Origin of the sequence: Formosa sp. Hel1_31_208, from assembly GCF_900104785.1 — a bacterium.
GTDB lineage: Bacteria > Bacteroidota > Bacteroidia > Flavobacteriales > Flavobacteriaceae > Psychroserpens.
On the sequence record NZ_LT629733.1, the window covers coordinates 2339362 to 2397032 of the forward strand.

59 protein-coding genes and 1 pseudogene (2 of these 60 only partly in view) are annotated in these 57671 nt (G+C 34.7%); 30 read left to right on the forward strand and 30 right to left on the reverse strand.

The window, feature by feature from the left end:
* Together BLT57_RS10540 and BLT57_RS10545 are read left to right on the forward strand one after the other, a co-directional pair.
* Positions 1–361, forward strand: partial view of a DNA mismatch repair protein MutS gene (locus BLT57_RS10540; RefSeq protein ID WP_091425549.1) — the end only. 1796 nt of this gene lie to the left of the window's left edge; 361 of the gene's 2157 nt are visible here — the last part of the coding sequence; its start codon lies beyond the left edge, outside the window; it ends in the stop codon at positions 359–361.
* Between the two features lie 4 nt (positions 362–365).
* Positions 366–782, forward strand: coding sequence for a thiol-disulfide oxidoreductase DCC family protein (locus tag BLT57_RS10545; RefSeq protein WP_091425551.1), 417 nt, complete (start codon positions 366–368; stop codon positions 780–782).
* Between the two features lie 517 nt (positions 783–1299).
* Here the strand turns inward: BLT57_RS10545 and BLT57_RS10550 are convergent.
* The 8 genes from BLT57_RS10550 to BLT57_RS10585 all read right to left on the reverse strand — a co-directional run bounded on the left by BLT57_RS10550 (position 1300) and on the right by BLT57_RS10585 (position 11085).
* Positions 1300–2460, reverse strand: a complete 1161-nt coding sequence (locus BLT57_RS10550) for a flavohemoglobin expression-modulating QEGLA motif protein (protein ID WP_091425553.1) — start codon at positions 2458–2460, stop codon at positions 1300–1302.
* Positions 2460–3290: an N-formylglutamate amidohydrolase gene (locus BLT57_RS10555; RefSeq protein WP_091426754.1), complete on the reverse strand. Its 831-nt coding sequence runs from the start codon at positions 3288–3290 to the stop codon at positions 2460–2462. The genes BLT57_RS10550 and BLT57_RS10555 overlap by 1 nt, the downstream gene beginning before the upstream one ends.
* 4 nt (positions 3291–3294) lie before the next feature.
* Complete coding sequence (locus tag BLT57_RS10560) at positions 3295–3624, reverse strand: TerB family tellurite resistance protein (RefSeq protein ID WP_091425555.1); 330 nt, start codon at positions 3622–3624, stop codon at positions 3295–3297.
* 2 nt (positions 3625–3626) lie between these two features.
* Positions 3627–4454: a sulfurtransferase gene (locus BLT57_RS10565; RefSeq protein WP_091425556.1), complete on the reverse strand. Its 828-nt coding sequence runs from the start codon at positions 4452–4454 to the stop codon at positions 3627–3629.
* Positions 4447–5484 carry a glutathione synthase gene (gene gshB, locus BLT57_RS10570; RefSeq protein WP_091425559.1) on the reverse strand — a complete coding sequence of 346 codons (1038 nt, stop codon included), beginning with the start codon at positions 5482–5484 and terminating at the stop codon, positions 4447–4449. The genes BLT57_RS10565 and gshB overlap by 8 nt, the downstream gene beginning before the upstream one ends.
* A 44-nt stretch (positions 5485–5528) precedes the next feature.
* Complete coding sequence (locus tag BLT57_RS10575) at positions 5529–6851, reverse strand: dicarboxylate/amino acid:cation symporter (RefSeq protein WP_091425561.1); 1323 nt, start codon at positions 6849–6851, stop codon at positions 5529–5531.
* Positions 6852–6890: 39 nt separating this feature from the next.
* Entirely contained in the window at positions 6891–7952 is a 1062-nt protein-coding gene (gene aroC / locus BLT57_RS10580) for a chorismate synthase (RefSeq protein ID WP_091425562.1), read from the reverse strand.
* A gap of 205 nt (positions 7953–8157) precedes the next feature.
* Positions 8158–11085, reverse strand: coding sequence for an FAD-binding and (Fe-S)-binding domain-containing protein (locus tag BLT57_RS10585; RefSeq protein ID WP_091425563.1), 2928 nt, complete (start codon positions 11083–11085; stop codon positions 8158–8160).
* A 150-nt stretch (positions 11086–11235) separates the two neighbouring features.
* Here BLT57_RS10585 and BLT57_RS10590 point away from each other — a divergent pair, with 150 nt between their 5' ends.
* A complete protein-coding gene (locus BLT57_RS10590; protein ID WP_091425565.1) occupies positions 11236–11718 on the forward strand; it encodes a hypothetical protein in 483 nt (160 codons plus the stop codon).
* Positions 11719–11770: 52 nt separating this feature from the next.
* On the opposite strand, the gene BLT57_RS10595 is transcribed toward BLT57_RS10590, so the two are convergent.
* The 3 genes from BLT57_RS10595 to BLT57_RS10605 form a co-directional block, all read right to left on the reverse strand.
* The gene (locus tag BLT57_RS10595) at positions 11771–12286 is read right to left on the reverse strand and encodes a DinB family protein (RefSeq protein WP_091425566.1); all 516 of its coding nucleotides are present in this window, start codon (positions 12284–12286) and stop codon (positions 11771–11773) included.
* Between the two features lie 83 nt (positions 12287–12369).
* On the reverse strand, positions 12370–12849 hold the full coding sequence (locus BLT57_RS10600; RefSeq protein WP_091426755.1) for an Lrp/AsnC family transcriptional regulator: 480 nt from the start codon (positions 12847–12849) through the stop codon (positions 12370–12372).
* A gap of 74 nt (positions 12850–12923) precedes the next feature.
* Positions 12924–14054, reverse strand: a complete 1131-nt coding sequence (locus tag BLT57_RS10605) for a M14 family zinc carboxypeptidase (RefSeq protein WP_091425568.1) — start codon at positions 14052–14054, stop codon at positions 12924–12926.
* Between the two features lie 305 nt (positions 14055–14359).
* On the opposite strand from BLT57_RS10605, the gene BLT57_RS10610 reads away from it, so the two are divergent.
* The 3 genes from BLT57_RS10610 to BLT57_RS10620 all read left to right on the forward strand — a co-directional run bounded on the left by BLT57_RS10610 (position 14360) and on the right by BLT57_RS10620 (position 16005).
* Positions 14360–14746 carry a helix-turn-helix transcriptional regulator gene (locus tag BLT57_RS10610; protein ID WP_091425569.1) on the forward strand — a complete coding sequence of 129 codons (387 nt, stop codon included), beginning with the start codon at positions 14360–14362 and terminating at the stop codon, positions 14744–14746.
* Between the two features lie 76 nt (positions 14747–14822).
* Positions 14823–15209, forward strand: a complete 387-nt coding sequence (locus BLT57_RS10615) for a hypothetical protein (RefSeq protein WP_091425571.1) — start codon at positions 14823–14825, stop codon at positions 15207–15209.
* A 1-nt stretch (position 15210) separates the two neighbouring features.
* Complete coding sequence (locus BLT57_RS10620) at positions 15211–16005, forward strand: TerC family protein (RefSeq protein WP_091425573.1); 795 nt, start codon at positions 15211–15213, stop codon at positions 16003–16005.
* Here BLT57_RS10620 and BLT57_RS10625 read toward each other — a convergent pair.
* From BLT57_RS10625 to BLT57_RS10685, 13 genes are all read right to left on the reverse strand, one after another.
* Entirely contained in the window at positions 16002–17312 is a 1311-nt protein-coding gene (locus BLT57_RS10625; protein WP_369825365.1) for a DUF3570 domain-containing protein, read from the reverse strand. The genes BLT57_RS10620 and BLT57_RS10625 overlap by 4 nt on opposite strands.
* Positions 17313–17329: 17 nt before the next feature.
* Entirely contained in the window at positions 17330–17542 is a 213-nt protein-coding gene (locus BLT57_RS10630) for a DUF4266 domain-containing protein (protein WP_091425575.1), read from the reverse strand.
* A complete protein-coding gene (locus BLT57_RS10635) occupies positions 17539–18522 on the reverse strand; it encodes an FAD:protein FMN transferase (RefSeq protein ID WP_231928686.1) in 984 nt (327 codons plus the stop codon). The genes BLT57_RS10630 and BLT57_RS10635 overlap by 4 nt, the downstream gene beginning before the upstream one ends.
* A 5-nt stretch (positions 18523–18527) precedes the next feature.
* Positions 18528–18965, reverse strand: a complete 438-nt coding sequence (locus tag BLT57_RS10640) for a thioredoxin family protein (RefSeq protein ID WP_091425577.1) — start codon at positions 18963–18965, stop codon at positions 18528–18530.
* 89 nt (positions 18966–19054) lie between these two features.
* Complete coding sequence (locus BLT57_RS10645; protein ID WP_172827446.1) at positions 19055–19702, reverse strand: Crp/Fnr family transcriptional regulator; 648 nt, start codon at positions 19700–19702, stop codon at positions 19055–19057.
* 130 nt (positions 19703–19832) lie between these two features.
* The gene (locus BLT57_RS10650; RefSeq protein WP_091425580.1) at positions 19833–22502 is read right to left on the reverse strand and encodes a DNA gyrase/topoisomerase IV subunit A; all 2670 of its coding nucleotides are present in this window, start codon (positions 22500–22502) and stop codon (positions 19833–19835) included.
* 9 nt (positions 22503–22511) lie between these two features.
* Positions 22512–22985, reverse strand: coding sequence for a hypothetical protein (locus tag BLT57_RS10655; RefSeq protein ID WP_091425582.1), 474 nt, complete (start codon positions 22983–22985; stop codon positions 22512–22514).
* Positions 22986–23010: 25 nt separating this feature from the next.
* A complete protein-coding gene (locus tag BLT57_RS10660; RefSeq protein ID WP_091425583.1) occupies positions 23011–24246 on the reverse strand; it encodes a retropepsin-like aspartic protease in 1236 nt (411 codons plus the stop codon).
* Position 24247: 1 nt separating this feature from the next.
* Complete coding sequence (locus tag BLT57_RS10665) at positions 24248–26107, reverse strand: DNA topoisomerase IV subunit B (RefSeq protein ID WP_091425585.1); 1860 nt, start codon at positions 26105–26107, stop codon at positions 24248–24250.
* A 137-nt stretch (positions 26108–26244) separates the two neighbouring features.
* Positions 26245–26922 carry a hypothetical protein gene (locus tag BLT57_RS10670; RefSeq protein WP_157717176.1) on the reverse strand — a complete coding sequence of 226 codons (678 nt, stop codon included), beginning with the start codon at positions 26920–26922 and terminating at the stop codon, positions 26245–26247.
* Between the two features lie 221 nt (positions 26923–27143).
* Positions 27144–27503, reverse strand: a complete 360-nt coding sequence (locus BLT57_RS10675) for a cell division protein (protein WP_369825366.1) — start codon at positions 27501–27503, stop codon at positions 27144–27146.
* On the reverse strand, positions 27503–28597 hold the full coding sequence (gene ychF, locus BLT57_RS10680) for a redox-regulated ATPase YchF (protein ID WP_091425588.1): 1095 nt from the start codon (positions 28595–28597) through the stop codon (positions 27503–27505). The genes BLT57_RS10675 and ychF overlap by 1 nt, the downstream gene beginning before the upstream one ends.
* A 255-nt stretch (positions 28598–28852) precedes the next feature.
* Positions 28853–29206: a 4Fe-4S dicluster domain-containing protein gene (locus BLT57_RS10685; protein ID WP_091426759.1), complete on the reverse strand. Its 354-nt coding sequence runs from the start codon at positions 29204–29206 to the stop codon at positions 28853–28855.
* A 76-nt stretch (positions 29207–29282) separates the two neighbouring features.
* Here BLT57_RS10685 and BLT57_RS10690 point away from each other — a divergent pair, with 76 nt between their 5' ends.
* From BLT57_RS10690 to BLT57_RS10740, 11 genes are all read left to right on the forward strand, one after another.
* Positions 29283–30344, forward strand: coding sequence for an acyl-CoA reductase (locus BLT57_RS10690; protein ID WP_091426761.1), 1062 nt, complete (start codon positions 29283–29285; stop codon positions 30342–30344).
* Between the two features lie 106 nt (positions 30345–30450).
* Positions 30451–31512, forward strand: coding sequence for a 3-phosphoserine/phosphohydroxythreonine transaminase (gene serC, locus BLT57_RS10695; RefSeq protein WP_091425589.1), 1062 nt, complete (start codon positions 30451–30453; stop codon positions 31510–31512).
* Positions 31513–31522: 10 nt separating this feature from the next.
* Positions 31523–32473 carry a D-2-hydroxyacid dehydrogenase gene (locus tag BLT57_RS10700; protein WP_091425591.1) on the forward strand — a complete coding sequence of 317 codons (951 nt, stop codon included), beginning with the start codon at positions 31523–31525 and terminating at the stop codon, positions 32471–32473.
* A 104-nt stretch (positions 32474–32577) separates the two neighbouring features.
* Complete coding sequence (locus BLT57_RS10705) at positions 32578–33213, forward strand: DUF937 domain-containing protein (protein ID WP_091425592.1); 636 nt, start codon at positions 32578–32580, stop codon at positions 33211–33213.
* A 233-nt stretch (positions 33214–33446) separates the two neighbouring features.
* Positions 33447–33878 (forward strand): DUF6146 family protein, encoded by a 432-nt coding sequence (locus BLT57_RS10710; RefSeq protein WP_091425594.1) that lies wholly within the window; start codon positions 33447–33449, stop codon positions 33876–33878.
* 27 nt (positions 33879–33905) lie between these two features.
* A complete protein-coding gene (locus BLT57_RS10715; protein ID WP_091425596.1) occupies positions 33906–34403 on the forward strand; it encodes a DUF6787 family protein in 498 nt (165 codons plus the stop codon).
* Complete coding sequence (locus BLT57_RS10720) at positions 34403–34735, forward strand: hypothetical protein (RefSeq protein ID WP_091425598.1); 333 nt, start codon at positions 34403–34405, stop codon at positions 34733–34735. Before BLT57_RS10715 ends, BLT57_RS10720 begins: the two co-directional genes overlap by 1 nt.
* A 35-nt stretch (positions 34736–34770) precedes the next feature.
* Positions 34771–37170 carry a TonB-dependent receptor gene (locus BLT57_RS10725; RefSeq protein ID WP_172827447.1) on the forward strand — a complete coding sequence of 800 codons (2400 nt, stop codon included), beginning with the start codon at positions 34771–34773 and terminating at the stop codon, positions 37168–37170.
* A gap of 19 nt (positions 37171–37189) precedes the next feature.
* Entirely contained in the window at positions 37190–37765 is a 576-nt protein-coding gene (locus BLT57_RS10730; protein WP_091425601.1) for a type 1 periplasmic binding fold superfamily protein, read from the forward strand.
* 172 nt (positions 37766–37937) lie between these two features.
* On the forward strand, positions 37938–38405 hold the full coding sequence (locus BLT57_RS10735; RefSeq protein ID WP_091425603.1) for a DUF4375 domain-containing protein: 468 nt from the start codon (positions 37938–37940) through the stop codon (positions 38403–38405).
* Positions 38406–38443: 38 nt separating this feature from the next.
* Positions 38444–39214, forward strand: a complete 771-nt coding sequence (locus tag BLT57_RS10740; protein ID WP_091425605.1) for a CDP-alcohol phosphatidyltransferase family protein — start codon at positions 38444–38446, stop codon at positions 39212–39214.
* 3 nt (positions 39215–39217) lie between these two features.
* Here the strand turns inward: BLT57_RS10740 and BLT57_RS10745 are convergent, their stop codons facing one another.
* Entirely contained in the window at positions 39218–39502 is a 285-nt protein-coding gene (locus tag BLT57_RS10745; protein ID WP_091425606.1) for a hypothetical protein, read from the reverse strand.
* Between the two features lie 50 nt (positions 39503–39552).
* The gene (gene folE / locus BLT57_RS10750; RefSeq protein WP_091425608.1) at positions 39553–40149 is read right to left on the reverse strand and encodes a GTP cyclohydrolase I FolE; all 597 of its coding nucleotides are present in this window, start codon (positions 40147–40149) and stop codon (positions 39553–39555) included.
* Between the two features lie 212 nt (positions 40150–40361).
* Between folE and BLT57_RS10755 the strand changes: the two genes are divergently transcribed.
* Genes BLT57_RS10755 through BLT57_RS10770 form a run of 4 tightly spaced genes read left to right on the forward strand, consistent with a single transcriptional unit; the run spans position 40362 to position 45826 of the window.
* Complete coding sequence (locus BLT57_RS10755) at positions 40362–42803, forward strand: DUF5916 domain-containing protein (protein WP_091425610.1); 2442 nt, start codon at positions 40362–40364, stop codon at positions 42801–42803.
* A 50-nt stretch (positions 42804–42853) separates the two neighbouring features.
* Positions 42854–43522 carry an ABC transporter ATP-binding protein gene (locus tag BLT57_RS10760; RefSeq protein ID WP_091425611.1) on the forward strand — a complete coding sequence of 223 codons (669 nt, stop codon included), beginning with the start codon at positions 42854–42856 and terminating at the stop codon, positions 43520–43522.
* Between the two features lie 9 nt (positions 43523–43531).
* Positions 43532–44296 carry a TIGR02757 family protein gene (locus BLT57_RS10765; RefSeq protein WP_091425613.1) on the forward strand — a complete coding sequence of 255 codons (765 nt, stop codon included), beginning with the start codon at positions 43532–43534 and terminating at the stop codon, positions 44294–44296.
* Positions 44297–44338: 42 nt separating this feature from the next.
* Positions 44339–45826, forward strand: a complete 1488-nt coding sequence (locus tag BLT57_RS10770; protein WP_091425614.1) for a S10 family peptidase — start codon at positions 44339–44341, stop codon at positions 45824–45826.
* 52 nt (positions 45827–45878) lie between these two features.
* Here BLT57_RS10770 and BLT57_RS10775 read toward each other — a convergent pair whose 3' ends face one another.
* Positions 45879–47771, reverse strand: a complete 1893-nt coding sequence (locus BLT57_RS10775) for a peptidase M61 (protein ID WP_091425616.1) — start codon at positions 47769–47771, stop codon at positions 45879–45881.
* A gap of 105 nt (positions 47772–47876) precedes the next feature.
* Between BLT57_RS10775 and BLT57_RS10780 the strand changes: the two genes are divergently transcribed.
* From BLT57_RS10780 to BLT57_RS14305, 7 genes and pseudogenes are all read left to right on the forward strand, one after another.
* Positions 47877–48884 carry a glycosyltransferase family 2 protein gene (locus BLT57_RS10780; protein WP_091425617.1) on the forward strand — a complete coding sequence of 336 codons (1008 nt, stop codon included), beginning with the start codon at positions 47877–47879 and terminating at the stop codon, positions 48882–48884.
* A 98-nt stretch (positions 48885–48982) separates the two neighbouring features.
* On the forward strand, positions 48983–50908 hold the full coding sequence (locus BLT57_RS10785; protein ID WP_091425619.1) for a BatA domain-containing protein: 1926 nt from the start codon (positions 48983–48985) through the stop codon (positions 50906–50908).
* Complete coding sequence (locus tag BLT57_RS10790; RefSeq protein WP_091426762.1) at positions 50905–52158, forward strand: dihydroorotase family protein; 1254 nt, start codon at positions 50905–50907, stop codon at positions 52156–52158. Before BLT57_RS10785 ends, BLT57_RS10790 begins: the two co-directional genes overlap by 4 nt.
* 9 nt (positions 52159–52167) lie before the next feature.
* On the forward strand, positions 52168–52500 hold the full coding sequence (locus BLT57_RS10795) for a DUF4870 domain-containing protein (RefSeq protein WP_091425620.1): 333 nt from the start codon (positions 52168–52170) through the stop codon (positions 52498–52500).
* Positions 52501–52503: 3 nt separating this feature from the next.
* Positions 52504–53151: an alpha/beta hydrolase gene (locus BLT57_RS10800; protein ID WP_091425622.1), complete on the forward strand. Its 648-nt coding sequence runs from the start codon at positions 52504–52506 to the stop codon at positions 53149–53151.
* Positions 53152–53192: 41 nt separating this feature from the next.
* Positions 53193–53333, forward strand: a complete 141-nt coding sequence (locus tag BLT57_RS14075; protein ID WP_157717177.1) for a hypothetical protein — start codon at positions 53193–53195, stop codon at positions 53331–53333.
* A gap of 90 nt (positions 53334–53423) precedes the next feature.
* Positions 53424–53720: pseudogene (locus BLT57_RS14305) on the forward strand (GNAT family N-acetyltransferase); the annotation flags it as partial.
* A gap of 23 nt (positions 53721–53743) precedes the next feature.
* On the opposite strand, the gene BLT57_RS10810 reads toward BLT57_RS14305, so the two are convergent.
* Both BLT57_RS10810 and BLT57_RS10815 read right to left on the reverse strand, forming a co-directional pair.
* A complete protein-coding gene (locus tag BLT57_RS10810; protein ID WP_231928688.1) occupies positions 53744–54247 on the reverse strand; it encodes a hydrolase in 504 nt (167 codons plus the stop codon).
* 2 nt (positions 54248–54249) lie between these two features.
* Positions 54250–55011, reverse strand: coding sequence for an MBL fold metallo-hydrolase (locus BLT57_RS10815; protein ID WP_091425625.1), 762 nt, complete (start codon positions 55009–55011; stop codon positions 54250–54252).
* Positions 55012–55103: 92 nt separating this feature from the next.
* On the opposite strand from BLT57_RS10815, the gene BLT57_RS10820 reads away from it, so the two are divergent.
* A complete protein-coding gene (locus BLT57_RS10820) occupies positions 55104–56555 on the forward strand; it encodes a nicotinate-nucleotide adenylyltransferase (RefSeq protein ID WP_091425626.1) in 1452 nt (483 codons plus the stop codon).
* 89 nt (positions 56556–56644) lie between these two features.
* On the opposite strand, the gene bcp is transcribed toward BLT57_RS10820, so the two are convergent.
* Positions 56645–57100, reverse strand: a complete 456-nt coding sequence (gene bcp, locus BLT57_RS10825; protein ID WP_091425628.1) for a thioredoxin-dependent thiol peroxidase — start codon at positions 57098–57100, stop codon at positions 56645–56647.
* A gap of 35 nt (positions 57101–57135) precedes the next feature.
* Between bcp and nth the strand changes: the two genes are divergently transcribed.
* Positions 57136–57671 carry the 5' portion of an endonuclease III gene (gene nth, locus BLT57_RS10830; RefSeq protein ID WP_091425630.1) on the forward strand. Its footprint extends 154 nt past the window's final position, so only the first 536 of its 690 coding nucleotides appear in the window; the start codon lies at positions 57136–57138; its stop codon lies beyond the right edge, outside the window.

The window sequence follows — 57671 nt, forward strand, 5'->3', positions numbered from 1 at the left end:
TTTTGACAACAAAAGTAAACGCGAGTTAATGGCCGAATTGTTCAAACTTGTTCAAATAGAAAACTCTAAGCGTAAGAAAGTTTCAGCGAAACAAAAGAAAGCAAAAAAAGCCAAAGAACAACAGGTCATTAAAGAAGCTGAACAAAAAGTTGCTGTGATACGACAAAAGAAAAAATCGGCTAAAGCAAAAGAAGTCAAACAAGTCAAACCAAAACCGGTATTAAAGATTGGTGATCGTGTGAGAATGCATGACGGCAAGGCCATTGGTAGTATTGATAACCTCGAAAAAGGAAAAGCTATCGTAAACTATGGTATGTTCACGACTAATGTGAATGTTGACTTATTAGAACTCGTAGATTGATGATATGACAGGGCTGCCTAAAAATAAACAATTGATTCTTTTTGATGGTGTTTGCAACCTTTGTAATTCATCAGTTCAATATGTCATTAGACATGACAAAAATGATCATTTTATGTTTGCGCCTTTACAAAGTTCTATCGGCCAACAAATCATCGAAAACTATAAGATTGATACTCAAAAAACAGATTCTATTCTAGTTTACTCTGAATTGCACGGACTCTCGACTAAATCTACAGCAGCATTAAACGTTGCAAAACAATTGGGCTTTCCTCGAAATCTTTTGGCTATATTCATAATAGTTCCCGCATTTATTAGAAATTGGGTTTATGATTTTATAGCTAAAAATCGTTATAAATGGTATGGCAAGAAAGATGAATGTATGATTCCTACTCCTGAACTTAAGTCTAAGTTTCTGGTATAAAAAAGTCCTTACGGGAATAAGGACTTTAATAATTAACAACTAATTAAAACTAATTTAACTCTAAATAATTTCTAATCAAGAGGGATTATCTAGTAAAAGATATATTGATTAATAGCACATTATTTATAATCTAAATGTACTTCTTTACTTCATTTTCCAGCTAAAATATCGATATAAACCCTAAAAATTTGTTTAAAAAAAGTAAGGTGTAAAAAACATCTATGAGTGGTTCATTAATAGACTGTTTTTTTTTTACTCATTCATAATTCCTGTTCACTCGTCAAAAACCGCACCTCACTCAATACTCATTTTAAATACTACAAACTTGTTGTAGCTTTAATTTAAATTAATTGAAGCGTTCATTTACATTACTAAAAGCCTTAAAATAAACCGTTTGGCTTGAGCCTAGCTTCCGTTAGTTAGGAATAGATCAAGCTCTCCTTTGGTGTAAAAGTCTAACAACTGAGGAGTTTCAGAAATAAAATGCTGATAAGAACACTATTACTTTAAGGCTTTTTTATTTTAAACTTTTCAATATGAAGTCTAAATTCTTATTCGAGTTGTCATTATTGAGATAAGAATCTGTGAAATATTTAGATGGAATTGCTAAACCTAAATCTTGTAGTTTTTTTATGGTATCAATATAATCTAAGGTAACCTTCCCTGTTAACAAGACATCCAAATCACCACCTGATTGAGCATAATTATAAACACGACAAATACCGCTTAAATATTGGTGATCTTTAGTAAATCCACCGCCTCTATGGACGCGGAGTGAAATTGCAAAAGCTTTATCCCGATCAAGCTTATACTGACTATATAGTAGATCAAAAGTATCAGAAAAGCTATAACCTTTGTTCAAAGAATCTACGGCAATCACACGATATGCTAATTCCTTTAATCGCTTCATCGTTAAACAGCCAGACATATATTCGGCATAAACCGCAAGACCTTCCTGCGTTTCAACATTATTTGGCAAACCGTTTGAAAATATTTTCAAGGGTTGTGCTAATGCGTTAAATGTCGTAACCATATGCACTCCAATTTCGTGATTCGTAAGTACCTTTAACTGATTCTTACTAAACTTATGGTTCTTGCTTAAGACTAAAGTTTGCGAATTGTTTAGCACCATTGCCGCAGCCGACAGGTTTGTCGACAACTTAATATTATAGTTAAAATCGTAGCGTTTTGAATAGTCTTTAAAATAATCTACCGCATCTGTAGCTGAATAAATAGGAAGCATTTCTTCATCGAAATCACTATCATCAAAACGCAAAATAAATTTCGCATTGTCAATCTGTTTTTCTGTTGGTGTCCCAAAACTCTTCAAACTATTGTAGTAGAATTTACGTCCTTGATTTATAGTTTCGATACATTCTATCAATCCTGAATATTCGTAAATAACATCCTCATATAATTGTCTAATATCCTCATCTACAATACGTTCTAAGCGCTGAGAAAAGAACAAGCGATGCAACTTATAACCGTTGAATTTAATCTTAGGATATTTAAATACAGGCTCATAATTAAATTTCGAAGAAAAAAATTGTTTCTTTTCTCGTTGGATATTTAAAGGGTTGATGTAATTGAGTACTTCAATTTTTTGCACCAATCGGTTCAAATTGCCATCAATATCAAATAAATCTTGGTATTCGTCTGTACTAGTTATTTGCGGCATTATTTAGCGTGCTTTTTATAAAATTGAGCAGCATGCTCAGGTAATCGTTTTCGTAATTCTAATTCAACTGCGGTAACCACTTCGGGATAAATCACATAATTGTATTCGTCACAGTAGACCTTCGCAATTTCAGTTGCCAAAACTAAGGTATTTTTGAAGGTTTTCGTGATATATTTTAAGAAATATCCATTCCCAAAAAAGGTATCATTAATCTTTGCTGTTGATCTAATCTCATGAGGAAAATGAAACTCTGATAACTCTTGACGCCAAAGCTCTATATCGTCTCCAAATCTCTCATTATCAACATTTGATGTTCCTAAATTCCATGTAGGGACCACTCTATCCCATCGTTTCCAATTATAACTATGTATATCATAAACAACACAAACCCCAAACAATTCTTCTAATTTCGCGATTAATGCATGTGTTACTCGATAAAAATTGTCATGTTTTTGAAAACTCTTTGTTTTTTTCTCTTCGGAAAGCGGCTTATGCCATAACTGTTTTCCCCAGGCTGTTTCAAAAACAGCCTCTTCTGGTGGACGGTTGAGATCGTATTCGAATCGCGAATCACAACCAGCAATAAGAATTGGATGTGTGATGACCATGTTTTTAGTCTCTGGATCTTCTTCATACCAGCGCTCATAATCGGTATGAATACAATTACCCCATAGCTCTTTTCTGAATTGATGTCCGTCGTGCACCGCAGCGCAGGCATAATGTACGTATTTGTCAATTTTTAAAGTAAGGGAGTAATCTTCGGCCACCGCATGAAACGTTTCCTCATTCTGGATTTTCGAAATAATAGAGTCAATTGATAAGCGTTCCATCATATCACTTCAATATTTTTTTGAGTTGGTTATAAATAGCTAATTCCATTTGGTCAAATGATCCATCAGCAAAAGCCATTAGTTTGATATCTGCAAATAATTCAGAGAGATCATCATTATAATACTTTTCCGATTTTACGGCATCCACAATTTTATTGATGCTTTGATAATCGTTATCGGCATCAAATTCCTTTTTAATATCCTTGAAAGTTTCAGCATTAACGCGTGATAGCATATAATCCTGTTCTTCCTTTGTACTCTGTAAATCTGAGTGTGCTACATACATCAAAGTATAAGCTACCAATTCGTTTTTTGTCCAATGTTTTGATTCCATGATTATATTGTTAAGGTTCCGTATTCTGTCCATGATCCATCATAAACAGATAGTTTTTTATACTCTAAAATTTCAGCAACTAATACCAAAATACAAGCCGTAATTCCAGATCCACAGCTAAAAGTCAATGATTTGTCTCCTATTTCAAAAGTATCAAAAATTATGCGTAATTCGTCTTTTGATTTTAAACAATATCCATCGAGTAAATTAGTATATGGCAGATTGGCTGAGTTAGGGATTGTTCCACTTCTCAATCCTACTCTAGGTTCTGGAGCTTTACCTATAAAACGATCTTCTGAGCGTGCGTCTATAATCAAACAGTTTTCATCTCTTGCAATATCTAAAATATGATGAAAAAATCGTATGTTTTCAGATTTAAATTCGGCTTTAAAATTTCCAATATCCCATGTTTTCAATGCGAATTGAGAGACCGTTTCAAACTTTAAACGTTTCCATTCTGGAAGTCCACCATCTAAAACCGCAATATTATCAAATCCAAAGCTCTTAAAGAGCCACCAAACTCTTGGACTCCAATACATGCCTTTATCATCATAAACGACAATTAGAGTATCTTTATTAATACCGAGCTTTCGCGCTTCTAGTTCAAACTGCTCTTGTGAAGGACATGCATTAGGGTATTCATCGGTTGTATCGCTAAATTTTCCTTTTATATCGAAATATCTAGAATTGGCTATATAATCTTCAGAAGCTACAGTATCTCCTCCTTTTTTGACGCGAGTATCAAGAATAATCAAATGCTCAACATTCCGATTTTTATGCAACCATTCACAACTTACGATAGTCGATACAAACCGACTGGTATTAGGCATCCTGAACTGTTTTTCTTAATCGTGTACGTCTATCAAAGGCCTGTAATTGATCAACAACTTTACTTTCTAAAAAGTCGACAACACGCTCTTCAACTTTAATTTTTGACTTGTACACCTTGTTGATATAGGTAATTCCACCAGGTGACATGACATTAACTTCAACAAGCTTTCCGCCTATTACATCAATTCCAACGAAATACAAACCGTCCTTAACAAGTTTAGGTCCAATTTGTTTACATAATGCTTTTTCTGCTTTAGTTAAGGTGTGTTTTTGAACTGAACCACCTGCAGACACATTAGAGCGATGATCATCATTTCCTGGAACGCGTTTCATTGCTCCTACAGGTTCACCATTTAATAAGAGAATTCTAACGTCTCCTTGATCTGCCCCTTCAATATAATCTTGAAGAATTACATAATTTGAGTTCCCATCGCCAGTAGTGATATAAAAATCGAGTAATGAATTGATATTACTCATGGCTGATTTCTCAATTAAAATCACACCTGAACCACCAAAACCATTCAGTGGTTTTAAAATCATTTTATCTGCCTTAGATTCTTTGATTTGTTGAACGAGATACTCTTTGTTTTTGGACACATGTGTATTTGGAATAATATTGCTATGCGCATCACCAAAAGCAGCCGTATATAGTTTATTATTAGCTTCTCTCATGCCTTGAAGTGAATTCACAATAAATACATCGTCCTTCACAGAGTCTAAGAAATTAAGCATAATTGGATCAAGTGGTGGATTAGCTCTAAAGAAAATAGCATCAAATCCAGCAAGCGGCAACATCTCTTCTCTTAAACTGGCTTTGTTATAAAATGCTTTCAAAGTTGGAGGCACTTTATCCATTCGGTTAATTACGGTACAAAAAGCGTTAGTCACACTATCTCTTATCGTCAAGTTTGCTGGAGTACACATGGCAACACCATGACCGCGCTTTACACATTCTTTGATTAAAGCGAGACTCGTATCGTTTTCTGGATCAATTTGTTCCCAAGGATACATTATAAAACAAACATTCATAGTCGGTAATTTTAGTTGATTAATCGTATTTAAATTTAAAGTTTTTATTTAACTTCTTCATAGTTATCATCCCAATTCTTAACTTTTGGCACACCTAGTTTTCCTACCGATTTTGCGACAATCATTGATACAGTGGCATCGCCTGTCACATTCACAACAGTCCTACACATATCCAACGGACGGTCAACAGCAAAAATAAGAGCCAAACCAATTGGAAGTAATTCTGGAGGAAGCCCAACAGACTCTAATACAATGACCAGCATAACCATTCCTGCTCCTGGTACTGCAGCACTCCCAATAGACGCCAGCAAAGCTGTTAAGACTATAGTTATTTGATCTGCAAATGTTAAATCTAAACCTAGTGCTTGAAAGATAAACACTGCAGCCACGGCTTGATAGAGACTTGTTCCATCCATATTGATTGTAGCACCAACTGGCAGTACAAAACTGGAGACTTCTTTATCTACGCCTATATGTTCTTCAACACGTTCCATAGTTACAGGAAGTGTCGCTGCACTACTACTTGTTGAAAACGCTAATAGTTGAGCTGGACTGATTTGTTTTAAAAACCAAAACGGGTTTTTCTTTGTTAACGTTGCAACCAAGATGCAGTAGAAAACAACCATTAAAACTAACCCTAGAACGACAACACCTGCATATTTCAATAAAGCGTACAAAATATCTGGATCATCAGAAGACACAACAACATTTGCTAATAATGCAAATACTGCAACAGGTGCACTCAACATAATTAAGTCAACCATTTTTAGAACTACATCATTTAATGAGTCAAATAGTTTTTTCAAGGGTTTAGCCCGTTTCTCTCCTATAAGGAGCATTGAAATCCCTAAAAATATGGCAAAGAAAATGACTTGAAGCATTAACTTATTATTACTTAAGGCATTAAAGGCATTGTCAGGAACCATATCTTCTAAGAACTGTAATGGACCTGTATTCATCTGCTTTGCAGCTTCTTCAATTTTTGCTTTTACACTACTGTTTTCTGAATATGTTTCTGTTAACTTAGCAATTGTTTCTTCAGAAACACCATCACCAGGTTGCATTATATTTACAAGAGCTAATCCTATTGAAATTGCAATTACTGTTGTAACAATATAAATCCCTATTGTGCGTAACCCTATATTTTTGAATTTAGAAATGTCTTTTAAATCTGAAATCCCTTTAATCAATGATGCCAATATTAAAGGAATAGCTATTAATTTTAATAGTTTAACAAAAATAGTCCCAATTGGTTTTATCCAATCTTCAGTAAATGCTTTTCCTCCATATTGAAGCATAATAAAACCAAATACTAAACCGAGTAGCATTCCTATTAAAATTTGCCAGTGTAATGCTAGTTTTTTCATAGAGTTTATACCCTTTTCGAAGAAAAAGGAATTGTTTTTTTAATTATACATTTTATTTAGTAAATAAAAATCTGCTAAGACCAATGCCGCCATCGCCTCTACAATAGGAATAGCTCGAGGCACTACACAAGGGTCGTGACGTCCTTTTCCTTGCATTTCTATTATGTCTCCAGAACTATTAAGAGCATCTTGTTTTTGAATGACTGTCGCCACTGGCTTAAAAGCAACTCTAAAATAAATATCCATACCATTACTGATGCCACCTTGAATACCTCCTGATAAATTGGTTTTAGTAGTCCCATCCGCATTAAATAAATCGTTATGCTCGGTGCCTTTCATTTGTGACCCAGAAAACCCACTTCCATATTCAAAGCCTTTCACCGCATTTATTGAAAGCATAGCTTTACCGAGATCGGCGTGCAACTTATCAAAAACTGGTTCACCCCATCCAACAGGAACATTTTGAAGCACACATGAAATGGTGCCACCAATCGTATTACCTTCCTTACGGATCTCTTTGATTTTTGAAATCATTTGCTTTGCTGTTGCCTCATCAGGACAGCGAACAGCATTGCTTTCGGTTTTTGAGAAGTCTAAATCTTGATACGGTTTTTCTAAAATAACATCACCTACAGAAGACGTATATGCGTTAATTTTAATTGAACTCAATACTTGTTTAGCAATGGCACCAGCTACTACTCTTGAAGCTGTCTCTCTTGCCGAACTTCGCCCGCCACCTCTATAATCTCTAACACCATATTTCTTTTCATACGTATAATCGGCATGACTCGGACGATAAACATCCTTAATATGCGAGTAGTCCTTTGACTTTTGATTGGTATTCTTGATGACAAACCCAATCGGTGTTCCTGTCGTTTGACCTTCAAATATACCTGACAAAAACTCTACCGTATCTGGTTCTTTACGTTGTGTGACTATTGAAGACTGACCAGGTTTGCGACGATTCATTTCGTTTTGAATGGCTTCAAAATCTAATTGCAATCCGGCAGGACATCCATCAATAATTCCACCAATTGCCACACCATGTGACTCTCCAAAAGTGGTGAGTTTAAAAATTTTTCCGAAGGAATTTCCTGCCATATATTATGTTTTTGTGCTAAAGTAGTGGTAAAAATAAAGAAACAAATAGAGAATCCCATAAAGCATGGCCATTCAATACAAAAAAAAGACAGAACAATAGATAAACAAATTGCTGACTGTTTGTTAATTAGGTCCATTATTAATTAACTCATACTTATTTGATAATGTGACTTAAATATGATGAAATTCTAAAGCGTCTTACATATTAGATTAATGCATTCTTTAAAATAGATACAGGATGCAGTGCTTGACGTTCGGTTCCATCTTTAATTTGGTGCCTACAACTTGTACCGTTTGCTGAAATAATGACATTTGAGTTGGCATTTCGAATTGCAGGAAATAAAGTCTGCTCACCTATTTGCATACTCACTTCATAATGCGCTTTCTCATAACCAAAACTACCCGCCATACCACAACAACCACTGGGAATAATGGTCACTTTATAATTTTTTGGCAAATTCAATACTGTAAAGCTTGACATTTGATTGACTAATGCCTTTTGATGGCAATGTCCATGGTATTTAATTGTTTTTGCTTCAGAAGTAAACTGGTCTGAAGTGATATTACCCAATTGAATTTCATTTTGAAGAAATTCTTCGATTAAAAAAGTGTGCTTCGCTATTTGTTTTGCCGAAACATTATCATCAGCCAATTTAAGATATTCATCTCTAAACGTCAAGATAGCCGATGGTTCTATTCCGATAAGTGGAGTGTCTTCGGAAATTAGATTCTTAAAAATTTCAACATTCTGATTTGCACAATTTTTTGCTTGCTCTAAAAACCCTTTAGATAAAAAACTTCTGCCACTCTCTAAATGATTTATATATAATATTTTATAGTTTAATGATTCAAGCAATACTTTAATATCTTTTGCTATGTCAGAATCTAGATAATTAGTGAATTCATCCACAAACAAATATACTGTTTTTAAAGACTTTGGCGCAGCGTCATTTCCATCTATCCAACCTGAGAAATTAGCCATACTTAGATAAGACTTCGATAGTATTGGCAAACTCCTATCTTTATGAACACCTAAAATTGATTTAATAATTCTCGATGATATTGCATTTCGAAACAGAAAGTTACTAAACCTAGGAACTCGGGACGCTATCCTGTTATAACGCGTAAAATTAGCGAAAAATTTATCTTTAAATTTAAATCCATTAGTCTTTTGATACTGGTACTGAAATTCCGCTTTTAAACTGGCAACATCCACACTACTAGGGCATTCGCTTGAACAAGCCTTACAACTCAAACAAAGATCAAAGACCTCCTTAAGTTCTTCATGATCAAATTTATTATCTTTATCTGAATGTGTTAAAAACTCCCGTAATGCATTAGCTCTAGCTCTAGTCGTATCCTTTTCATTTCTGGTGGCGCGATAGCTCGGGCACATCGTTCCTCCAAATTCTGGAAGTTTGCGACAATCTCCCGAACCATTGCATTTTTCAGCAGTACGCAATATTCCCATGGACTCCGAGAAATCTAATATCGTTTTTATTTCAGACTGCTGCTGTTCAGGCTCATTGCGTAAAGATTTATCCATTGGAAACGCATCTACAATCTTACCAGGGTTAAAGATATTATTTGGATCAAAGGTTGATTTTATGCGCTTTAAAATGGCATAGTTATCAGCTCCTATCATGATTGGTATGAACTCAGCGCGAACAATTCCATCACCGTGTTCTCCGCTCATTGATCCCTGATAACGTTTCACTAAATGTGCAACATCTGTTGTTATTTTTCGAAACAAAACCACATCAGAGGCCTTTTTTAAATTAAGTATTGGTCGTAAATGCAATTCTCCAGCCCCAGCATGCGCATAATAGACTGGCTTTTGATTATAACCTTTCATCAGTTCAGAAAAATCATTAATATAACTCGATAGATCTTCTAGCGCAACTGCAGTATCCTCTACGCAAGCCACTGCTTTTTTATCACCTATTATGTTACCTAATAATCCCAAACCTGCTTTTCGCAATTCATCGGCCTTATTAATCTCATTTCCGCAGAGCAAAGGATTAGAATAGCTCAATCCTAAAACTTTTAAATCAGACACTAAAGACTCCGCTTTAGTATTTAAATCACTTGAACTGCTTGAGCGCAGTTCACACATCAAAATAGCCTCGGGATCACCCTCTACAAATTGCCTATTAACCTGCTGATTTTTATTATGTTTTGTAAGATCTAAAATGGTTTTATCCATCATTTCGCAACCGTATAAATCATGCTGCATTGTCAAATTAACAGCATCTAAACAATCCTGAATTGTCTTGAAGTGAGCCGCGACCATTGCACGCTCTGATGGCTGTATGGGATCTAGTCTTAGAGTAATTTGAGTGGTAATTGCCAACGTGCCTTCACTACCCGATAAAAGTTTACACAAATTAAAAGCTTTCGATGTGTTTGAAAACACTTCTGTATTTATGAGCTCATCAATAGCATAACCTGTATTGCGGCGATGAATATTAGGTTTCGGGAATTGAGATCTAATATTTTGCTGAACACCTTCCGGCGCTAATTCAGAAGCAATACTTCTATATATCTCTCCCTCTAAGGAAACATGGGTCTTCTTTTTCTTAAACGCCTCAGAGGACAACTCAGAAAACACAACCTCACTACCATCACTTAAAATTGTATGCAGTTCCAAAATCTTATCCCTAGTAACACCATACTTAATTGAAGTAGTTCCTGAAGAATTATTACCTACCATTCCGCCAATCATACAACGATTTGAAGTCGATGTATTTGGTCCGAAAAAAAAACCAAATGGCTTGAGATAATTATTCAACTCATCTCTCACTACACCAGGCTGAACGGTAACAGTTTGCGCCTCTTTATTCAGCGAGACGATTTTATTAAAATATTTAGACACATCTACCACTATTCCTTTTCCAACACATTGACCCGCAAGAGAGGTTCCTGCTGTTCTTGGAATTAATGATGTACTGTGCTTTGTGGCAAATTTTATAAGAATTTGAATGTCTTTTTTAGATTTTGGAAGCGCCACGGCCAGAGGCAGCATTCTGTACACAGAAGCATCAGTTGCATAAAGTCGTTTCATCAATGCATCATAATGCAGTTCACCCTCTAATTGGGAAGATAAATTTTCTAAAAGCGAGTCGCTGATCATAGATGATTAAGTCTGTTGATAAAACTAATAAGAAATTTAATAAATCACGTTTTTTGGCGTTATTTTTGTAACCAATATCGCATAAAAAAAAGAATGGTCTAATAAAGACTGTATTTTAAATTTATTAACGACAACAAAAACTTAAATTTTATGAAAAAATTATTTTTAGTAGCTCTAGCCTTTATTGGCTTCGCAACGGTTAACGCTCAAGACATCTCAGATAATGCAATCGGTTTAAGATTAGGTGACAGTGATGGGTTTGGTGCTCAAATCTCCTATCAACGCGCCTTAGGGGACAATAACAGACTTGAAGTTGATTTAGGGATTACAAACGGCAACAACTATGACGGATTCAAACTAGCAGGAATTTACCAATGGGTTTGGGTACTTGATGGCGATTTCAACTGGTACGCTGGTGTAGGTGGCGGAGTTGGCTCTATAAGTTTTGACAATGTTCCTCCAGGATTTGATGACAGTGAAACTTTTTTCTTTGCAGCAGGAAACATTGGTATTGAATATAATTTTGATATTCCTTTACAATTATCACTTGATGCCAGACCCGAATTTGGCTTTGGAGACTTTAACGATGATTTAGATTTTGATATTGCTTTAGGAATCAGATATAGGTTCTAACTAATAACATATACATTTTAAAAAGCCACGTTTATCAACGTGGCTTTTTAAATTATAAATAACGCTCCTTGATAATGTCGCAATGATGATTCTCATGACCTATGGTGATAAAAGCTATTGCTCTAGGAGATATATCACTTTCGCTAGCAGTGCCTATGCGACACAAGTCAGTCGACAGCATGCTTCCAAACAATATAATAGTTGAATGGCGAACCGCCTTATATTCATCTATTAAACTATCGATATGGCGTTGGTTCGCATTAGACTGAACAACGTACTCATCCTGATCAAAACCAGGGAAAACTGATTGATCGTGTCTAGCAATACACAAGGCTCGATAGGCAAATATGCGTTCGGTATCAATGAGGTGCAAAATAATTTCCTTAATCGTCCACTTCCCTTCTACATATCGATACTCAAGTTTTTCTTCTGGAATTGATTCTAAAAATGCGATAGTTTTATCTCCATTTATTTTTAAGCCGCTATGCAGCGTCAAATCACCCGATTTGTCTATATAGGTCTGATAATAAGGATTAAACTCCGTTTTCGATAAATCTTCTTTTCTCATAGTGTGTTTTTTTTTAATAAATGTAACAAAAAAACCCTTTCTCTTTTTTACCGAGAAAGGGTTGATTTATATTTGTTAAATTATTATAGTTCGTTAAAAATCGTATGCATTAATCGTTTCTTATCATTGATACTCTCTTCAAGACTAATCATCGTTTCCGTTCTATAAATCCCTTCGATATCATCAAGCAAAAATATAATATCTTTAGCGTGTGACGTATCTTTTGCTCTCACCTTACAGAATATATTAAATTTTCCAGTTGTGATATGTGCAACTGTCACATAAGGAATCTGAGCGATACACTCTAATACAAACTTAGTCTGTGATGTGTTATTTAAAAACACCCCTACATAAGCGATAAATGAATACCCAAGCTTCTGGTAATCCAGAGTTAAAGAAGAACCACGAATAATCCCAGCCTCTTCCATTTTTTTTACTCTAACATGTACTGTTCCCGCTGAAATAACCAATTTCTTGGCAATATCTGTAAAAGGAATTCTTGTATTATCGATCAACATATCTAAAATTTGATGATCGATTTCATCCAATTTAAATTTTCCCATTTTTTTGTTTTTCATAGATTAAATACAAAAATAATGCATTTTCTTTAAAGATATCGCATTAAAAATCAATTATTTTACCATTTTAGTACGAATTTTTCATTATTTATCATTACGAAATCGATTTCGCTACCCTCTTTTATTGTGTTATTATTCCTACCTAACACCCTGTACCCTCCCGCATCCAGTACTTTGTGCGCAACATAAGCGTCTAAATTTGAAATTTTCTCAACTTTAGGCACAAATTCGATGACACCATCAATTAAAGTTTCTTGATATTGAATTGCAATGTCTTTGTTGTCAGTGTTTTTAATAATGATATCATAAAATCGTTTTTCATTTTTAGGAATTTCAGCATATGAATGACTTTGTGTACCATCTATTGTATGTTGTGCGATATAATCTAGAGCCACCAAAAGTGACTGACATATATATTCCCTGGTTTGTTCCCTCAAATAATCCTCATGATAGTGCCCTGCTTCAAAAAGAACTGTTGGCACATGTAAGGCCTGAAACATATCTCCAACGCAATTTAAATTAAAGGAATCGTCATATACACCAACCTGATTAGGAATTTGCTGCTGAAGCACATCATTCATCTTGGTTATAATTTCCATAGCAACGCTCCGTGTCTGGGTAACGGATCGTGCATGATCTTGTGCAGGAGCTAAAAATGATACTGTTGCTGGAAATTCTGTATGACCCGCACTAAAAATAGTACGTTGACCATGCAGATTAAAACAAAAATGAGGTTTAACATCCTCGAAAACCGATTTTAAAACCTTTGATTCTGGCTGTGACAGGTTTTGAGCATCCCTGTTTAAATCAATTCCATTTGCATTTAAACGCGCATAAGCCTCTGCTCCATCTGGGTTTAAAATGGGTATTATCGTGACTTTACAATTCTGACGGATCAATTTTGCAATAGCTTCATCACTACAAATCACATTCAACACATCAAAAATGGCTTTTGTAGTTGTACTTTCATTACCATGCATTTGCGACCACATTAAAATCTTTTTCTCTCCAACTCCAAAAGTTAACGCATAAATAGGTAAACCATTTACAGATTTTCCAATGCGCGCAACTTCAACTTTATTTCCTAATTTTTCAAGAAGAGGAGCAATTGTTTTATGACTAATATAGCGACCATAAAGCGCTGTCTCTTTATACAAATTGAATAAGTATTTTAAGGTATCTATCTGCATGTAATTAAATTAATAAAGACAAAGGTAAACAATTGATAATTTACATTTGTAAACACTTAAACTCCTTCATTTATTCTTAAAGTGATGAGAATTGTAAACAAAACACGCTGGATAAGCCTTGGTCTTTTTAGAAATTCTATGCATTGAATTAATTATTATATCATATAATTGTATTTCAGTAATTTAATTAATATTATATAAAGTTATAATTTACTATAAAATAATAAACAATCACATGTTTTAGCATAATACAAGCAATATGTTTACATTTGTAACGTTACAAACTTAAACAAGGTGAGTTTACAATGATAAACAATGAAGAATTTGTTAAACGACTCCAAAAAGTCATAGATTTCTACGGAGAAACAGCCTCTTCATTTGCTGAAAAAATTGGCGTGCAGCGCTCCAGTATTTCACACATATTATCAGGTAGAAATAAGCCTAGTTTAGATTTTGTTTTAAAGGTGCTTTCCTCCTTTCCGGAAGTAGAATTATATTGGTTAATGAATGGCAAGGGTCAGTTTCCATCTCAAAAAAATAAAACAGAGGTACATCCCGTTTCCGAAGACAAAGAACTTCCGATTAAAAATAAAACTGAGATTTCTCAAATTTCTGAATCCGACGACAAGACGATTGAACGCATTGTGATTTTTTATAATGACGGTACATTCAAGAATTTTGAACAGTCTTAAAAGTCTTAATAAATTTTCAAATCTGCTTTTCTAACAAATTGTTACAGGTTTTGTAATTTTGTGTAAAATATGTACCATGCGTAAATTGACTCTACTACTAATACCGCTCCTTTTTTTAAATTGCTATCGTGCAGAACGCAATTGCAATAGTTTTAAAACTGGAACTTTTGAGTTTACATATATGGTTGATGGCATAGAAAAGACTGGAACATTTGTACGTACAGCCGATTTAAATATTGATTATTACGATAATAAAGTAGATTCTGCCTCAATTCGCTGGATTAATGACTGCGAGTTTATTCAGAAAAAGATTAATCCAATAAATAAAAGCGAAGAAAAAGCAATTCATATGAAGATTGTCAGCACAACTGACGACTCGTATACTTTCGAATATCAATTAGCGGTTAAAGACGCTTATAAACAGAAGCGCGTAGAGAAAGGAACTGCAAGAAAAATAAAATAGTATGCTTGAATTTTTGTTGACTGGTGATGCTATTATAGCCTTACTCACCTTAACATTTTTAGAAATCATATTAGGAATAGACAATATCGTATTCATTTCTATTGCTGCCAATAAGCTTCCTGAACAACACAGATCAAAAGCTACAACTATTGGCCTATTACTTGCTATGGGGCAGCGTGTGATATTATTATTCTTTGTATCATTCTTAGTTGGTTTATCAAAACCCTTCTATAATTTGGAAACCAGTTGGTTTGAACTCCATATTAGCTGGCAAGCTTTAATTTTATTTTTGGGAGGATTGTTTTTAATCTATAAAAGCACTTCGGAAATTCGCGAGAAAGTCACTTATCCTGAACACGATGCCGATGAAGTTAAAGGCAAGACTATAAAAACCCTATCCAATGCTTTAGTACAAATCTTAATCATTGATTTTATTTTTTCCATCGATTCAATCTTGACGGCAGTTGGAATGACAAATGGCTTGCATCCTAACACTTCTTACACACTTGTTTTAATGGTTATTGCGGTTATGATATCTATAATTATAATGATTGCATTTGCTAATCCAATTAGGCGCTTCATAGATAGCAACCCGAGTATTCAAATGCTAGGCTTAGCTTTTTTAATCCTTATTGGTTTTATGCTCATTACAGAAGCTGCTCACTTATCACACACAGAATTCTTTGGAAATAAGGTAGGTGCAATACCTAAAGGATACTTATATTTTGCAATTGCATTTTCATTGTTTGTTGAATTCTTGAACTATAAGATTAGTAAAAAAAATCCTAAGAGTTAGTCCATAATAAATTTGAATCCTGTCGTAATAATATTAGCACTAAGCGTGTTATTCCTGTCGTACTGTGTGTATTTGAGATCGATACTCTTTAAACCAAATTTCCAAATGTGGAATTTGGTAAAGATGTCAGTATAAGAGGCACCAAAACTCCATTGATTGGCATTATACTTTGAAAGATCATAGTCTGAGGTATAAAACTCTGAAGTAGACAGATGGCCTTCATAAGCTCTAAAATAATCAGCTACTGTTTGATTATAAAAACGATATGACGGATACAATGTAAACTTATCCGAAACTTTTATTGGCAACTCCGCGCTCGCTGTATGTGACTTAATTCCCCAGTCATCAAAATAATAGCGGTAAAACGTTCTAAGCATAAAAGTTTCATTAATATAATAATTAAGTCTACCACCAATAGCCACTTTAAATCTAGAGTCTGGTAAGCGTTCAATATCATCTGCTAATTGAAAATTCTCTATGAACGAGTCGGCTATATCGCTAAAATACACACGTTGAAAAGGCGTAGATAATAAACCGTCCTGCATAACCAAATCCAAAGCTAAAGAACCTTGCAGTTTCTTAGATAGTATTTGTGAAAAACCAAACCCTAAGGCATAAGAATTTCGGCCTTCACTGTCAAAAGTTTTAAAATCTGGATTATAGTTTTGATTACCCGTAATTGTATTTTGCGTGAATATATTGCTAGTTAATCCTGCTCCACCTTCAACAAACGGACGTAATTCTGTTGGATATAAAGCATTCCATGTATCGATATAAATGTTTGTATTAACACTAACTTCAGTATTTTTTTCATTGAACAACTTCGTATAACTTCCACCAACACCAACTGAGAAATAGTCATACTCTGCTGAAACTGCAAGTTTAGCAGACCATATATCATTTCTGTCATCTGAACTATGACTATAAGTTCCTGTAATATTATTCCAAACATCAGATTCTGATGCTCCTGAACTAGCTACAAATGGATCAGCAGGACTATTGCCATCAAAAGGGCCGACATTACTTGAAGATGCCGAAGTATAGGCAGAAACGCCCGCATCAATCGTCAATACATTGTCATCATTTAAAGGAATAGACACAATAAATGTAGCGGTAACATCAGTCAATTCTTCAGTTCCCAGGCCTCCACTTACAGCAGCATTATCACCATCTTGAGAATAATAACTTGATAAAAAATCAGCTTCGGTTGTTTCTAAAACACGTTTCTTATACACATTTGTTGAATCCTGTGCTTGCGTCATTTTAATAGACAAGAGCGCAACTAGTAAAATTATTAAGTTTTTCAAATTTTTAAATTTATGTATTAGTTACATCCACAGCCACCACCTGTTTTTCCTCCATTCGCTCCAGCAGCTGCCTCACGATAAGAATGTGCGGTTAGTATGTTTCGATCGGCTTTTTTGTCGGCCAAAACCATATCAGGATCATTTAAATTCACTTTTTCATACTCTTTTACCACCACACAAGAGGTGAGAAAAGAAGATACCAGTATACAAAGAATTGCCTTTTTGATCATATTTTGTCTATTTTAATATTTTCAGATGAAAATAGATTTCCATTTTCATCGATAATAATACATTCTATATTAGGTAACTGATTTATTCTATTGATCCCCACGTCTTTACCCATCACAAAAACTGAAGTTGCCAGTGCATCTGCGAGTTCAGCTTTTGGCGCAAAAACGGTTACACTTATCAACCCTGTCGATGGATAGCCTGTTCTTGGGTCAATAATATGAGTATATCGCTTTCCGTTAAAGGTTACTTCTTTTTCATAATTACCAGAAGTAACAACAGCCCCATTTGTTATTGGCAAAAGCGCAAAGGCTTTATTTTTATCTAAAGGATTTGTAATAGCAACTTTCCAGTCTTTGCCATTAATTTGTTTTCCCCAGGTATTCATATCTCCTGAAGCATTGATAATTCCAGCGACAACACCTTTATTTATTAATAGCGATTTAGCCATATCTGCCGCATAACCTTTGCCGATGGCTCCAAATCCGATTTTCATCCCCTTCTCTTTCAAGAAGACCGTGTTTTTTGAAATATCTAAAACAATGTTTTCAAAACCTACCTTTTCCACTGATGCTTTTATTTGTTCTGCAGAGGGCATTTGCGTCATGCTGCCATCAAACTTCCAAATACGATCCATAGATGCATAAGAAATATCAAAAGCGCCATCAGTAAGCATAGATATTGATATCGCACGATTAATGAGATTAAAGAGCTCTTGATCAACGACAACTGCTTTAATCCCTGCGTTGCGGTTAATTTCGGAGGTTTGAGATTTTGGATCCCACGATGAAATAAGGTTTTCTATTCTACTAATTTCTGAAACTGCTAAATCAATATAAGTGTTTGCTTCAATCGAGTCTTTAGCAACCACCGTAATATCAAAGCGACTGCCCATAAGCTTTAAGGTTTGCTTATGTGTTGTTTGAGCTTCAGTATAAAATGCAGAAAGCACAAAAACTATGGTTATATAATATTGTTTCACAAACACTAGGATTTAAATGCCTCTAAAAATTTGATATACTCAGTAGGAGACGTTTTCTTATATCCTGAAGACGCTAACATTTTGCCCTTTTCATCTAAAACAACAACATAAGGGAAATACCCACTCTTGTTATAGGTTTCGGCTAATTTGTTATTATGAGCTTGCAAGGTTTCGCTCAAAGCATTCTTTTTTCGCTTTGGAAAGTCTGCCTTTAACATCACAAAATGATCTTTAGCATAGTTTTGGAATTCTTCAGTCTGCCAGATCTCTTTATCTAATTTGATACATGGCGCACACCAATCAGACCCCTGAAATACCAATATAATGGTCTTTTGTTCTTTTAAAGCGACAGCCTTTGCCTCATCAAAATCTGTTAACCAGTGTTGAGCATGTGCTGAAGTCATCGCTAACAACAGTACTATTAAGCATATGGATTTATTCATAAGGATAGTAATAATATGGGTTCAATTTATTCATTAAACGAGAACTTTTAAAAAAACTTACATTGATATTTATCAATTTAAGTGTTCTGCTATAGAAAATTCCCAACCTTTACAAGACCTTTATAATCCTGAATAAAAATACTACTCCGTTTTGTGGTTATTAGTTGCTCTTCTTTAAAGTCTTTGAGCATGCGTACGACAGATTCCTTTGCCGTCCCTACCATACTAGCTAAATCATCTCTATTTATGATGATTTCTGTTTGGTTATTGTTTCCGTTTTCGAATTTGCTTTCTAATATCAATAGGTTTAGCGCAGCTCGTTCTCTAACGGTATGTTTGGCGAGCATTTTTGTAGCATTAATAAAGACTCTGAACTCATGACTTAAATTCTTCAAAAGGCGTTGTGTTAAAAGGTGAGATGAGTTAACCGCTTTTAAGAAGTCATGTTCAGGGATAAAATCAATTTCAGAATCTAAAAGTGCTACGGCCGAATCTGGATATAATTCTTGACTAAGAATGGCATGATACCCAAGATACTCGTTTTCTTTACATACATAAAATATATGCTGTGTCCCGAAGTTGGTGTGAGTAAATTTCTTCACCTTACCTTTTCGCACGCGATATACCCCTTTGGGTTTTTGACCTTCGCTAAAAACAGACTCTCCCGCTTTATAATGTGCAGTGACCATATTTGTTTTAAGCACCTTACAAACGGCATCTGGAAGATCTTTTAACAAATCGTGGTTATTAAAGCTATAGTGGTTATTTAATAAATCATTGATTGTCATACTATCAAGAAAAGTAATATTTTACTATGATAAATCCATTCTAATAAGAGAAAATTCATGAGGATTTAAACAAATAACACTAAAAGAGCGTGATCTGACCTTGATCATCCAATCCAGATTCCGTATCGTCATCAGGATCTGTTTCTGTCGTTTTGGTTGATTGGTTCTCGGGTTCATTTTCCGAAGTCACAGATTCTACCATTTCATCTACAACTTCAATTTCCTCTGCTGGCGTATCTTCAGGAGCCTCATAAGGCAGTGGCTCTAGCAGATTCACCTGATTAATCTTTTCTTTGGTTAATTGATTTCCAAGCGCCGATATGCCTTTAACTGCAATAAATTCTTCCAGGTTAACCGTCTCATTAGCTTTACGATCTTTCCCTCGCTCTTTTTTAAATTCTATTTCAGCCATAGGCTTCCAATCCGTTGAAACAATTTCCAATTGAGACCCAGGATGCTCTGGAATAAAAGATTCTTCTCTACCTTCATTTTCTATTAAGAAACGTTTTACGTAGTAAATCTCCTTTTCACCATTGTAGTAAATTACTGAAATTGGTTTTTTCGGAATCCATTTTTCAAGTACAATCATGTCATCATCAAAATGCGTGCTTAATTCTGGTAAAATCGTTTTAACAATTCCTGATTGTGTAATGATGAGCAATCGGTCTTCACCTCTAAACTCACCTACAAGCTCACCTCTTTCGTCTACATTTAAGCGTTGTACCGTATCATCGAACCATATTTTACGTGGTTTTAAAGTAGAGACTCCCTTTTCTTTTAGCTCTATTTTCTTAATCGCATATTTAGTTACCACATTGCCTTTAGATGCACGTCCTTTTATTAAAATATCGGCAAAATCCAAATCCCACTTAAGCTTTTTAATACTGCCGGCTTGGCGGAGGTGAATGCTTACTACCTCAGCTTCTCCATTTGGATTTGCGGAAAAATACCATACTATCGAACCTTTATTTCCATTAGTGAGGTCATACTCTTTATCTCTAGTCACTGAGGTGACTGCAAATCGTTTAACATATGTTGGTCCTTTAGCACCATCGCGATACATCAAATTATATATGGTGCGTTTGTCTTTTTTCTTAAAGACCGCCACATGCATAATATCTTTTCCTATAAAGGTCTTACTATCAACTTTGGTAACCATCATTTTACCAGTTTTGGTAAATACGATAATATCATCAATATCACTGCAATCGCAAACGTATTCATCTCTACGCAATGAGGTACCAACAAAACCTTCAACTCTATTAACATAAAGTTTCGTGTTTCTTATCACAACCTTAGTTGCGTCAACATCTTCAAACGTTTTGATTTCTGTCTTACGTTCACGACCTTCTCCATAGTCTTTTTTTAAACGTTGAAAATAAGCAATGGCATAGGCAATCAAATTTGCTAAATGATGTTTTACCTCAGCGATTTGATCTTCAAGAGCATCAATTTTTTGTTGTGCCTTATCAATATCAAATTTTGATATACGTTTAATTCGTATTTCGGTAAGACGCACGATATCTTCTTCAGTGATCGCACGTTTTAAATGCTTAGTATGTGGCTGCAAACCTTTATCGATAGCCGTAATAACACCTTCCCAAGTTTCTTCTTCTTCAATATCTCGATAGATACGTTTTTCAATAAATATTCGCTCTAAAGACGCAAAATGCCATTGCTCCTCATATTCACCTAATTTTATTTCTAGTTCACTTTTTAGGAGTACCACGGTATTGTCCGTTGAACGTCTTAGCATTTCACTTACTCCAACAAAGAAAGGTTTGTTATCTTCTATTACACATCCCAAGGGAGAAATAGAGGATTCGCAATTGGTAAAGGCATATAAAGCATCTATAGTCTTATCAGGTGAAATTCCACTTGGTAAATGGACTAAAATTTCAACATCAGCCGCTGTATTATCCTCAATCTTTTTAATCTTGATCTTTCCTTTATCATTCGCTTTTAAAATAGAATCGATTAGGGAAGAGGTATTTGTGCCATAAGGAATCTCTGTAATAACTAAAGTGTTTTTGTTAAGTGGAGAAATCTTAGCACGCACTCTTATTTTTCCACCTCGTAAACCATCGTTATAATTAGACGTATCAATAATACCGGCTGTTGGGAAATCAGGATATATCGTAAACCTTTTTCCATTGAGATGCTTGATAGACGCATCAATAAGCTCAATAAAATTGTGAGGTAAGATTTTTGTAGATAGACCTACAGCAATACCTTCTCCGCCTTGAGCAAGTAATAATGGGAACATGACCGGAAGATTAACTGGTTCTTTGCGACGGCCATCATAACTTGCTTGCCACTCTGTTATCTTCGGATTATAAACAACATCTAAAGCAAATTTAGACAGACGCGCTTCTATATATCGAGAAGCGGCAGCTCTATCTCCAGTAAGAATATTTCCCCAGTTTCCTTGAGTGTCAATTAATAAGTCCTTTTGACCAATTTGCACCATGGCATCAGCGATACTCGCATCTCCATGCGGATGATATTGCATGGTATGACCAACAATATTAGCCACTTTATTGTACCTGCCATCATCTAAATCTTTCATAGAATGCATGATACGACGCTGTACTGGCTTAAACCCGTCTTCTATAGCTGGCACAGCACGTTCTAAAATAACGTAAGATGCATAATCTAGAAACCAATCTTTATACATTCCCGTTACTCTAGTAATGCTTTCTTGAGGTTCGTCTTGACTATCTATGATATCTATATTCTCATCACTCATTAATCTTCCCTAATTTTTATTTGATTTAACGATTTTACTCAACGATTGCCCAACATAACGTCGCTTTTTTTTCGTAACCAAAGTCACATTAAACGTCTTTTTTGTTTTTTTATCACGCTGATTTTTCAAGTAAATAGTTAGTGTTTTGTAGATAATATAATTACGAAACTTAAAAGCATACAATTGATTTTTATCGAATTCTAACTTTTGCTCTCTGTAATTGAATTGATCTGAAAGCAGCAATCCTCTGTTCAAAATAACTACTTTTATCCCATCACTATCATATTCAAAGTAACGAGATATAAAATGGACAATAAAAAACAATACTGCAAAGCCTAAGGTTATAAATAAAAATCTCAAAGTAGAATTATCACTAATTGCTCTAAAGCTTTTAGATACGGTAGCCATGACCATTGCAAGCACGATCAATACAAAATAGATCGAAACAATTGTATTTTTTACATTACCATTATTCGTTCGCATTACTTTTAACTTATGTCTTTACTGTTTAATTCAAACTAATTTTAAAATCATTTAAAAGTGTTTGTAATTCTTTTTTCTGAATAGCGACACTCTGAACTTCGCTATTTACCTTTCTAATCACAATTTGGAGTTTATTTTTTGATTGGTATTCTAATTCTTTGATTACAAAATCACAAAAGTTTTCATTGGTTAACTGAAGACCATCATATGATACAATTTCATCTCCATAATTAATTACCTTTTGCAATTCTTTATCCCAAACATATCCTATAACAAGCTTATTGTTTTTTATCGTTCGAGTAAATCCAATTTCTGGTTCACTAACATCAAGTATTGGCGTTTTTGCACTGAAATAAAAACGCCTGTTTTTAAAATCGATAGTCATGATACCATGGTTCAATAATTCAGCTCCTAATTTTGAATTATTATCTTCTGTAGTATGCGTAATGCAATTCTGAATTTCAAAATCATTGATGATTAGTTTTGGCAAATGGACTCTAATCTGATTATTACTAGGCACTTCACCAAACAAACTAACGGATGATGCACCATTGCTTTCCCCTATTTCATTAAATATGCTTTCAGAGCTAAAAACTTCATAATTATCTCTAGATATATCATAGAGTTTTCCCATTCCTGTATCGACAAGCACTAATTCTCTTCCGCTAACTTTACCTTTAACACCTACCCATATATAAGGACTACTTTGATTGCCAACTAATTTTAACTTAGACGCCTGTTTTTTATTTAATTGTAACCGTTTTGATTTGTTGGTAAGCTTCAATATCTTTTTATCTGCATCTATTTGAATAATTGACTTTCTGAGCAAATTACTACCAATAAATCCATCAATACCAAAACAAGAGAAAATAGAACTCCCATTAAGATCAAAAACTAAAGCTGACTGGTTGACAAATTCCGTTTCACCTAGCTTAATACTTTTTAATTGAACTATGTCTAGATTTTCCTTTTTATTGTTTGCATCGCTAGTTGATACTACCTTTAATTGCTTCGGTTGAATGGCCTCAAAAACTTCCTTCGAGATGATATTTGGAGCACCTGTATCAAGTAAGAATCGATATATCTTCCCTTCAATTTCCACAGGTATAACTATTTTATTTTTCTCAAATTCAAAGTCTATTTCCTCATAATAATTAGTGCTTTTTACTGATCCACCCTTTAAACTTGCGTTTTGCGAAAACGCCACAAACGATAGCGTAATCACAAATTTGAATAATAAGACTCGAGTTATTTTATTCATTTCACTGTTCCTCTTCAATCAAATCTAATTCAACTTTCAAATTATCTATAATAAACTCTTGACGAGTTGGAGTGTTTTTTCCCATATAAAAAGATAGCAACTCTTCTATAGACATGTCCTTATCTAACATCACTGGATCTAAACGTATATCTTCTCCTATAAAATGCACAAATTCATCTGGAGATATTTCTCCAAGCCCTTTAAATCTCGTTATCTCTGGTTTTGGTTTAAGTTTCTCTAAAGCGGCACGGCGTTCGTCCTGAGAATAACAATAAATAGTTTCCTTTTTATTACGTACTCTAAATAAAGGTGTTTGCAAGATATATAAATGCCCTTCTTTTATGACTTCTGGAAAAAACTGTAAAAAGAAAGTGATTAACAACAATCGAATATGCATCCCATCGACATCAGCATCAGTTGCGATAACAATATTATTATACCTAAGATCTTCGAGTGATTCTTCAATATTTAAAGCCGCTTGCAACAAATTGAATTCTTCGTTTTCATATACAATCTTCTTACTCAAACCATAGGAGTTGAGGGGCTTTCCTTTTAAACTAAAAACAGCTTGCGTATTAACATCTCTCGATTTTGTTATACTTCCTGATGCCGAATCTCCCTCTGTAATAAATAAGGTGCTTTCTAAATTTCGTTCATTTTTAGTATCTCCAAAATGAATGCGGCAATCTCTGAGTTTTTTGTTGTGTAAACTCGCTTTTTTCGCTCTATCTTTAGCTAACTTTCTAATTCCTGAAAGTTCCTTGCGTTCACGCTCAGCTTGAAGAATTTTTCGTTGGATTTTTTCCGCAGCCTCCGGATTTTTATGCAAATAATTATCTAAATAGCGCTTTAGAAAATCATTGATATACGTTCTTACCGTTGGTAAGTCTCCTCCCATATCTGTTGAGCCTAATTTAGTTTTGGTTTGACTCTCAAAAACGGGTTCCATGACCTTTATCGAAATTGCAGATACCACCGATTTCCGCACATCAGATGCATCATAATTTTTTCCATAGAACTCACGAATTGTTTTAACTAAGGATTCGCGAAATGCTGCTAAATGTGTTCCTCCTTGCGTGGTATTTTGACCATTCACAAAACTGTGATACTCTTCACTATATTGGGTCTTACTATGAGTTAGAGCTACCTCGATATCATCTCCTTTTAGGTGTATAATATCATATAAACGATCAGACTCGTTGATATTATCAGATAATAAGTCCTTAAGCCCATTCTCACTATAAAACTTTTCTCCATTAAATACTATGGTCAATCCTGGATTCAGGTATACATAGTTTTTAAGCATTTTAGAAACGTACTCATTTCGGTACTTGTAATTTTTAAAAATGCTATCATCTGGAATAAAGGACACTTTTGTTCCTTTACGTCTTGAAGTGTCTTTAAGAAGATCCTGATTAATCAAATTCCCTTGTTCAAATTCGGCTGAGGCCGACTTTCCTTCTCTAGTAGATTCTACTCGAAAATAATTAGAAAGTGCATTCACGGCTTTAGTTCCTACACCATTTAAACCTACAGACTTCTTAAACGCCCTAGAATCGTATTTACCTCCTGTGTTCATTTTAGACACAACATCAACTACTTTTCCAAGCGGTATACCTCGACCGTAGTCCCTTACAATAACTTTATTGCCTTGAATAGAAATTTCAATAGTTTTTCCAGCTCCCATGACGTATTCGTCAATCGAGTTATCTAACACCTCTTTTACTAGTATGTAAATCCCATCATCTGGCGACGAGCCATCGCCTAATTTACCAATATACATACCAGGACGCATTCGGATATGTTCTTTCCAATCGAGCGAGCGTATGTTGTCTTCGGTATATTTGGTTTCTTGCGACATAAAAGGATAAAAAATTGATAGGATGCTAATATAACATAACGTTGCAGAAAATGAAATAGAGATCTCACAAAGTAATTAACAATAAAAGCCCAATATTGTTGAGAACATTGGGCTAAACTATTTTTATTAAATTCAGGTTATAATTTATAAACTAGTCCTATAAATATTCTGGGCATTAAACTGGGCTGTTTTATGGCATCATTAGCATCGTCATATGTGAATTCCTGATCGTTATTTTCATTATCATTTCGTGGATTGACATTATCGTCGTCAGGACTATAAGACGTATCATGACCTTTAAGTGTGCTATTAAAAAAATAATCCAATCCAATCCCTGCTAATAAGTTGAGTTTGTCGTTTATTCTAAACTGACTTTCGGCTCCTAATCCAAGTCCGAATTGTTTCGAAGTCACATCAAAATCTTCATTTCCGCCTACATATTTAAAATTAGCTTTAAAGCTTGAATATCTTGGGCCAAAAACAATATGCGATGCTTCCGAATTCATAAAATTAGCATCTAACATAAAATCTAGACGATAGTCAAAGGCTCTTGCCTTTTCTTCAGGCACTCCATTGGTTGCATTATTAATAAAAATTCGTCTAGCATCTGCTGAATTGCCTGGGTCTAAGGTGGTATACCCTATTCCGAAACGAATTTGTAACGGAAGGCTTTCAAGCGGTCTTAGTGCTGTAGCGTTCATTTGAACTCCGAATCCTCGGTTATATCCTGTTGAGATGCCTAAGGCAAATTTAGAATCGGTTGTTGTGTCTTGGGCGTTGGTTAAAGCTATTGTCACCAATGAGATTGATAACAAAAAAAAGTGTTTTGCATTCATAGATTTGGGGCGTTTAGTTCAAAATAATTGAATAGGTCAATTACAATAACTACGAATGAAATCCCTTTTTAGACTTTTAAAATATCCAAAACACTGTTTTATCGTTAGTGCAAACGTTCTGACTCGAACTTCAAACTTTGATTCCTTGCTCTTAACAGATTTGCCATATATCGTTTTAAAAATAGCACATTCGCTAGTTTTCACAGAACACCATATGGTGTTTCAAAATGAAATTTATCAATCATTATGGTTTGATTACCTTTTTGAAGAAAAATATGCTCATGTTTAAATGCTTTAAAAGCACCAGAGACCATCTCATCAGCGAAGTAAGTTGGTGATTCAAATGCGGTGATTTTTGAGATTAATTTTTGTTTCACTCCGAAGTGTCTTGCTTCCCAAGTCACCCATTCATTTAGCGCAATTAAACCATTAGTTTTTCCAGCAACAACCTTCTCTTTAGAATGCTCTAATGATGTTTGATGAAAATCAATATTACGAGCTAAATCAAAACAGGTTTGAAGATCTGCATTAATAAAAGTATTAATCTCTATTAAAGGCATTACACATTAAATAAGAAATGCATGACATCCCCATCTTTAACAATGTAGTTTTTTCCTTCAACACGCATTTTACCGGCTTCTTTCACTTTAGATTCACTACCAAAATGCACATAATCTTCGTAAGCAATAACTTCGGCTCTAATAAAGCCCTTTTCAAAATCGGTATGGATTACTCCTGCTGCTTGAGGTCCCGTTGCCCCTATATCAATTGTCCATGCGCGAACTTCCTTAACACCAGCAGTAAAATAGGTTTGTTGATTAAGTAATTTGTAAGCTGATCGGATTAATTTTGAAGAACCAGGTTCATCTAATCCTATATCTTGAAGAAACATTTGACGCTCTTCATAATCGTCTAATTCATTGATATCTGCCTCTGTTCCAACGGCTAAAACTAAGACTTCTGCATTTTCATCTTTCACAGCCTCTTTTACTTGATCTACATATGCATTACCAGACACCGCACTCCCCTCGTCTACATTACATACATACATTACTGGCTTAGCAGTAATCAATTGTGTAGGCTTAACAAACTCCTCCATCTCATCTTCAGAAAATTCAAGAGCTCTAACCGATGTTCCTGCTTCGAGTCCTGCTTTTAATTTCAATAAAACGGCTTCTTCTTTTTGCGCTTCTTTATTTCCGGTTTTCGCAGCACGTTTCACCTTATCCAATTTCTTTTCGACCGTTTCTAAATCTTTCAACTGTAATTCCATATCGATAGTTTCCTTATCCCGAATAGGATCGACACTACCGTCAACATGTACAATATTATCATTATCAAAGCATCGCAATACATGAAGAATGGCGTCAGTCTCACGAATGTTACCTAAAAATTGATTACCTAAACCTTCACCTTTACTTGCACCTTTTACAAGACCAGCGATATCAACAATCTCGACAGTTGCTGGCAATACACGTTCTGGATTTACTAAAGATTCTAATTTTTGAAGTCTAGGGTCCGGCACATTAACCACTCCTATGTTTGGTTCAATAGTACAAAATGGAAAGTTTGCGCTCTGTGCTTTAGCATTAGACAAACAGTTAAATAGTGTTGATTTCCCTACGTTTGGTAATCCTACAATTCCGGCTTTCATAATTTAAGTTTTTGCGAGTGCAAATATAGGTTTTCCTCTCGGATTTTATTAAAAGTCGAACTTAAAAAACATCCGAAGAATAATAACAATAAATAAGCATAGAAAAACTAACCCAACAATCGCGAAAAGAGTACAACCTAAATGCTTCCAAAAACCATTATATGCCTTTTGTTCCTTTCCCATAATTGAAAGGTATAAAAAAATCCCAAATGTTCATTTGAGATTTTATTTATAGCCTAAATTTAAAAATACCCTTTATCCTTCAGGATGCATAAAACGTTGTTTCCCTAACAATTCTTCTTCAGTTTCAACATGATTATCATCGGGAACACAACAGTCTACCGGACAAACGGCTGCACACTGCGGCTCCTCATGGAATCCCATACACTCAGTACATTTATCTGGTGCAATGTAATATACTTCATCACTTATTGGCTCCTGGGTTTCTTCAGCATCTACCTCTTTCCCATTAGGCAAAACAACCGTTCCTGTTAAACTTGTCCCGTCTTTATATCTCCAATCGTCTGCACCTTCATATATCGCAGTATTTGGACACTCTGGTTCACAAGCACCACAATTGATACATTCGTCTGTTATTATAATCGCCATAGTAATTTTTCTTTTCGGTTTGCTTAAATTTGCAAGTGCAAAAATAAAGCCAAAACAGTTTATAACCAAATGGAGTATGGATTTACAACAAAGAATTAACGCTTTTGTAAAATTAGGTGAATTTTTAAGTCAGTTCACTTCGGAAGGCATCACAAAAAAACAAGGTATAAGTCATAATGATTTGTTTTTTGATAGCTTTAAACACCAAATGACATTAGCCGAAGAAGCAAATGGTTGGTTTACAAAATCCAACATGCTTTTTGCATTTGGTGGTTGGTCGAATCAACTGACTATAAGTAATATTAATCAATGGGTGTCGAAGTATAACTTTAATATTGAAACCCCGAAAAAAATAGCCATTATTATGGCGGGAAATATTCCTTTAGTCGGGTTTCATGATTTTTTATCTGTATTGATGTCTGGTCATCAGGTGTTAGTTAAACAATCATCAAAAGATAAACACCTACTCCCTTTTTTAGCTAAGTATCTCGAATTTGTTGAAATAAAATTTAAAGATCGTATCACATTTACAGAAAAGAAATTAGAGGACTTTGATGCGGTTATCGCAACGGGAAGTAATAATACGGCGCGTTATTTTGAATATTACTTTAAAGACAAACCTTCAATCATCAGAAAGAACAGAAATTCAGTAGCGGTTTTGACTGGTAAAGAAACAGAGGATGATCTAAGAGCGCTTTCCGAAGATATTTTTAGATACTACGGATTAGGGTGCAGAAATGTTTCAAAACTTTTGGTCCCAACTCAATACAATTTTGATGCCTTTTTTAAAGCAATGTATGATTGGCATCCTATTATAAATCAAGCCAAATACGCCAACAATTATGATTATAATAAAGCCGTCTATCTCATGAGCGAATTCGATATGCTAGAAAATGGGTTTTTGATGATTAAAGAAGATGAAAGCTACACTTCACCTATTGCGACCGTTTTTTATGAATACTACGAAACAGAGAGGGCGTTAATGGCAAGGCTTGAATCAGATGAGGAAAAAATTCAATGCATCGTATCTAATGGGGTATTAGAGAATGAAATTAAATTCGGTCATACCCAATTACCAAAGCTATGGGATTATGCTGATGACGTTGATACTATTTCGTTTTCGTTGACAATCTGTTAATAAAATATCGTTTTATTATCTCATTTTTTAAGAGAATTCACCACCTTTGTAAGTGATGAAAATACAAGTATTTTTTAGTATTTCTCGGAAATAAATACACATAAAAATGAAAAGACATAATTTTAGTGCAGGACCTTGTATTCTACCTCAGGAAGTCCTATTACAAGCCTCGGAAGCAGTCATGGATTTTGATAATGGTTTGTCATTATTAGAAATATCACACAGAAGTAAACCATTTGTTGATGTGATGGAAAATGCGAGAGCATTAGCTCTTGAATTACTTGGCCTAGAAGGTAAGGGCTATAAAGCTTTATTTCTTCAAGGTGGAGCAAGTACTCAATTTTTAATGGTTGCGCTGAACTTATTAGAAAAGCGTGCCGGTTATCTAAACACTGGCACTTGGAGTGATAAAGCTATTAAAGAAGCTCGGATTTTTGATGACGCCTATGAGGTTGCCACATCTAAAGATGCTAATTTTAATTACATCCCTAAGGGCTATGATATCCCTTCGGATTATGATTATTTTCATTGCACCTCTAACAACACTATTTTTGGCACGCAAATGAAAGAATTTCCAAATGCTCCTATTCCAATGGTTTGTGATATGAGTAGTGATATTTTTTCACGACAAATAGATTTCTCGAAATTTGATTTGATTTACGCCGGAGCTCAAAAAAATATGGGGCCTGCTGGAGCGACGCTTGTCGTTGTGAAAGAAGATATTCTTGGAAAAGTATCTCGTAAAATCCCATCCATGATGGATTACAAAGTTCATATAAGTAAAAGTAGCATGTTCAACACGCCTCCTGTATTTTCAGTATATGTATCCATGTTAACCTTACAGTGGCTTAAAAACTTGGGAGGAATATCTGCAATAGAAAAAGAAAATCAAAAGAAAGCGCAACTTATTTATTCAGAAATAGACCTTAATCCTTTATTCAATGGATTTGCTACCAAAACCGATCGATCAATGATGAATGCGACGTTTACTTTGGCTAATGAGGATTTAAAAGAAACCTTTGAAACTATGGTAAAAGAAGCTGGCATCAATGGTCTCAACGGTCACAGAAGTGTTGGTGGCTATAGAGCATCCATGTACAATGCCTTGCCCTTAGAAAGTGTAGGTATTTTGGTGGACGTAATGAGTGAATTAGAAAGAAAAGCATAAAATAATTTAAATGAAAGTATTAGCAAACGATGGTGTTTCACAAAGTGGAATTGAGGCATTAGAAAAAGCCGGTTACGAGGTTTCAACAACAACAGTAGCACAAGAACAATTGATTAGTTACATCAATGAAAAAAATATTGATGTTCTTTTAGTGAGAAGCGCAACTACCGTGCGTAAAGATCTTATTGATGCTTGTAATAATTTAAAAATCATTGGTCGTGGTGGTGTTGGCATGGATAACATTGATGTCGAATATGCTCGCAGCAAGGGAAAACATGTTATTAATACTCCGGCTGCTTCTTCGCAATCTGTTGCAGAACTCGTCTTTGCTCATCTCTTTGGAGGCGTTCGTTTTCTCCATGACTCAAATCGCAATATGCCACTTGATGGCGATACAAAATTTAAGGCTCTAAAAAAGAATTATGCAAAAGGTGTAGAACTTCGCGGAAAAACACTTGGTATTATAGGTTTTGGAAGAATTGGACGAGAAGTTGCAAAAATTGGTCTTGGCATTGGCATGAAAGTCATTGCTAGCGATAAATTTGTCGGTCAAGCAGATATAAAAGTTGAATTCTATAATGGCCAATATATTAATGTAAGTATCGAAACAGAACCTATGGAAGATGTATTAAAACATGCAGATTTCATTACACTTCACGTACCTGCTCAAAAAGAGTATGTCATTGGAGAACAAGAATTTAATTCAATGAAAGACGGTGTAGGTATTGTGAATGCGGCTCGTGGCGGCGTCATTAACGAAGTTGCAATGGTCAAAGCCTTAGAGAGCGGAAAAGTAGCGTTTGCTGGTTTAGATACCTTTGAAAGTGAGCCTTCTCCTGCCGTTCAAGTTTTAATGAATGGTCGAATTTCGTTAACCCCACATATTGGTGCAGCTACCAACGAAGCACAGGACAGAATTGGCACAGAACTCGCAGAACAAATCATTAATATTTTGGGCTAATTAAAAAAAATGTGACTAATGTAAAAAAAATGAGTCCTAAGTATGTTAGGACTTTTTTTTGTACATTCAAAGTCCAAATTAATTTAATAAAAAGATAATATATTATGTCAGGAATTTTAGACTTATTAAACAGTGATTTAGGAAAAACTATTATTAGCGGTGTTTCAGGATCAACTGGAACAGACCAAAACAAAACCAGTAGCGTTTTAACAATGGCTTTACCAGTATTGATGAAAGCAATGGAGCGAAATGCGTCGACACCGCAAGGTGCCGAAGGATTAATGGGAGCTCTTAGTAATAAACATGATGGTAGTATTTTAGATAACCTTAGCGGTTTATTTGGTGGTGGCGTAAATGAGGATGTCAAAAATGATGGCGAAAAGATTCTTGGACATGTTCTTGGAAATAAAAAACAAGGCGTTGAAAAGATTCTTGGAGAGAAATCTGGATTAGATGCTGGATCTGTTGCTAACATTCTTAAGGTTGCTGCACCGATTTTAATGGGTGTTTTAGGAAAACAAGCGAAACAAAACAACGTTAGCTCATCAAATGACATAAGTGGATTATTAGGTGGAATGTTAAGTGGCAATTCTGCTCAAGAAGAACAAAGTTTCTTAGAAAAGATTTTAGATGCTGATGGTGATGGTAGCGTTATTGACGATGTTGCTGGAATGGTTCTAGGAGGTTCTAAAAAGAAAGGCGGTCTTGGAGGTTTACTCGGGGGGCTTTTCGGAAAATAAAATAACTCATTTCCTTATAGAAGCCAAACACATGTTTGGCTTTTTTTTTTAGAAACATACTGCATATCACTATAATATTACATTCACTCATTAAAACCCCTACTTCACTCATTATCGGTTTTAAATTAAAGAACAGACATCTACATTTGAGACATCATAATCAATAACATTCAAATCCTTAGTTTATACATATCATCTAAGGTTTGATTTTTGTAACTTTAAATAAAAATGCCATGAGACACACTATTTATCTTTTATTAATGACCCTATTCCTTTTTAATTGTGGTTCCTCGAAATCAGCTTTAGGTTCATCCGATCTTGCTAATATCCCAGAAGAAGACATCGTTAGAATTGCTAATGATGATATTGAATACGAAATCACCATTATCGAACCTGGTTTTAATAGTTGGTTAGCTTCAATTGCCAGGCCAAAAGGTTATTACTCTCAACAATACATGGAAACTCGAAATAGAATCTTTGTGCAGGAATGGAACAATCGCGTGTTACTACCACAGCGATTCGATCCTAATTTGTATGAACTGCAAATAGATTATCAGCCTAATATCAATTATGGCTATGATGTTAATTATAAATTATATAATTATTTCATTTACTTCCAATTAACTTACAAGCAACAATTATCGACGTTTATTCCTAGAATTTAAATTATCTTTGCATGGCAAAATTAGGCTATGCTAAAAGACTTTAAATCTCGTTGGGATATCAAACATAACTGGCAACTCTTATTTCCTTTTTTAGGAATAACTGGTCTAGCCTATAGTGCCTATAAACTCGCATTGCGGTTTACCAATACATTATCAATTTTTATTACAATTGGTCTAGCCGTAATTTGTTTTTATGTCCTTGTCAAATTGACTTTATTTTTGTTTAAAAAGTTGGAGCATAAATGGATTGTTGAGCACCGATGGGAAATGATTAGAATTTTCATCGTATTCGCAATTACGGGATCATCATCTTTATTTGTTGGTCGACCTCTTATGAAACTCATTGGAATTACTAAAGAAAACTTAAACCCTATTCTTTATTGGATATTATTTATTATTATTGGGCTCATTTTCTATCAGATTCTTCTGGTTTTCTTTGGATGGGTATTCGGTCAAGGTAAATTTTTCTGGGAATTTGAAAAGAAAATGCTTAAACGTTTTGGCTTAGGAAAGCTAATCAATTAATGATTATAAAAACAACGCACATATCGACCCGCTTAATCATTATACTTACAGCCATTGTGCTGCTCTTGCCTTCTGCTATAAAATTTACTCATGCATTAAATCATCATGAACATGAAGTATGTCTAGAAAAAGGACAGACTCATTTTCATACGGTTGATATTGATTGTGATTATTACAAGTTTAAACTCAATACCAGTTTCTATTTTAAAATCAATGTCCCACAGGTTCAAAAAAACCTTAATGTTAATGTATTAAAGTTACCATATTATTCATTCTTAAAAAGTCATCAGCAATTAACTTCGCAGCTTCGAGGCCCTCCATTTTTAGTGTAAATACCTATTAAAATTATTACACTAAAACATTCATAATGAAATATTTATTACTGTGTATTGCGTTCATGACGGTAAGTCTGAGTGCATCGCAAAATTGTTCTTACACGTTTTTAGGAGAGCTCTCAGATTTTCACGATGCATCCCCTATTTCTGGAGCTACTATCTATATTAAAAGTCTAGATAAGTATGTTGTTTCTGATATTGATGGTAAGTTTAAAATAGAAAACCTGTGTAAGCAGCAAATAATTCTGGTCATTTCTCATATTGGTTGTGAAACCAAAACATTGAGTTACAACATCACTGGTGATGTTTTTGAGTCCATTCAACTAGAGCATCATATTGAAGCCCTCAATGAGGTTGCGGTGACCACGAATGCTACTCCTAAAGAATCCACGACCGCTCAAGAAACCGTTTTAAAATCAAACACATTGCGGAAATACAGTGCGTTAAATTTAGGAGATGCTTTAAAGGAAGTAACAGGTGTCTCTTCTATCAATACTGGCAATAGCATCGTAAAACCTATGATTAATGGCATGCATAGCAGCCGATTATTAGTCTTAAATAATAATGTCCGTATGCAAGATCAAGAATGGGGAATTGAACATGCGCCGAATATTGATATAAATTCTGCTAATCAAATATCTGTGATTAAAGGTTCAGGAACTCTAGCCTATGGTGGTGATGCTATTGGTGGTATTATTGTTATTAATCCGGTTAATAGTGTTTTAAAAGATACATTATATGGGAAAACTGTAATAGGTGGACAAACCAACGGACGAGGTTATAATTTGTCAACAACGCTTAATAAAAGTTTTGCTTCAGGCTGGTTTGCAAATGTTCAGGCAAGTTTAAAACAAAATGGTGATTTTGAAACTCCAGACTATGTATTAACTAACACTGGATTGAAATCAAATAGTGTCTCATTTAGAGCTGGAAAAAAGCAATTTGAGAGCGGCTTTGAAGTTTTTTATAGCTACATTAATAATGACATAGGTATACTACGTGCCTCGCACATTGGTAACATCAATGATTTAGTAACTGCCATAAATAACATACAACCACTAGTAATTGAGCCGTTTAGTTACGATATTAATTCACCAAAACAAGAGGTTACACATCACCTGTTTAAAGCCAGTTACTATAAAAGATTTAGAAACTTTGGGAAATTAAACCTTCAGTATGATTATCAGAATAATCAACGCTTTGAGTTTGATGTTCGTGTTGGTAATGATCGTAATAAACCTGCTTTAGATTTGACTTTGCAAACACATACATTTACTGCAAATACCATTCTTGACGCAAACAATGACTATAAGCTAAAGTTTGGCGGACTGGGTCGTTATCAAAATAATTTTGCTAATCCAGATACAGGTGTGAGACGATTAATACCTGATTATGATCGTTATGATTTTGGTGGATACATAACTACGGAATGGTTCTTTAATGAAAAAACAACCTTGGATGCTGGTATTCGTTATGACTTTAATAGAATTGATGCTAAAAAATTCTATCAAAAAAGTAGATGGGAAGAACGCGGATATGATGTTGACTTTGCGGATATAGTTATAGAAGATCTGGGCACACAATTATTAGTAAATCCCGTATTTGATTTTCACAATGTGTCTATTTCCGCAGGTATAAATTACAGTCTTAATGATACTAGTAATCTCCTTGTGAACTACAGCTTAGCGAGCAGGCCACCAAATCCATCTGAATTATTTAGTGACGGCTTACATCATTCAGCCGCTAGGATTGAGCTTGGAGACCTGAGACTGGGTCAAGAGATTTCAAATCGTTTCTCTGGAACATATAATTATAACACTGCGGCATTTAGCTTATCAATAGAGGCCTTTTATAATCGTATTGCAGATTATATGTTTTTAAAACCTTTTGGCATAGAACAAACCATTCGTGGTGCATTTCCGGTGTGGAATTATGAGCAAACAAATGCTAGCTTATATGGTTTAGACGTTTCTGCAAATTATGAGTTTTCAAATCGGTTAATACTAAATCATAAATCTGCGTATATCAAAGGTGATGATTTAACTAACAATACCGCAATTATTGATATCCCTGCCTTCAATACCATTAATGAAATCACCTATCAGAATCCAAAATGGAATAATTTTTCTGCGAGTCTGAAAAGTGAATGGGTATTTGAGCAAACAGAATTTCCAGATTATAACTTTGACACATTTATTGCAACAAGTAACCAAACGGTTGTAGTAGATATTAGCACACCTCCTCCAGCCTATCATTTATTACATTTTTATAGTGACGTAAATTTTAATATTTCAGATAAAACTACACTTAATATTGCCCTCAGTATTACAAACCTATTAGATACAAATTATCGATCATACCTTAACCGATTGCGTTATTTTGCTGATGACCTCGGAAGAAATATGATGATTCAATTACAATTAAATTATTAAACAAGAAAATAAATTACTTATGAAAAATTTAAAATTTTTATGGATTACAGTATTAAGTTTAATCCTTACATTTTCGTGCTCGAGCGATGATAATGACAATCCATTACCTGTGAACGAAGAAGAAGTGATAACAACAGTTCGTATCACATTAACACCTCAAGGAGGTGGCACAACAGTGGTTTTTCAATCACAAGATCTCGATGGGGATGGTCCAAACACCCCTGTAGTTACCATTTCGGATGACCTAATATCATTTACAGATTACAATGCGAGTATTGAAATACTAAATGAACTTGAAAATCCTGCTGAAGACATTACCATTGAGGTTGAAGAAGAAGATGAAGATCATCAATTCTTTTACAGTTTCTCTAATGCTTCTAATGCGACTGTAACCTATACTGATGCTGATGAGGATGGAAATCCCGTAGGCCTGTCGTTTATCTTAAGCACTGATGATGTTAATACAGAAACTTTAGTAGTCACATTAAGACATGAACTTAACAAATTTGCTGATGGCGTAAGCGATGGCATTATTACTAACGCTGGTGGTGAAACTGATGTAGAAACTGCTTTTACATTTAATGTTTCAAATTAATAGCGTTAAAGTTCTCGAATAAATAGGCACAGTCTTGTCATCGTATTAACGACTAGGACTGTGCTTTTTTATCTTTTAAGGTCATAAAGAATAAATTTGTCAATTCAATTATAGCACACTTTATGACTAAGAAATTAGCCCTATTTTTGCACTACCAATATGGGATTATAAGATGACCGAAATAGACTTTGCTTTAAACCAAACTCAAGATACTGAAATCATAGAACTTGTTGGTACTGTGCTATGGAATAAATCCAGTGAATTAGGCTCATTTGAAGCCTTATCGCCACCTGAACAAACCTTCATTTATATCGATATTTTTGAAAGTGAGCTTTTAAACGGTGGCTTATTTGATTTCTTTTATAATACATCAGGAGCGTATGCCCATCAAGTGCTAGAAGCATACCAAGCAATTGGCGCATATGATTCAGTAAACATTGTAGCGCAAGCAATACATTGTTTTCCTGAACTTCCGATCCCAAAAGATATTTTTAAAAGACGATCATATATGGCAAATTTAGACGATACGATAAAGACACAATGGGAAAATTTAGAAGTTTCATTTTTGGATTCTAAAGAAGATATTGTAGCTCTTTTAATAACATATATTAAAGCTCATAAAACTCGCTTTGAGTACTAACCTGGTATATTCCACAACACTACTTTTTATGATATTACATGTCCAAATTACCTAAAGCACACAAATTTATTGATTTATCAGACTATGGTAGGCCTTTAGCTAGAATCATTGCTATGGCCTTAAAAGACACTAGCTTTACTCCTATTCATGTAACCTTAGCCTTTATTATCTCTGGATTATTAGGCATATACTGTATTGTTTGTGGCCATTATTGGGCAGCTGCATTCTTTCTGATTTTAAAATCTATTTTAGATGCTGCAGATGGCGAGCTTGCAAGAATTAAAAACACTCCATCATACACTGGACGTTATTTAGATTCAGTTGCTGATATACTTTTAAATGCATGTATCCTGATAGCTATTTGGTTTGTGAGTGATGCCAATCTTTGGGCTACTATAGTGGCTTTCATCGGTATTCAATTGCAAGGCACCTTGTATAATTATTACTATGTTATTTTACGGAATAAGTTCAACGGAGATACTACAAGTCGAATATTTGAAAATAAAACTCCACAAGCCTTGAAAGGAGAAAAACAACATCATGTGAATGTTCTTTTTGGATTGTACAAACTCTTATATGGTAGTTTTGATAAAACGATATATGCCTTAGACAAAAATGCACGTCACGGCAAAACTACTCCGAATTGGCTAATGACGGCCATTTCGACTTTTGGACTAGGATTTCAACTCTTGCTAATTGCTTTGTTCTTGATTATGGGGTTGAAAGACGCTATTATTCCTTTCTTCATTGGTTATTCAGGAATGATATTCATATTTATAGCCATTAGGAAAATAGGCTACAGCAAATAATATTTAATTAATATCAATTATTCTGTCTTCTGTTGAAGTTTCCGAAGAAAACACATAAGTATATACCCACATAATGGTAAAAGTTGGAATAAAATCGGTGCCAGGTATAATTTCTTCAATAAATGAAAATATCCCAGCTAATTTCCCTTTAGTGCCTTTATAAAGCTTAGTCATTAAGTATCCAGAAAGTGGTGCCCATAAAATATCAATAAACGGAATCATTCCAATGGCATCAAACAGAATACTTAAAATTAATTTTTTGTTTTTTGAAGCGTCTCGCAAATTCATAGTTGTTTATAATTTACTTATATAGAAGCAAATAGTGTTCCATAATTTCCTTATGACAATTTTTCGCTAATCAATTTTAAAAACTCGGTACGTGTCTTTATTTTTTCAAAGGCTCCTCTAAATCCTGAGGTTGTAGTAGTGGAATTTTGTTTCTGCACCCCACGCATCATCATGCACATATGTGAAGCTTCAATAACTACCGCTACACCTTCTGGTTTCAAAGTCTCATTAATACAGTCTAGTATTTGTTCTGTGAGTCGCTCCTGCACCTGCAAGCGCCTCGCAAAAACATCGACAATCCTTGGGATTTTACTCAAGCCCACAATGTGACCATTAGGAATATATGCAATATGTGCTTTTCCGAAAAAAGGAAGTATATGATGTTCACACAAAGAATACAACTCAATATCTTTAACAATGACCATTTCATTATAAGACTCCTTAAACATGGCGCTTTTTAAAATTTCTGCAGCATCTTGATCATATCCCTGTGTTAAAAACTGCATGGCTTTAGAGGCGCGTTCAGGAGTTTTTAGTAACCCCTCACGCTTGGTGTCTTCTCCAAGATCAGCAATAATTTGTTCATAGCGTTTTTTGACATCATCTGTCACTTGAATATTATATTCTTCAAATTTTTGGTATGGCATGTTATCCTGTAATTAATGTCCAATAAATGTAGTTAAAAAAAATACAACACCCATTCCTTAATCCATTATAATAAGATTAACAGTAACAGCTGGTTTTTAACTTTTACTTATGAAAATACAGCGTTAAGCATGGGTAATTTTGTGCAACTAACTTTTACCGAAACCTCTTAATACTTTTTTACAATTAAAAGTATTACAAATAACCTATTTTGATGCGTTTGCGTTCAATACTGACTCTAATATCTGCTTTGCTTTTTTTGCAAATATATGCACAAGACAGAAAGACCCTTAATATTACACGAGCGAATAAAGCACCTGAAATTGATGGTATTCTAAACGATGAGATATGGGAAACTGCGGAAATAGCGACTAACTTCATACAGTTTAAACCGGAAATGGGTATCACCTTATCTCAAAGTGAACGCACTGAAGTAAAAATGACCTTTGATGATGAGGCCATATATGTGTCTGCTTACCTTTATGATAATCCAAATGAGATTATGAAGCAACTAACGGCAAGAGACAATTTTGGCCAGTCAGATTTCTTTACTTTAATCCTCAACCCTAACAACGATGCACAAAACGATACCCAATTTATTGTATTTAGTTCAGGCGTGCAAGCCGATGCAATTGCATCACCGAGTATTGGGGAAGATTTTAGTTGGAATGCTGTTTGGGATAGCGCTGTAAAACTTCATGATGATGGTTGGTCATTAGAAATGAAAATTCCATATAGAACTTTACGTTTTGATAATCAAGAAGTACCAACTTGGGGTTTACAATTTCATAGGCATTTTAGACGATTTAGATCACAGTATAGCTGGAACCCAATTGATGTTACAAAAGGAAACGTGGGATTGTATCATGGCCAACTCAAAGGGTTAAAAGGCGTTGAGCCACCAACGCGTTTAATATTATATCCATTTACTACAGGTATTGTAAATTCATTTGATGGAAATACTCAAACTGATATCACTTTTGGAATGGATGTTAAATATGGTATCACCGAAAACTTCACTTTAGATGCAACCCTAGTTCCTGATTTTAGTCAAGCTGGTTTTGACAACGTGGTTTTAAATCTCGGTCCTTTCGAACAGACCTTCTCTGAACAGCGTCAGTTTTTTACCGAAGGAGTAGATCTCTTTTCTAAAGGCGGATTGTTCTTTTCAAGACGAATTGGTAGTGCTCCAACAGGTGAATTAAATTTGGCAGACAACGAATCCGCCAATGTGCCAAATGAAGTTAAAGTACTGAACGCCATAAAAGTATCTGGAAGAACAAAAAATGGATGGGGAGTTGGAATATTTAACGCGATTACCGAAAAAACATTTGGAAGCATCATTAATGAAGATACAGGAGTGAGTCGTCAAGCTGTTGTTGAACCTTTTACAAATTATAATATCCTTGTGGTTGATAAGCAATTTAGGGGAAATTCATCGCTTAGCTTAATTAATACAAACGTCATGCGAGAAGGTAGTTTTCGTGATGCTAATGTAACCGCTGCGAGAGCTGACATCGTTAATAAAAAAAACACCTTTAGATATGTGGCGGAAGCTAAGGTAAGTCAAGTCAATTATCAAAATACTGATTCTGAACTTGGTACAAGTACTTTTTTATTCCTCGGAAAAGTCGCAGGAAACTTTCGTTATAGTTTTGATCATAGCTATGCCGATACCAAATTTGAAATCAATGATCTCGGACTACAATTTAGAAATAACTTCAATAATTTTGGTGCCGATGCGTCCTACGAAATATTTAAACCAAAAGGTAAACTCAATAGCTATCGTGTGAATGCCTTTGTTAACTACAGAATGCTCGCCAACCCAGGAGTATTTACACAGTTTAATTTTGGAGCAAGATATAGAGCATCTACAATAAAACTAGATGCTTATGGTTTTCGTCTTAATGTAGAACCCGGCAAGCAGTACGACTATTTTGAATCACGTGATGGTCGACGATTTATATTTGAAAACTTCGTAAGTACTGGAGGATGGATCTCAACTAATTATAATAGGGTATTTGCTATCGACCTAAGAGCAAATGCTGGCGCTTTATTTGAAGAGGGTAGAGATTTATTTACTTATGATTTTGAAGTGAGTCCGAGAGTACGTTTCAATGACAACTTTTTAATGGTATACCGCCTTAATTTTAATCATAGAAATGGGGATCGTGGTTATGCAACGGCTGTAAATGACGAATCTATTTTTGGAGAACGTAACCGTCAAATTGTGACAAACAGTATTTCGGCTAATTATACGTTTGATCCATTTAACGTCTTGGCTCTAACTTTTAGGCACTATTGGGATACGGTCGATTATGATTATGAGTTATTTACTTTACAGGATAATGGCCGGTTAACAACGTCAAGCGGGTTTAATAGAGACAATATTGGTGATGATCCTAATATAAATTTTAGCACATGGAATATCGACCTCAGCTACTCTTGGCAATTTGCTCCTGGGAGTTTTTTAACTGCACTTTATAGAAATCAGTTGTTTAATATTGATAATACCTCTGCATCATCATTTGGAGACAGTCTCAACGCCCTATTTGACCAACAAATACAAAATACATTTTCTCTTCGTTTACAGTACTTTATTGATTATAATGAGGTCAAAAAAATCATTAAAAAAAAGAACAAATCTAACTCTTAAATTGCGCAACACAGCTTAAAGTATTAACTTGACAGCTTTATACAAGGTGCATGATAACAGCAAAAAATATTCATAAATATTATGGTGATTTACACGTTCTAAAAGGTGTAGATCTACATATAAATAAAGGTGAAATTGTCTCCATTGTCGGCGCTTCAGGAGCTGGAAAAACGACATTACTTCAAATTTTAGGAACCCTAGACCAAATTGACAAAGACAAAGCTGGCGAACTCATTATTAATGACGTATCCGTCGCACAATTAAATGATAAAGCTCTAGCTAAATTTAGAAATAAGCATATTGGTTTTATTTTTCAGTTTCATCAACTATTACCAGAATTTACAGCTTTAGAAAATGTTTGTATTCCCGCTTTTATCTTCGGAAAATCACAAGCACAAGCAGAAACTCGCGCGAAAGAATTACTAGATTTTCTGGGTTTATCAGAGCGCTATGACCATAAACCTAATGAGCTATCTGGAGGGGAACAACAGCGCGTTGCTGTAGCTAGAGCATTGGTTAATAACCCTGATTTGATATTTGCTGATGAACCTTCTGGAAATTTGGATAGTGAATCTGCCGAAAACTTACATAATCTCTTTTTTAAACTACGTGACGAATTTGGTCAAACTTTTATTATCGTAACACATAACGAAGACTTAGCAAATATGGCAGACCGAAAACTTACGATGGTGGATGGAAAAATCATGGATGAACTATAATTTCAGGTTTTGAATAAAAAAGAACTCAAAGAATTTTTAGACGCTAAGGTTGTTCAATATAACCACCCCAATTTTATCGAGTCTGATCCCATTCAAATCCCTCACCTATTCTCGAAAAAAGAAGATATTGAGATTTCAGGATTTTTAACTGCAACTATTGCTTGGGGAAATAGGAGGAGTATTATTAACAATGCTCATAAAATGATGGATTTACTCGATCATTCGCCCTATGATTTTATATTAAATCATTCTGAAACTGATCTTGAACGACTACAATCATTTGTTCATAGAACCTTTAATGGAAATGATTTTACACAGTTTGTAAAGAGCCTAAAGCATTTGTATACTGCTCATAACGGTCTAGAGGCCGTATTCTCCAAATATTCAGAAACGAATAGCCTGCAACTATCTATTCATAAATTCAAAACGCATTTTTTCGAAATACATCATTTGGATCGCACCAAAAAACACGTGAGTGATCCCTTAAAAAATTCAGCTGCTAAACGCATTAACATGTTTTTACGTTGGATGATTAGAAATGACAATACTGGTGTTGATTTTGGGATTTGGAACAGCCTCAATCCTGCTCAGTTATCCTGTCCATTAGATGTGCATTCTGGCAATGTAGCAAGACAACTCAAGCTGTTGAAGCGCAAGCAAAATGATGCTAAAGCTTTAGCAGAATTAGATAAGTCACTACGTCAACTAGATCCAATCGATCCGGTAAAATATGACTTCGCCTTATTTGGTTTAGGCGTTTTTGAAGGTTTTTAAAATCTGTTGGTTATCTTTAGCTCTTAATTAAGAGAATCAACCATGAAATTAAAAATCCTATTCATTTTTACATTGTGCAGTAGCATCACTTTTGCACAAGACCTACAAATCCCAGTCGACACAACTATCGTCACTAATCACAGTACTACTATAAAAGGACAAACCGTAAATTATCAAGCGACGACCGGATTTCAACCTGTATGGGATAAAGATGGTCATATCACCGCTTCTTTATACTATACCTATTATAAACGCACCAATGATAAAACTGGCATTAAGCGTCCGTTAATAATTTCCTTTAATGGCGGACCTGGTTCTGCATCAGTATGGATGCATGTTGCTTACACTGGACCAAAAGTACTTAACATCGACGATGAAGGATACCCTGTGCAGCCCTATGGTGTAAAAAGCAATCCGAATTCTATTTTAGACGTTGCCGATATTGTTTACGTAAATCCAGTAAATACGGGATACTCAAGAAAAGTGAAACTTAAAGATGGGAAATATGCTGAGGATAAAGAATTCTTCGGAATAAATGCCGATATCAAATACCTCGCCAGTTGGATTAATACATTTGTCACTAGAAATAATCGCTGGGAGTCCCCAAAATATATTATTGGAGAAAGCTATGGAGGAACGCGAGTCATGGGATTAGCTTTAGAGCTTCAAAATAATCAATGGATGTATCTTAATGGTGTTATAATGGTGTCCCCTGCAGATTACAAAGTGTTGCGAGTTGGTGGACCAGTATCGTCCAGTTTGAATTTACCATATTATACTGCAGCCGCTTGGTTTCATAAAAGCTTGCCAGCAGAACTTCAGAAAAAAGATCTATTAGACATCTTACCAGAAGCTGAAAACTTTGCGGTTAATGAATTAATGCCTGCCATTGCAAAAGGGGGTTTTATCTCCGATTCCGAACGAAAAACTATTGCTAATAAAATGAGTTACTATTCTGGACTGTCAGAAAAAGTGATTCTTCAGCAAAATTTAGATGTCCCCAATCGGTTTTTCTGGAAAGAGTTGCTTCGCGATAAAACTGGACAAACCATAGGACGATTAGATTCGAGATATTTAGGCATTGACAAAGTAGAAACTGGAATCGGTCCAGATTATAGTGCCGAACTCACCTCTTGGCTACACTCGTTTACCCCAGCCATCAATTACTATATTAAAAATGAGTTGAATTTTTCCACTGATGTCAAATACAACGTGTTTGGTGATGTAGGTAATTGGGACCGCACTAATGATAATGTGAGAGATAACTTGAGACAAGCCATGGCACAAAATCCGTATTTAAAGGTTTTGACACAGTCTGGTTATTACGATGGTGCAACTACCTATTTCCAGGCTAAATATAGCATGTGGCAAATTGATCCAAGTGGTAAAATGAAAGATCGATTTACTTTTAAAGGCTATCGTAGCGGACATATGATGTACTTAAGAAATGAAGATTTAATAAAGGCAAATGATGATTTGAGAGAATTTATAAAAACCTCATCTGCTAATGGAAAAGCAGCAAAGTATTGAATAAAAAAAGGCTTCCTATAATGGAAGCCTTTTTTTATATCATCTCCTATGATTATCCCTTTAACCAAGCTTTTCTTAGGTTCTTTTGTGTTTCTGTGGCAGTCTCATCTTCCACCAATGTTTGACTTTTCGCAATAGCTTTAGTCAATGTTGTTTTAATTGCTATTGGTTTGCCATTACGCTCTAAATCCATAGTAATTTCCTGACCCTCTTGCCATCCAAACATACCTCCAATTACTTGTTGAGCATTTTGAAGTGTTAGATCTTGTCCGTTAACTTTTTTAATAATATCTCCTGCTTGAACACCCTGCGCTTTCCAAAATGAGTTATTTAATGCCATTGGTGAGAAGAATATGGTGCCTTTTGCTTGATCTCCATCAAAAATGATATTTTGACCACCTGCAAAAATATAATTGGTTGGTACTTCCTTTTCACCTAAAGTTAAACCTACTTTCGAGAAAAACACATTATAATCAATTGGTGTTTTTCCTTCTACGTGCGTATTTAAAAATTCACCTACCGAAGGATATGTCATACTAGTTATTTCAGCTACAATATTATCATCTTCGAATGGTTTGTCTTTACCATACTTTGCCGATAATTCTTTCATTAAAGATAACATACTTCTATTGCCATCGCTCTCTTCACGCATTAAAATATCAATACACATACCAATTAATGCTCCTTTTTGATAAACATTAATATAATTAGAGGCATAAGGCTCTTCAAGTACATTCTCACTCATTTCAGTAAAACTCATGGTATCATCCATATTGAGTGAGAAGTTGATTTTCCCCATCATCGTGTTATAGAATTCTTCATTAGTCATTAAACCTTCATATACCTGGAAATGTTGTGCAAAGTATTCTGTCACTCCTTCATACATCCATAAATGTTTTGAAAATGTAGGGTCGTTGTAATCGAAGTAATGCACATCTTCAGAATGCACAGATAAGGGCGTTACAATATGAAAAAATTCATGTGCTACAACATCAGTCATAGATTTTGCTAAACCAGCTTTAGGAGAAGCTTCAGGTAATACCACAACCGTGGATGTATGGTGTTCTAGAGCTCCAAACCCTTTAGGTGAGCCTTGGCTTCCATCAGATAAGTACAGATAGATATCATATCTAGGAGTACTATTAACAGCTCCTAAATACATCTTTTGAGCTTCCATCATTTTATAAACAGTTTCTTTAAGGCTTGCTGCACTATGGACTTTATTCGGAGAATACACGCTAAGTACAATTTTAATATCACCAACCATAAACTCCTCGACATCCAACATCCCATACATCATTGGATTATCGGTAATATCAAAATAACGAGGTGCGAAATAAGATGTCGTAATTTGTGTACCATCCGAACTCGATGTTGTATTGGTGTTCTGTAAAGCCGATGTTCTTTTAAACGTTGCTGGTGCCGTTACATCTAACGTATATTGTGCGTTTTTTAAAGAATCAAAATACCCAATAAAACCGTGCAAATTTAATACGTAGTTGTTAGGTTCTATATTAGTTCCCGATGGGGAAAATGGCACTTCTTCTCCTATACCGCCTACAGCCTCTTGATCAAAAGTATCATTCGCCATATATGATATTTTATCCAGTTTTGTAGCATTTGCAATGGTCCATGTATTATCATCTACTTTTGTAACAGTCATTTCATTTCCATCGTAATCGAAAGCTTTGAAATCATCAATATATTTTCCAAAGTCACTCACCGAATAGGTTCCTTGAACCACTTTTGGTAAACGATATGTTACAGTCTCTTCAGTAAATCGACCAGGGTTAATCGTTACAGGGGCTTTGTCATCAATAATAGCCGATAAATTAATAGACGTCTCTATTGGATTAGCTGTTGCTAAATCATTTACAGTGGACTTAGATGCGCCACAGGCCACAAGTAAAGCACTTATAGCAAATGTTGTAAGAATTCGTTTCATATTTTTATTTTAGAGTGTATTTCAAATTTTAACATTTGACTGGCAAATCTACAATCTGTTACCATTAGTTTAGCTAAGGTTTTGTTAAAATAGTATTTTTGTAACATGTCAAATGCCCTTATAAGTATCGTCATTCCGTTTAAGAACACGCTAGCTTATTTACCTGAGTGTCTAAATTCTATAATAAAACAAAGCTATCAACATTGGGAGCTACTTATCGTAGATGACCATTCTACAGACAATAGTTATGACTTGGTTCTCAGTTATGCAAAAAAAGATGATCGTATAAAACTTTTTAAAAACAAAGGGATTGGTATTATTGAAGCCTTAAGATTAGCCTACTCTCAAAGTTCAGGTACCTATATCACGAGAATGGACAGTGATGACATCATGCACTCAGATCGACTTAATATAATGTCCAATCAGTTACAACATTATGGGACTGGACATATGTCTTTAGGTCAAGTAAAATATTTTAGCGCAAATGGCATTGGCGATGGCTATGCGACCTACGAAACTTGGCTCAATGGTTTAACACAGACTGGCACTAACTATTCTGAAATTTACAAAGAATGTGTCATTCCCTCTCCATGCTGGATGGTGCATAAAATAGATTTCGACGCTTGTGGCGCATTTCAACCAAATCGGTATCCAGAAGATTACGATCTTACTTTTAGATTTTATAAAAATAAAATTAAATGTATTCCTTCTAATAAGGTTTTACATTATTGGAGAGATTACAGCACAAGGGCTTCTAGAACACATGAACATTATGCTGAAAATCATTTTCTAGAACTTAAAGTGCACTACTTCTTAGAACTAAATCATGATGCTTCGAGGCCACTTACGCTTTGGGGCGCGGGACAGAAAGGAAAAAAAGTAGCTCAGCTTTTAAAAGGTCTTGAAATAGAATTTATTTGGATATGTGACAATCCGAAAAAAATCGGCAAACATATATATGACGAACTTCTACATAATTTCGCTAATTTGAGTTCTCTTGAAAATCCGCAAAGTATTGTGACCGTAGCTAATCAAAGTTCACAAAAAGATATTAGAGCTTATTTTAAGACGCAAGGGATGCAATCTATGGTAGATTATTACTTCTTTTGCTAATACTATTCATAAACGTTAAAATTCTCCAAAGCAAAAGCAACTAATCCTCCAGCATTTTCTATATTTGGAACTAACTAAAAACAATCTCAAAACTAGGAATGCAGTTTAAACATCCAGAACTTCTTTACGCCTTATTACTGCTTATAATCCCTATTATTGTTCACTTATTTCAACTCCGTAAATTTAAAAGTGTCCCTTTTACTAATGTTCAGTTTCTAAAAGAACTAACCATACAAACTCGAAAAAGTTCACAACTCAAGAAATGGCTCACCCTTTTCATCCGGTTAATGCTTTTAACGTGTATTATTTTTGCTTTTGCGCAACCCTACAGTTCAGACAAAGATAGTTTTAACACTAAAAGTGAAACTGTTATTTATTTAGATAATTCGTTCAGTATGCAAGCCACAAGCGCAAATGGCAGTCTACTGAATACAGCGATTCAGGACATTATTGAAACTATTGATGACAATGAGGATATTTCAATATTCACTAATGATATCAATTATAATAAGACCACTATAAAGGCAATCAAAAACGATTTAATTCAGCTAAAACATTCCCCTAATCAATTGGCCTATGATGCCGCTATTTTAAAAGGAAAACAACTATTTTCTGATGATAATAGCACTATTAAAAACTTAGTCTTGATTTCAGATTTTCAACAGAAAAATGAGGTCATTACAGCAACAAAAGACAGTTTAATCAATTTAAAATTAGTTCAGCTTAAGCCTGCTATCAATGAAAATATTGCCATTGATAGTGTCTTTATCTCAAAAACAACCATTGAAAACATAGAACTTACTGTTACATTAAAAAATCAAGGTAACCCAATTGAAACCTTACCTGTATCCTTATTCAATAATGATAAGTTGATTGCAAAAACAGCTGTAAATATTATAGATAAAGCAACTACAAACTTCACTATTCCGACAAACACCATCTTTAATGGTAAAATTATTATTGATGACAGAAATCTCCAATATGACAATACACTTTACTTTAATATTGACCAACGCGAAAAAATAAAGGTATTATCTATTAATGAAGCTGATGATAACTTTCTGAGTAAAATTTATACAAATGACGAATTTGAATATCAATCATCTGCATTCAACACTTTAAATTATAATACATTAGACCAGCAAAACTTAATTGTTTTAAATGAACTCAAAGACATTCCTAACTCCTTAACTACAGCTTTAAAATCGTTTACAGATAACGGAGGAAGCCTCTTGATAATCCCTTCAGAAGACATTGTTCTAAGTGCTTACAATCGAATATTCAACAATTATGGTCTCTCTAGTTTTAGCGCATTAGTATCTTCAGAAAAGAAAATAACAAGTATCAATTTCTCACACCCATTACTGCTGAATGTTTTTGATAAACGTGTTAGTAATTTCCAGTATCCTAAATCTAACACCTTCTACTCTAATGCCACAAATTCCGTGCTTTCTATACTAGCTTATGAAGATGGTATGTCCTTTTTATCGCAATCTGGAAATGCTTTTAGATTTTCCGCTGCTATAAATACAGATAATTCAAACTTTAAAAACTCTCCTCTTATTGTTCCAGTGCTCTATAATATTGGAAAACAAAGCTTGAAAGCAGGAGATTTATTTTATACCATTGGGAAAGAAAACGTCATTGATATCGCAACACAATTGCAACAAGATGACATTTTAACCCTAGTCAATGGTGATAATTCTGTTATCCCATTGCAAAAGACTTTTGATAACAAAGTTGAATTGATTACTAATACTTATCCTGATGTTGCAGGAATTATATCAGTTAAAAATAAAGATGCTTTTTTAAAACATTTAAGTTTTAATTTTGATCGTGATGAAAGTAATCTTGTGTATTTTGACACCCAGAATATAGACCATACAGCTGTGGATAATTCTGTAGCATCTGCCATCAACCAGATTAAAAGTACTACAAATGTTAACGAACTATGGAAATGGTTTGTTATTTTTGCTGTGATTTTCTTAATGATAGAAATGCTCATCTTAAAATTTCTGAAATGAACGTACTTGTAAAATCTGCCACTATAGTTGACCCTAAAAGCGATTTTCACAATCAAACCGTTGATATTCTAATTGAAAAAGGAGTGATTACTCAAATTTCAAAACGAATCCAAAATCCGAAAAATTATAAAGAAATACAATTGAATAACCTCCATGTATCACAAGGCTGGTTTGACAGTAGTGTAAGTTTTGGCGAACCTGGTTTTGAAGAACGTGAAACTATTGACAATGGTCTTAAAACAGCAGCGTTTTCAGGATTTACAGCCGTTGCTGTCAATGCAAATACAAATCCTGTTATTGATTCCTATGCGGATATATCATTTTTAAAATCAAAGGCTATCGGTCATGCCGTTAGTCTTTATCCCTTTGGAGCAGTAACCACTAAGAGTGACGGGGAAGACTTAGCCGAATTATTCGATATGAAAACGGCAGGGGCAGTTGCTTTTTATGACTACCAAAAACCGATATCAAATCCGAATTTAATGAAATTAGCCTTGCAATACGCAAGTAACTTTAATGGATTAGTATGTTCGTTTCCGCAAGAATCACGAATAAGTGGATTAGGAGTTATGAATGAGCATATCACAAGTACATCTTTAGGCTTGAAAGGAAATCCTGCTCTTGCCGAAGAACTTCAGATTGCAAGAGATCTATTTATCTTAGAGTATACTGAAGGAAAACTTCACATCCCAACGATATCAACCTCAAAATCGGTAGAACTAATACGAGCTGCGAAAAAGAAAAAATTAGATGTCACCTGCAGTGTTGCAATTCATAATTTAATACTGAATGATAAGGAACTAAGCACTTTTGACACCAATTACAAAGTCTTACCGCCTCTAAGAACCCAAGCGGATATTGACGGGCTTATTAACGGACTTAAAGACGGAACTATTGACATGGTAACCAGTGACCACAACCCTATAGATATTGAGTACAAAAATATTGAGTTCGATCATGCTAAAAATGGAACTATAGGACTAGAAAGTGCTTTTGGAGCATTAAATTCAATATTCACAATTAAAAAAACAATTGAGTTTCTTACAAAAGGTAAAACTAGATTTGGCGTAAATACGCATCCTATTGCCATTGGAAGTCAAGCAGATCTGTCACTTTTTAATCCTGATGGAATCTATACTTTTTCTAAGAAACATATGCATTCTACATCGAAAAACTCGTCGTTTGATGGTAAGAAATTAAAAGGAACGGTTTATGGGATTATTAGTAATAATCACTTAATTATAAAATAATAACTAGACATGGAAAACAACGCAGCAGAACAAGGCAAAACTTGGGCGATTGTAAGTTATATCACACTTATTGGCACCTTAGTCGCTTTCTTTATGAATCGTGAAGAACGCAATCCGTTTGTATCCTTTCATGTAAGACAAGCTTTAGGATTAGGTTTAACCTGGTACATCTTCGGATATTTTATCGGAGGTTTTGACAGTTGGATGATCACCATTTCTTTTTGGGTATTTTTTATGGCCTTATTTTTATATGGAATTCTTGGTGCAGCCACAGGAAAATTATATGAAGTTCCGGTTTTAGGGCCTTTTTATCAAAAATTATTTGGAGCAATAGGACAATAATACATGACCACATCTTTATATCATTTAACAAGACCTTCATCGTTAAAAGACAATGCACCATTACTTATTATGTGCCATGGTTATGGCAGTGATGAGAATGATTTGTTTTCCTTTGCTCAAGAATTACCCGAAGAGTTGTTTATCATATCCTTGAGAGCTCCTTACCCAATGCAACCTTTTGGAAATGCTTGGTATGCTATAAATTTCGATGCCCAACAAAACAAATGGAATGATGTCGAACAAGCCATTGAGTCTCGTGATAAAATCTCTAATTTTATTGACGAAGCATGCGCTAAATATCCTGTTGACAAGAACAATGTAACACTATTAGGGTTTAGTCAAGGTACCATTTTAAGTTATGCTGTGGCGCTCACCTATCCTGAAAAAGTAAAAAACATTATCGCACTGAGTGGTTATGTGAGTGAAGATATGCTGCCTAAAAATCTTAAGAATACTCGTTTTTCCCATTTAGATTTTTATTGTTCACATGGAAGTGTAGACCAAGTTATACCTGTAGATTGGGCTAGAAAAGCCCCTAAATTTTTAGACCAATTAAATATCAAACATACCTATTCGGAATTTCCTGTTGGTCATGGTGTTGCTCCTCAAAACTTTTATGAACTCAAGAGTTGGCTGAAAAAACGGATATAGAAGACTCTTAACATCGTCTTATCCAACTAATCCAAAAGATTATGAATTATCTTCTCAAAGGTGAAGCAGCGCAACGATTGCAGTTCAGATTGTTTACAAAAGATGACTTTGACGCATGGCTTCCTCTGTTTGCCCAACCTAATGTAGGTCTGTTTTTAGGTATGCCAGAAGGAATCTCTTAAACTGAACAATGCGACTATTGGTTTAAGAAAGTCTTCCATAGGATATGACAATGACCTTGGAGGTATGAACGCGCTCATTTAAAAACAACAGGTGAATTAATTGGACAATGCGGCCTCTTAATACAATCTATTGAAGACGAAGAGCGATTAGAGGTAGGGTATTCTATATTACCAAATTACTCGGGAAAAGGAAACGCACAAGAGGCAGCTATAAAGTGTAAAAACTTTTGTTTTGAACAAGAATACACTAATAATTTGATGTCAATGATGCATATTGATAACATCGGTTCTGAGATTGTTGCCAAAAAGAATGGTATGTCCTTTGAAAAACAAGTCAAAGAATTTAAAGTGTTTAGTATCAATCGACAATGCTGGTTGAAACAATAATAAGAAATTATTATTTCAAATTATTACTTTTGATACAATATCGATGCGATGACCTTAAACTTCAAATCTTGACGGTCTTCAATGTCATAGGACAATAGCATTTCGCCCCAATAAGTTCCATCTGTAAAACTTGAAATAATCCATTTGTGATTGAGCATTCTTACCTGATCAATTAACATCTTATTATCAGTCATAGATGCATAAGGCACCAAAGGATGATCTTCGCTATCATAGACATTAAGATTCATTAATTCATCTTTTATAAACGGAACAAATTCTGATATGCGATAACCCCTATTTTCCCAATAGGTCATAGCATCATCATTTGTGTCAAATTTAAACATGTACAAATTAGCCACTTGATCATCTCGTATAACTCTAATAGAATCTTTAAGTTGCTCATTTTTCGCTATATAATTTGTGAGTTTTTGATCATAATCTTCTATAATATTCTTAGAGTTTACGAACTGAAATACCACAAGTAATGCAGTAAAAATAAACAGGTACATAAAAATTCTTTGTTTCATCGTTATAGTTCTATTTGTAAGTTATCGTAAGCTAAATAAACGTTCTTCGGCAATGTTTGTTGTACAATATCATGAAATCCTAAATAATGACTGATATGTGTTAAATAGGCTTTCTCTGGTTGTATCTTATGAATAAATTCTAAAGCTTCTGAAAGATTAAAATGTGAAATGTGTTCTTTTTCACGCAAAGCATTAATAACTAACACTTTAACACCTTTGAGCTTTTCTATTTCTTCTGAAGCAACTGTTTTCATATCAGTTAAATACGCAAACTGATTGAACCTAAACCCAAATACTTGAAGTTTATGATGGTAGCCATTAATTGGAAGGACTTGCAAGTTTCCGAGGGTAAATGCCTCATTTTTAATCTCATGTTGAATAACACTTGGAACCCCTGGATATTTGTTTTCCGTAGTAAAAATATAATTGAAGCGTTTTTCTAATTCCCCAAGTACGCGTTTATGAGCATAAAAAGGGATATCGCCTTGTCGAAAATAAAACGGACGAATATCATCAAGTCCTGCCGTGTGATCTGCATGCTCGTGTGTGAAAATAACACCATCAATCTTAGTCACTTGGGCTCTTAGCATCTGTTGCCTAAAATCTGGCCCACAATCGACAACATAGGTAAAATCGTCCCATTCAACTAAAATCGAAACGCGTAAACGCTTGTCTTTTGGATTCTTACTCAAACATACAGGGTGATCACTTCCTATAACTGGAATTCCCTGTGATGTACCTGTCCCTAAAAATGTAATTTTCAATGCATGTTAATTTAAAGCAAAAATAAAACTTATTTTTTTAGTTTGACCACCTATTTTAATACCTTTGCTGAGTTGACAAAACCCAGACTAAGATGGAAATAACCTTAAAAGGAGATAGAGAGTTTGATGCGATTCCTTCATTAAAAACCAAATGTTTACGCATTAACCTCAATGAGAACATCTACGGGACGTTCGCTGAAATTGGTGCTGGGCAAGAAACTGTGCGTCAATTCTTTAGAGCTGGTGGTGCTTCAGGAACAATAGCGAAAGCTATGTCTGCCTATGATAAGGCCTTTAGTGATGCTATTTATGGTATTGAAGATGATAAGCGCTATGTAACCGAAGCTCGACTGCGAAAAATGCTTGATCATGAAATTGATCTAGTTGAACAGAGACTCTCTAGAGAAGAACACCCCAACAAAATGTTCTTCACCTATGCCAATACCGTTGCTACAATTGATTTTGCGAAAAAGTATAAAGGACATGGATGGGTTGGTATTAAATATCAATTAGATCCGAACCAAGGATATAATGAAATCGTATTACACCTTCGTTTTAAGGAAAATGATGCTAGACTACAACAAGAAACATTGGGTATTTTAGGAACAAACCTAATTTATGGTGCGTTTTATAAATATAACGAACCGAAAAAAATATTACGTTATCTCTATGATCATTTAGATAAAGATCAAATTGAAATTGATACAATTAACTTTGCTGGTCCTGTTTTTGAAGATGTAGATAATCGTTTAATGAGTTTACAACTAGTGAAAAACGGAATGACAGATGCCGTTATGTTCGCCCCAGATGGCAATAATGTATTACCCGCACGAGTACTTTACAAAAAAAACATTCTTACACTGCGTGGGAGTTTCAGACCAGTAACCAAAGTAAATATGGATATGTATAAGAAATCTTATGACATGTTCATTAAAGAAAACAAGGTCGATATTGACAAAACCCAAGTGATTTTCGAAATTACTTTATCTAATCTGAGAGCTGAAGGTGAAATTGACGAGCAAGATTTTATGGATCGCGCGAAACTGTTATGCTCCTTAGGACAAACCGTATTGATTTCTAATTTCCAAGAGTATTACAAATTAGTTGAATATTTCTCTCAGTATACAAAAAGCAGAATGGGTCTAGCTATGGGAGTTAATAACCTGATTGATATTTTTGATGAAAAGTATTATCGCCATTTAAGTGGTGGAATATTAGAAGCCTTTGGTAAATTATTCTTTAAAGATTTAAGGGTATATCTATATCCAATGCAGAATGAGGATGGATCTGTGACAGATAGCGAGAACTTAAAAGTTCACCCGAGAATGAAAGAACTCTATAAATTCTTTAAATACAATGGAAAAGTAGTTGATATCACCGAATATGATGATTCGATACTCTCGGTATTCTCTAGAAAAGTCTTAAAGATGATTGCTAATGGTGAAGATGGTTGGGAATCGATGTTACCAGAAGGTGTTGCAAAACTGATTAAAGAGAAAAGCCTCTTCGGATGTGAAACTGAACAGGTACATTTAAAAGATTAAGTATTATAAAATCAAAAAAACCGCGCCATATGATGCGGTTTTTTTATAAAACATATCTTCAAAATAGGCTTATTATTTATCAATAGCTATCACTCAGTAAGTATTTGAGCTGTATGCGCTTTTGTTTTTACCTTAGTTATTACCTCTTCAATAATGCTGTTTTCATCAATAATAAAAGTTGTTCTGTGAATACCGTCGTATTCTTTTCCCATAAATTTCTTCGGTCCCCAGACACCAAATGCTTCTATCATAGCCTTGTCTTCATCTGCTAATAGCGGATATTGAAATCCGTATTTGTTTTTAAAATTAGCTTGACGTTTTGCACTATCGGCACTTACACCTAATATCTCATAGCCTTGTGCTTGAAAACGCTCATAGTTGTCATTTAAATTACATGCCTCTGCTGTACAACCAGGGGTACTTGCCTTAGGATAAAAGAAAATAACCAGTTTTTTTCCCTTGTAATCTGCTAAAGAAATAGTGTTTCCTTGTTCATCTTTTGCTGAAAAATTTGGAGCTTGGTCTCCTGCTTTTAATTGTGTCATAATTGCTAACTTTGATTTCTGTAAAAATACGACTTATGACTAAGCAAGAAAAGGTAGAATTTGTTATTAATACGTTAAAAACCTTATATCCTGAGATACCAATTCCTTTAGATCACAAAGACCCATATACCTTGCTTATTGCAGTGTTGTTATCGGCACAAAGCACCGATGTACGCGTTAATCAAATTACACCATTATTATTTGAAAAAGCCGACAATCCTTATGATATGATAAAACTTTCTGTAGAGGATATTCGGGAGATAATAAAACCTGTGGGGCTCTCACCTATGAAGAGTAAAGGAATTTATGGATTGTCCCATATTTTAATTGATAAGCACGATGGAAAAGTGCCTCAGACTTATGAAGACTTAGAAGCACTTCCTGCTGTTGGTCATAAAACGGCTGCGGTGGTATTATCACAGGCATTCGGTTTTCCAGCTTTTCCAGTTGATACGCACATTCACAGATTAATGTACCGATGGAATCTCAGTAATGGTAAAAACGTCGTGCAAACTGAAAAAGATGCCAAACGACTATTTCCAAAAGAAATATGGAACGATTTACATCTTCA

Bases quoted from the DNA above. Each gene is read 5' to 3' on its own strand.
- BLT57_RS10710 (WP_091425594.1), top strand. From the start codon at position 33,447: ATGAGACACACTATTTATCTTTTATTAATGACCCTATTCCTTTTTAAT.
- BLT57_RS10675 (WP_369825366.1), bottom strand. From the start codon at position 27,503: ATGCCTTTAATAGAGATTAATACTTTTATTAATGCAGATCTTCAAACC.
- BLT57_RS10575 (WP_091425561.1), bottom strand. From the start codon at position 6,851: ATGAAAAAACTAGCATTACACTGGCAAATTTTAATAGGAATGCTACTC.
- BLT57_RS10630 (WP_091425575.1), bottom strand. From the start codon at position 17,542: ATGATCAAAAAGGCAATTCTTTGTATACTGGTATCTTCTTTTCTCACC.
- BLT57_RS10740 (WP_091425605.1), top strand. From the start codon at position 38,444: ATGTCCAAATTACCTAAAGCACACAAATTTATTGATTTATCAGACTAT.
- BLT57_RS10775 (WP_091425616.1), bottom strand. From the start codon at position 47,771: ATGAAACGAATTCTTACAACATTTGCTATAAGTGCTTTACTTGTGGCC.
- BLT57_RS10590 (WP_091425565.1), top strand. From the start codon at position 11,236: ATGAAAAAATTATTTTTAGTAGCTCTAGCCTTTATTGGCTTCGCAACG.
- BLT57_RS10790 (WP_091426762.1), top strand. From the start codon at position 50,905: ATGAACGTACTTGTAAAATCTGCCACTATAGTTGACCCTAAAAGCGAT.
- BLT57_RS10700 (WP_091425591.1), top strand. From the start codon at position 31,523: ATGAAAGTATTAGCAAACGATGGTGTTTCACAAAGTGGAATTGAGGCA.
- serC (WP_091425589.1), top strand. From the start codon at position 30,451: ATGAAAAGACATAATTTTAGTGCAGGACCTTGTATTCTACCTCAGGAA.
- bcp (WP_091425628.1), bottom strand. From the start codon at position 57,100: ATGACACAATTAAAAGCAGGAGACCAAGCTCCAAATTTTTCAGCAAAA.
- BLT57_RS10685 (WP_091426759.1), bottom strand. From the start codon at position 29,206: ATGGCGATTATAATAACAGACGAATGTATCAATTGTGGTGCTTGTGAA.
- BLT57_RS10605 (WP_091425568.1), bottom strand. From the start codon at position 14,054: ATGCAGATAGATACCTTAAAATACTTATTCAATTTGTATAAAGAGACA.
- aroC (WP_091425562.1), bottom strand. From the start codon at position 7,952: ATGGCAGGAAATTCCTTCGGAAAAATTTTTAAACTCACCACTTTTGGA.
- BLT57_RS10770 (WP_091425614.1), top strand. From the start codon at position 44,339: ATGAAATTAAAAATCCTATTCATTTTTACATTGTGCAGTAGCATCACT.
- BLT57_RS10600 (WP_091426755.1), bottom strand. From the start codon at position 12,849: ATGGGAAAATTTAAATTGGATGAAATCGATCATCAAATTTTAGATATG.
- BLT57_RS10660 (WP_091425583.1), bottom strand. From the start codon at position 24,246: ATGAATAAAATAACTCGAGTCTTATTATTCAAATTTGTGATTACGCTA.
- gshB (WP_091425559.1), bottom strand. From the start codon at position 5,484: ATGAATGTTTGTTTTATAATGTATCCTTGGGAACAAATTGATCCAGAA.
- BLT57_RS10550 (WP_091425553.1), bottom strand. From the start codon at position 2,460: ATGCCGCAAATAACTAGTACAGACGAATACCAAGATTTATTTGATATT.
- BLT57_RS10795 (WP_091425620.1), top strand. From the start codon at position 52,168: ATGGAAAACAACGCAGCAGAACAAGGCAAAACTTGGGCGATTGTAAGT.
- BLT57_RS10545 (WP_091425551.1), top strand. From the start codon at position 366: ATGACAGGGCTGCCTAAAAATAAACAATTGATTCTTTTTGATGGTGTT.
- BLT57_RS10800 (WP_091425622.1), top strand. From the start codon at position 52,504: ATGACCACATCTTTATATCATTTAACAAGACCTTCATCGTTAAAAGAC.
- BLT57_RS10560 (WP_091425555.1), bottom strand. From the start codon at position 3,624: ATGGAATCAAAACATTGGACAAAAAACGAATTGGTAGCTTATACTTTG.
- folE (WP_091425608.1), bottom strand. From the start codon at position 40,149: ATGCCATACCAAAAATTTGAAGAATATAATATTCAAGTGACAGATGAT.
- BLT57_RS14075 (WP_157717177.1), top strand. From the start codon at position 53,193: ATGAATTATCTTCTCAAAGGTGAAGCAGCGCAACGATTGCAGTTCAGA.
- BLT57_RS10755 (WP_091425610.1), top strand. From the start codon at position 40,362: ATGCGTTTGCGTTCAATACTGACTCTAATATCTGCTTTGCTTTTTTTG.
- BLT57_RS10610 (WP_091425569.1), top strand. From the start codon at position 14,360: ATGATAAACAATGAAGAATTTGTTAAACGACTCCAAAAAGTCATAGAT.
- BLT57_RS10810 (WP_231928688.1), bottom strand. From the start codon at position 54,247: ATGAAACAAAGAATTTTTATGTACCTGTTTATTTTTACTGCATTACTT.
- BLT57_RS10665 (WP_091425585.1), bottom strand. From the start codon at position 26,107: ATGTCGCAAGAAACCAAATATACCGAAGACAACATACGCTCGCTCGAT.
- BLT57_RS10725 (WP_172827447.1), top strand. From the start codon at position 34,771: ATGAAATATTTATTACTGTGTATTGCGTTCATGACGGTAAGTCTGAGT.
- BLT57_RS10745 (WP_091425606.1), bottom strand. From the start codon at position 39,502: ATGAATTTGCGAGACGCTTCAAAAAACAAAAAATTAATTTTAAGTATT.
- BLT57_RS10655 (WP_091425582.1), bottom strand. From the start codon at position 22,985: ATGCGAACGAATAATGGTAATGTAAAAAATACAATTGTTTCGATCTAT.
- BLT57_RS10555 (WP_091426754.1), bottom strand. From the start codon at position 3,290: ATGGAACGCTTATCAATTGACTCTATTATTTCGAAAATCCAGAATGAG.
- ychF (WP_091425588.1), bottom strand. From the start codon at position 28,597: ATGAAAGCCGGAATTGTAGGATTACCAAACGTAGGGAAATCAACACTA.
- BLT57_RS10615 (WP_091425571.1), top strand. From the start codon at position 14,823: ATGCGTAAATTGACTCTACTACTAATACCGCTCCTTTTTTTAAATTGC.
- BLT57_RS10780 (WP_091425617.1), top strand. From the start codon at position 47,877: ATGTCAAATGCCCTTATAAGTATCGTCATTCCGTTTAAGAACACGCTA.
- BLT57_RS10620 (WP_091425573.1), top strand. From the start codon at position 15,211: ATGCTTGAATTTTTGTTGACTGGTGATGCTATTATAGCCTTACTCACC.
- BLT57_RS10595 (WP_091425566.1), bottom strand. From the start codon at position 12,286: ATGAGAAAAGAAGATTTATCGAAAACGGAGTTTAATCCTTATTATCAG.
- BLT57_RS10760 (WP_091425611.1), top strand. From the start codon at position 42,854: ATGATAACAGCAAAAAATATTCATAAATATTATGGTGATTTACACGTT.
- BLT57_RS10650 (WP_091425580.1), bottom strand. From the start codon at position 22,502: ATGAGTGATGAGAATATAGATATCATAGATAGTCAAGACGAACCTCAA.
- BLT57_RS10820 (WP_091425626.1), top strand. From the start codon at position 55,104: ATGGAAATAACCTTAAAAGGAGATAGAGAGTTTGATGCGATTCCTTCA.
- BLT57_RS10585 (WP_091425563.1), bottom strand. From the start codon at position 11,085: ATGATCAGCGACTCGCTTTTAGAAAATTTATCTTCCCAATTAGAGGGT.
- BLT57_RS10730 (WP_091425601.1), top strand. From the start codon at position 37,190: ATGAAAAATTTAAAATTTTTATGGATTACAGTATTAAGTTTAATCCTT.
- BLT57_RS10785 (WP_091425619.1), top strand. From the start codon at position 48,983: ATGCAGTTTAAACATCCAGAACTTCTTTACGCCTTATTACTGCTTATA.
- BLT57_RS10565 (WP_091425556.1), bottom strand. From the start codon at position 4,454: ATGCCTAATACCAGTCGGTTTGTATCGACTATCGTAAGTTGTGAATGG.
- BLT57_RS10690 (WP_091426761.1), top strand. From the start codon at position 29,283: ATGGATTTACAACAAAGAATTAACGCTTTTGTAAAATTAGGTGAATTT.
- BLT57_RS10720 (WP_091425598.1), top strand. From the start codon at position 34,403: ATGATTATAAAAACAACGCACATATCGACCCGCTTAATCATTATACTT.
- BLT57_RS10735 (WP_091425603.1), top strand. From the start codon at position 37,938: ATGACCGAAATAGACTTTGCTTTAAACCAAACTCAAGATACTGAAATC.
- BLT57_RS10715 (WP_091425596.1), top strand. From the start codon at position 33,906: ATGCTAAAAGACTTTAAATCTCGTTGGGATATCAAACATAACTGGCAA.
- BLT57_RS10705 (WP_091425592.1), top strand. From the start codon at position 32,578: ATGTCAGGAATTTTAGACTTATTAAACAGTGATTTAGGAAAAACTATT.
- BLT57_RS10640 (WP_091425577.1), bottom strand. From the start codon at position 18,965: ATGAATAAATCCATATGCTTAATAGTACTGTTGTTAGCGATGACTTCA.